The following is a 54,854-nucleotide window of genomic DNA, read 5'->3' as shown; positions in this document are numbered from 1 at the left end:
CGCCCCCTCGGCCCGCAGGGCGGACATGGCCTGCCCATGGGCCAGCAGCACGTGGTGCATGGCATGACCCGCCGCGCGGATGTCGCGCAGGCCCGGCGCGTGATGGCCCAGGAAATGCGACAGCCAGGCGATGCACCACGGCTCGTTCAGGGTGGCCGCACCGGCGATGCGGTCGCCCAGCCGCGCATTCACCGCCACGCAGTAATCGGCGAAGCGGGCCGCGATGTCGCGGTTCTGCCAGCCGCCCTTGACCGCAAGCGCCGCGGGCAGTTCCCAGTGGTAATAGGTCAGATGCGGTTGCAGCCCGCGTTCCAGCATCCCGTCGACCAGCCGGTCGTAGAAATCCATCCCCTCGGGGTTCGGCGTCGCGCCGTCGGGCATCACCCGCGCCCAGCTGGTCGAGAAGCGATAGGCCCCCATTCCCGCATCGCGGATCAGGTCCAGATCCTCGGGCCAGCGGTTGTAATGGTCGCAGGCGATGCTGCCGTTGCTGTCATCCATGATGTTGCCCGGCGTGGCGGCAAAGCTGTCCCAGTGGGACGCGCCCGCATTCCCGTTCGAGGACCCCTCGATCTGATAGGCCGAGGTGGCGGCACCGAAGACGAAATCGGCGGGAAAGTCCGAGCGGGGTGGCAGCATGACGCCCTCCTTGATTGCGCCGGAATGCTGGCATGCTGCCACGCCATTTGAAAGGGGCCTCAGACGCGGATCTGACGCCAGGCGAAGGCCAGCACGAAGCAGCCCGTCAGGATCACGATGATCGTGGGGGCGGGCGCGCTGTCCAGCCAGAAGCTGGCCCAGACCCCTGCCAGCGATGCCCCGACCGCGATGACCGTGGCGACCGCCATCATCGCCTGCAGCCTGCGCGTCAGCAGGAAGGCGATGGCCCCCGGCGCGATCAGCAGGCCGATCGACAGGATGATGCCGACCGAGGACAGCATCGCCACCACCGATGCCGCGATCATCGCCAGCAGCCCGTAATGCAGCCAGCCCGTGCGCAGCCCCGACACGCGCGCCTGCACCGGATCGAAGGCCAGCAGCGCGAAGTCGCGCCATTTCAGCAGCAGGATCCCCGTCACCGCCACCGCGATGGGCACCGCCTGCGCGAAGTCCTGCGGCCCGATGCCGAGGATGTTGCCGAACAGGATGTGGTCCAGATGCACGTTGCTGGGGAACATCACGAACAGGATCAGGCCAAGCGCGAACATGCCTGCCATGACGACGCCCAGGGCCGTGTCGGACTTGATGCGGCTGTTGGCGTCCAGCCAGCCCGCGCCCGTCGCGCAGATCATCCCCGCGACGAAGGCCCCCGCCAGCAGCGGCAGCCCCAGGATATAGGCCAGCACGATGCCGGGGAACACGGCGTGGCTGATCCCGTCGCCCATCAGCGCCCAGCCCTTCAGGACCAGGAAGCAGCTGAGGATCGCCGCCGGGATCGCCACGATCACCGCGATCATGGCCGCATCGGCCATCACGGGAAAGCTGAAGGGAAGGGTCAGCCAGCTCATGTCCTGCCCCCTTCGACGGCGGCGCGGGCGCGCCTGCGCGATGCCAGCACGCCATGGGTCGGCGCGAAGGCGAAGGCCAGCAGGAACAGGATCGTCTGCAGCGCCACGATGATCCCGCCCGTCGCCCCGTCGATGAAGAAGCTGGCATAGGCCCCGACCGCCGAAGTCGTGCTGCCGATCGCGACGGAAATCGCGATCAGGCGCGGAAAGCGATCGGTCAGCAGATAGGCCGTGGCCCCCGGCGTCACGACCAGCGCGATCACGAGGAACGCGCCCACGGTCTGCATCGCGGCCACGGTGGATGCCGCCAGCAGGGTGAAGAACAGCGCCTTCAGGCGGGTGGGGTGCAGGCCCACGGTGCGGGCGTGGCTCTCGTCGAAGAAGACCACCATCAGGTCGCGCCATTTCAGCAGCAGGATTGCCAGCGAGACGCCAGATATCAGCAGCAGCTGCACCACGTCCCCCGGCGCGATGGCCAGGATGTTGCCCATGGTGATCAGCTGCAGGTCCACCGCGACGGGGTTCAGCGACACGATGAACAGCCCCACCCCGAAGAAGCCGGTGAAGATCAGCCCGATGATGGCGTCCTGCTTCAGGCCCGTGCGGTTGTTCAGGAACAGCATGCTCAGCGCGGCCAGCCCGCCCGCAAGGAAGGCACCGATCGCGAAGGGCAGCCCCAGCATGTAGGCGCCCGCGACGCCCGGGACGATGGAGTGGGACAGCGCATCGCCGATCAGGCTCCAGCCCTTGAGCATCAGATAGGCCGACAGGAAGGCGCAGACCCCGCCCACCAGCGCCGAGACCCAGATCGCCGTCGCCATGTAGCCGTATTCGAACGGCGTCAGCAGCAGCTCCAGCATCACGCGCCGCCCCCGGTGCGGTGCTGGTCGTCATAGAAGATCAGCGGGCGTTCGTCGTCCGTGAAGACATCCACGGCCCGGTGGTCCGGATCGTCGTGCAGGTCGCTTCCGCCCAGCATGAAGTGGCGCAGCACGCCGCCGAACGCCTCGCGCAGGTTTTCGGGGGTGAAGGTCGTGGCGGTCGGGCCGGATGCCAGCACCGTGCCCTTCACCAGCACCACGCGGTCGCAATATTCGGGGACCGACCCCAGGTCGTGGGTCGATACCAGCATCACGCGCCCCTCGTCCCGCATCTGGCGCAGAAGGGCGATGATCGCCTGTTCGGTTTCCACGTCGACGCCGGTGAAGGGTTCGTCCAGCAGGATGACCTGCGCCTCTTGCGCCAGGGCACGGGCCAGGAAGACGCGCTTCTTCTGGCCGCCCGACAACTCGCCGATCTGGCGCTGGGCGAAATCGGTCATGCCGACGCGGGCCAGTGCCAATGCGACGGCCTGCCGGTCGGCCGCCCGCGCGCGGCGCAGGAACCCCATATGCCCGTAGCGCCCCATCATCACCACGTCCTCGACCAGCACCGGAAAGCTCCAGTCCACCTCCTCGGATTGGGGCACATAGGCCACGAGGTTGCGGGCCAGCGCCTGCCGCACCTCCAGCCCCATGATCGACACCCGCCCGGATGCGTGGTGCAGCAGCCCCATCAGCGCCTTGAACAGGGTCGATTTCCCCGCGCCGTTCACCCCCACCAGTGCCGTCACCGAGGCACGCGGCACGGTGAAGGTCGCGTCGTGCAGCGCGCGGTGGCCGTTGCGATAGGCGACGGTCAGGCCCGCCGCCTCTATTCCGTGATCGCTCACTCGGAGATCCCTTCGATGATCGTCTCGGACGTGACGCGCAGCAGGTCCAGATATGTCGGGACCGGCCCGGACGCATCCGACAGGCTGTCGACATACAGAACGCCGCCATAGGCCGCCCCGGTTTCACGCGCGATGCGTTTCGCTGGTCGGTCGCTGACCGTGCTTTCCGAGAAGATCACCGGCGCGCCGCTGTCGCGCATGCTGTCGATCAGCGCGCGGACCTGCTGGGGCGTGCCCTGACCGTCGGAATTGATCGGCCACAGATACAGTTCGGACAGCCCGAAATCCCGCGCCAGATAGGAGAACGCCCCCTCGGACGAGACCAGCCAGCGGCGGTCCTCGGGCAGGGCGCGGGCCGCGTCGCGCAGCGGGCCGATCACCCCGGCGATCTGCGCCTTGTAGGTTTCGGCATTGGCGGCATAGGTCGCGGCGTTGTCCGGGTCCACCTCGGACAGGGCGGTCGCGATGTTGTCCACGTAGATCAGTGCGGAATCCAGCGCCATCCAGGCATGGGGGTTCGGTCGCCCGTCGTAATCGCCCCCGGTGATCGAGATGGGCTGGACCCCGTCCGACAGCACCGCGACCGGCACATCGCCCGCGCGCGACAGGAACTGCTGCGTCCAGTCGTCCAGGTTCATGCCGTTCACGATGATCAGGTCGCTGTCGCTGATGGCGATCACGTCGCGGGGCGTGGGTTCGTATCCGTGGATCTCGGCGCCGGGGGGCGTGATCGAGTTCACCTCGGCCAGGTCGCCCGCGACGTTGCGGGCCATGTCGGCCAGGATGGTGAAGCTGGTCGCGACCTTCAGGTCATCGGCATGGGCCGTCAGCGGCGACAGAAGAAGCAGGGCAGTCAGGGTGCGAAGCATGTCGTTGGACCTCCTGCGCCGGAGCTTCTGCGAATCGTTCGCAACTGTCAACAGTTGAGAACCAGTTGCAACTGACGCCGGTCCGGTGCATGCTGAAACCATGAGCAAGCCATTTCAGAACGATGCGCGGGCGGCCGCGCTGGAAGATGCGCTGCGGGCGGCGGGCGTGCGGGTCACGCGCCAGCGTGCGGCGCTGCTGGGGGTCATCGCCTCGGCCGAGGATCATCCCGACGCGGCCGAGCTGCACGCCCGTGCGGTCGCCGCGGGGGCAGGGGTGTCGCTGGCCACCGTCTATCGCACGCTGACGACGCTGCAGACCCAGGGCGTGATCGAGAAGCTGGAATTCCAGGGCGAACCCGCCCGGTGGGAGGCCGCCGACCAGTCCCATCACGACCACATGATCGACGTGGACAGCGGCGAGGTGATGGAGTTCCACAACGAACGCATCGAGCGTCTTCAGGCCGAGATCGCGGCCGAGATGGGATACGAGATCGTGCATCACAGGCTGGAACTCTATGTCCGACGGCGTTGAGATGCAGGTCTTCGACAAGATCATCTCGGATCGCGGATCGAAATACGCGGTCGCGGGCGGTCCGGTGACCGACAAGGCGGGCGTCGAGGCGCTGCTGGCCGAGCTGAAGCGGACCAAGCGGTTCCAGAAGGCCACCCATCACAGCTGGGCCGCGATCCTGTCGGGCGAACCGGCCAAGGACGACGACGGCGAGGGCGGGGCGGGCATGCTGATCCTGCAGATGCTGGAACGCGCGGGTCTGACCGATCACGTCGTGATCGTCACGCGCTGGTATGGCGGCAAGCATCTGGGCGGCGACAGGTTCCGGCATGTCGCGGATGCCGTGCGCCATTACCTGGCGCAGACGGGGTTGGGCGAGGGCTGAGCGCCCCCGCCCGAAGCCTGCTTACGGCTTGAACATGATCTTGCCGTTGCGGCCCGCCGTCAGGCTGGCCTTCGCGGCCTCGCGCGGGTTCTCCAGCGCGAAATCGCCGCCCGAGGTCAGGACCAGCTTGCCGTTCAGGATCAGCCGGATCAGTTCGCCGAACATGCGCTGGCGATCCTCGGCGGGGGTCTGGGTCATGACGATGGCACCCCAGAAGCCCTTGACCGTGATGTGCTTGAAGATCAGCTGACCCGAGGACAGCGGCAGGGTCGGTTCGGCCATCGCGCCGAAGGTGACCAGCAGCCCTTCGTGGCCCAGCAGTTCGACCAGATCGCCCGCGACCTGACCGCCCACGCTGTCGATCGCCGCGCGTGCGCCGTCATCGCCGACGATCGCCTTCGCCTTGGCGATCCAGTCCGGATCGTCGGTCGAGACGACGTTCTGCAGGCCCGCCTCTGTCAGTTCCTTCACCGCAGCCTCGCGGCGGACAAGGTTCAGCAGCTTGACCCCGCGTTCGCGCGCCAACACGTCCATGATGCGCCCGACCGCGCCGTTCGCGGCGGTCTGGACGACCCAGTCGCCTTCCTTGACGTTGAGGAACTCCAGCAGCGTGATGGTGCTGAAGGGCATGGCGATCAGCTGGGCGGCGGCCTCGTCCGACATCTCGTCGGGGACGGGGATCACGGCATCGGCGCGGCCGATCACGTATTCGGCCCAGGCGCCCGGGATGCCCGCAGCGGCGACGCGGCGGCCCTTCAGCGCGGGATCGACCTCGGGGCCGACCTCCTCGACGATCCCGACGGCCTCGCTGCCGGCGGTGGCGGGCAGCTGGGGCTTCGTGCCGTAGGTGCCCCGGATCGTCCACAGGTCGTGGTTGTGGATCGGGGCCATGATGACCTTGATCAGCACTTCGCCGGCCTTGGGGCTGGGGCGGTCGATTTCGACCTGCTGCAGGACGTCCTGGGGTTCGCCGAACGTCTCGTGGCCTACGCTGCGCATGATTTGTCCTTTCGGTTCAATTGGTCCCGCCCGGGGGCCGGTGCCGCCGGGCGGTGAATGAGGGAACATATGAAGGGCCGCGCCCACCCGCCAGTTCCATTCCGGTGAATACTGAATCCGCCATGCGCGGTCGATTGCCGGCGCGGCGGTCATTGACGGTCGGGCCGGGATCGGTCATGCCCGCGCCATGCTGCGCATCGATGACATCTCCTATTCCATCCAGGGCCGCCCGCTGTTCGAGCAGGCATCGGCCACCATTCCCGAAGGTCACAAGATCGGCCTTGTCGGTCCCAACGGGGCCGGCAAGACCACGCTGTTCAAGCTGATCAAGGGCGAACTGTCGCTGGACGGGGGCGAGATATCGCTGCCCTCGCGGGCCCGGATCGGGGGCGTGGCGCAGGAAAGCGCCGCGACCGGGATCTCGGTGCTGGACACGGTCCTGGCCGCCGACAAGGAACGCGCCGCCCTGATGGCCGAGGCCGAGCAGGCGACCGACCCGACCCGCATCGCCGAGGTGCAGACCCGCCTTGCCGATATCGACGCATGGTCCGCCGAGGCGCGGGCCGCGACGATCCTCGACGGGCTGGGCTTCTCGACCGCGGACCAGGCGCGGCCGACCAGCGATTTCAGCGGCGGCTGGCGGATGCGCGTCGCGCTGGCGGGCGTGCTGTTCGCCCAGCCCGACCTGCTGCTGCTGGACGAACCGACCAACTACCTGGACCTGGAAGGGGCGCTGTGGCTGGAAAGCTATCTGGCGCGGTACCCGCATACGGTCATCATCATCAGCCACGATCGCGGCCTTCTGAACCGCGCCGTCGGGCATATCCTGCATCTCGAGGCGAAGAAGCTGACGCTCTATACCGGCGGCTATGACAGCTTCACCAGGATGCGCGCCGAGAAGCGGGCCCTGCTGGCCGCCGAGGCCAAGAAGCAGGCCGACCGCCGCGCGCATCTGCAAAGCTTCGTGGACCGCTTCGGCGCGACCGCCAGCAAGGCGCGCCAGGCGCAGGCCCGCGTCAAGATGCTGGCCAAGATGGAGCCGATCACCGCCCCCGAAGAGGCCAAGTTCCACCGCTTCACCTTCCCCCAGCCCGAGGGGCTGTCCCCGCCCATCGTCGCGATGGAGGGCGTGTCCGTCGGCTATGGCGACCGCGCGGTCCTGCGCAAGCTGAACCTGCGCATCGACCAGGACGACCGCATCGCGCTTCTGGGCCGCAACGGTCAGGGCAAGTCCACGCTGTCGAAGCTGCTGGCCGAGCGGCTGGGCACGATGGCGGGGCACATCACGCGTTCCACCAAGCTGCGCGTCGGCTATTTCGCCCAGCACCAGGTGGACGAGCTTCACCTGGACGAGACCCCGCTGGATCACATCCGCAGCCTGCGCCCGGACGAGGGGCAGGCCAAGCAGCGCGCGCGCCTTGCGGGCTTCGGCCTGATGGAGGCCCAGGCCGAGACCAAGGTCGGCCAGCTGTCGGGCGGCCAGAAGGCCCGCCTGTCGCTGCTGATCGCGACGATCGACGCGCCGCATCTGCTGATCCTGGACGAACCGACCAACCACCTGGACATCGAAAGCCGCGAGGCCCTGTCCGAGGCGCTGAACGACTATACCGGCGCGGTGGTGCTGGTCAGCCACGACATGCACCTGCTGGGGCTGGTGGCGGACCGGCTGTGGCTGGTCAAGGATGGCGACGTGGCCCCCTACGAGGGCGATCTGGACGATTACCGCCGCTTCCTGCTGACCGGCAACAGCGCGCCCCCCGCCAAGGAACAGCCGAAAGCCGCGCCCAAGCGTGCCCCCCGCGACGAGCTGCTGAACCTGCGCGCCGAGGTTCGCCGCGCCGAGGAGCGGGTCGGCAAGCTGACCGACATGCTGTCGAAGCTGGACGTGAAGCTGGCGGATCCGGCGCTCTACAACGACCCCTACGAGGCCGAGAAATGGGGCAAGAAGCACGCCGAGGCGCGGCAGGCCATGACCCGCGCCGAAGCCCTGTGGCTGGAGGCGCTGGAGAAGCTGGAGAAGGCCGAGGCCTGACCTGTTGCGAAAATGCGCCATGGTGCCCCTGCGGCGCCGTGGCTGTTGCCAGTGGGGCGGGGTGAAAGTTAGATGGTGCAAACCTCCTCGCACCTTCGGATTCGCCCCATGAAATACGTCCTCGCATTCGCCGTTCTTGCCGCCACGCCCGCATTCGCGCAGGATTTCGGCACGGGCGAGCGCGTCTTCTCATTCGACCTGGGGCTGGGTGCGACCGTGGGGCCGGAATATCCCGGTTCGGACGAGGGCGAGGTCTCGCCCTGGGTCATCTGGCGCAACGCGGGCTTCGGCACGGGCGCGGGCGGCACGAAGCAGGGCTTCTCGATCTCGCCGTCCTTCGGCACGGTGGGTGAACGCGATACCGCCGACTATCCCGAGCTGTCGGGCCTGAACGACATCGACCGCGCCTATGAGCTGGGCCTGCGCGTCAGCTATGGTGCGGGTCCGGTGACGGCCTATGGCAGCCTGCGTCGCGGCTTCGACGGCCACGAGGGGCTGACCGGCGAGGTCGGCGCGAAGTACCGCACCGAGCTGAGCGACCGCCTGACGCTGTGGTCGGGTGCCGAGCTGGTCTATGGCGACGACGAGTTCAACAACACCTATTTCGGCGTGACCGCGGCCGAAAGCGCCGCCAGCGGCCTGGCCGAGACCCAGCCCGGCGGTGGCCTGAACGAGGCCGCGATCAGCTTCGAGGCGAAATACGCCATGACGGAAAACACCGCCCTGCTGGGCGAGATCCGTTACGGCAAGCTGATCGGCGACGCCGCCGACAGCCCCGTCGTCCAAGAGGAATACCAGCCCTCGCTGCGCCTGGGCGTCACGCGCCGCTTCTCGTTCGGGTTCTGAGGCCGCGCCTGACCTTGCGTCGGGACTGAAGGGTACCTCGATTTCTACGGAATGGTCGCAGCGATGCTGCGGCCATTCTTGTTTCGGATGGGGCATGTTGGTGTCCCCGCCGAATTTCGGGACCGTCAGTTGTCCGAACCGCCCATCGCAGGGGCGGTCCGGCTCGATCTCAGACCTCGACCGGCGGGTTCGTGCCCTGCGGGATCGGGCAGGAATAGGGGAAGTCCGCCAGCAATTCCTGGTGGGCGGCCTTCGCACGCGCGATCAGGTCGGGGTCGGTCAGCGCCGCGCGGGCAGTCGATGCCATCACCTTGGCCGCGTGCAACATGCCTTTGTGGGCGGCGGGCGCCTTGCCCTGCGCGGTCTGCTGCCAGCTGTGCAGCGCGGTTCCGATCGCGCAGGTCGCGACGCGTGCCTGAACCGTGGGGACGGCCCAGCTGACATCGCCCACATCGGTCGATCCCATGCCCCCCATGAAGGGGCGATCCAGCGGCGCGATGAAGTCGCACATCGTCTTGTCGTAATCGGGTTTCATCGCCAGCCGCTGGAAGGTGTCCGCGATATCGTCGCGGGTCAGCGTGCTGCGGATCTGCGAGCCGAACTCGTGGTCGGCCTCGTCGAAGGGAACGGGCCCCAGGGCCTCGAACTCGGCCTGCATGGCCTCGGACAGGGGGCGGTTCTCGGTCAGGTTCGACACCGCCGAGAAGACCTTCGAGGTGACCTTGGTGCCCGACATCAGGGCCGCGCCGTCCGCGATGTTGCGGACGCGTTCGACCAGCGACTGAAGCCCGGCAAGGTCCGGGCTGCGGATCAGCTGGCGCACGGTCGCCTTGGACTGCACCACGTTCGGGGCGATCCCGCCCGCATCCAGATAGGCGTAGTGCACACGGGCGGCGTCCGGCATGTGTTCGCGCATGTAATTGATGCCGATATTCATCAGCTCGACCGAATCCAACGCGGAACGACCCAGTTCGGGGGCGCCGGCGGCATGGGCCGCCTTGCCGTGGAAGGTGAAATCGATGCGGGTATTGGCCAGCGAACGCATGTCGTCCACCGCGTTGAAGCTGGCAGGGTGCCAGGTGACCGCGATGTCCACGTCATCGAACTGACCGTCGCGCACCATGTACGTCTTGGCGGCGCCGCCTTCCTCGGCGGGGCAGCCATAATAGCGGACGCGACCGGGCAGGCCCTCGGCGGCAAGCCAGTCCTTGACCGCTGTCGCCGCCGAGAGCGCGGCCGAGCCCAGCAGGTTGTGCCCGCAGCCGTGTCCGAAACCGTGATCCGCGATCTGCTTCGGTTCAGCCAGCCCCGGTTCCTGCGACAGGCCGGGCAGCGCGTCGTATTCGCCGAGGATGGCGATGACCGGGCCGCCTTCGCCCGCCTCGCCCATGACGGCGGTCGGGATGCCGGCGACATTGCGTGTCACACGGAAACCCTGCGCCTCGAGCATCTCGGTATGGGCCGCGCAGGATTTCTTCTCGGTATAGGCCAGCTCGGGGGTGTCGAAGACCCTGTCGGCCAGCCCGGTGAACTCGGGGGCCTTTGCATCGACATGGGACCAGACGGGGTTGTCGTTACGCATTCTCTTCTCCGTTGTTTCCGGCACTTACGTCCGGTCGTTCAGGTGGCATGCCGACATGCGCCCGGGGGCGACCTGCCGCAGGGCAGGGACCTCGGACCGGCAGCGGTCATGCGCATGCGGACAGCGGGGGTGGAAATGGCACCCCTTGGGCGGGTTCAGTGGCGACGGGATCTCGCCCTTGATGGCGTGATAGGTCTTCTTGCCGGTCTCGAATGTGGGGATCTCGGAGACCAGCGCCTGGGTATAGGGGTGGTTCGGGCGGGCGATCAGATCCTCGGCCTCGCCCAGTTCGACAAGGCGGCCCAGATACATCACCGCGATCCGGTCAGAGATATGTTCGACCACGCCCAGATCGTGGCTGACGAACAGGTAGGTCAGGTCGAAATCCTGCCGCAGCCTGATGAACAGGTTCAGAACCTGCGCCTGGATCGACACATCCAAGGCCGCCACGGATTCGTCGCAGACAAGGAACTCGGGCCGGACCGCCAGGGCGCGTGCAATCCCGATCCGCGCGCGCTGCCCGCCCGAGAACTGGTGCGGATATCGCTTGGCGGTGCTGGGATCGAGACCCACCTGCCGCAGCGTGTCCTCGATGTAGCCGGCCAGTTCACCCCGCGGGACGATACCGTGGAACCGCGGCGCCTCGGACACGATATCGCCCACGCGCATGCGCGGGTTCAGCGACGACATGGGGTCCTGGAACACCATCTGCATCCGCAGTGCCGCGTTCCGTGCGTCGGCGCCTCGCAGGCCCGCAACATCCTGTCCGTGGAAACGGATCTGCCCGGCACTGGGGTTCGTCAGGCCCGCGACCATCCGGCCGAGCGTCGACTTCCCGCAACCGGATTCGCCCACGAGGCCCAGCACCTCGCCCTTGCGGATGTCGAGGCTGACATCGTCGACGGCATGGACCGTGACCGGGGCGAGGTTGGCCCCCAGCTTGCGAGCCATCTTCTCGGCGATGTCGAGATCCTTGGTGAAGCGCTTCGACACGCCCTGAATCTGGATGATGGGTTCCTGTGTCACGGGGCATGCACCCTTTCGGCATCTTCATGGGGGTGGTGGCAGCGGATGCTGCGATCGTCGCCGGTTGGCGTCAGCGCCGGTTCCGATCGGCAGGCGGCATCGGCGCGCGGGCAGCGCGGGGCGAACTTGCAGCCCTCGGGAAGGTGCAGAAGCGACGGGGTCATGCCCTTGATCTGGCTCAGCATGCGGCCGTGCTGCTTGCCCTTGGGCACGCTGTCGATCAGTCCGCGCGTATAGGGATGGCGCGGGTTGGCGATGACGCTGGCCGTCGGGCCTTCCTCGATGATGCGGCCCGCGTACATGACCGCCAGGCGGTCGGCCAGACCGGACACCACGGCCAGATCGTGCGTGATCCATATCAGCGCGGTCCCCGACTGCGCACAGAGGCTCTGCACCTCTGACAGGATCTGCGCCTGGATGGTGACGTCAAGCGCGGTGGTGGGTTCGTCTGCGATGATCAGGTCGGGCTTGTGCAGAAGCGCGATTGCGATGGCCACGCGCTGCCGCATTCCCCCCGAGAACTGGTGAGGATAGCTGCGCAGCCGCTCGTCGGGCGCCGAGATGCCCACCTGGACCAGCGCGGCGCGTGCACGGGCCAGCGCCTCGGACCGGGGGACGCGTTCATGTGCCAGCACCGTCTCGACCATCTGGGTGTCGATGCGCAGGACCGGGTTCAGCGTCATCATCGGATCTTGGAAGATCATGGCGATCCGCTTGCCGCGCAGGCCGCGCAGCATCGGCTCGCCCCCGGCGACAAGGTCGTCGCCGTCGAAGACGATCCGGCCCCCGGCAATGCGGCCCGGCGGATCGACCAGTCCCAGGATCGAGAAGCCGGTGACCGACTTGCCCGATCCGCTTTCGCCGACAAGGCCCAGGATCTCGCCCCGGTCGAGGGAGAAGGTGACGCCGTCCACGGCCTTGGCCACCCCGTCACGGGTGTGGAAATGGGTCTGAAGGTCGTTGATTTCCAGAAGCTTGCTCATTTCTGCAACCTCGGGTTCAGGACGTCGCGCAGGCGGTCGCCGACAAGGTTGATCGCGACGATGGTCACGACCAGCGCGATGCCGGGGAACAGGCTGATCCAGTAGCTGCCCGACAGGAGATAGTCGTAGCCGTTGGCGATCAGCAGCCCGAGCGACGGTTCGGTGATGGGAACGCCCACGCCAAGGAAGGACAGCGTCGCCTCAAGCGCGATGGCCTGCGCGATCTGGACGGTGGCGACCACGATCAGCGGCGGCACGCAGTTGGGCAGCAGGTGGCGGAACATGATGCGGCGGTCGGACAGCGCAAGGCAGCGCGCCGCATCGATGTAATCCTTGCGCCGCTCGACGATGGCCGAGCTGCGCACCGTCCGCGCGTAATAGGCCCATTGCACGATGACCAGCGCCAGGATCACCTTGTCCACGCCGCGTCCCAGCAGCGCCAGCAGGATCAGCGCGATCAGGATGGCGGGGAAGGACAGCTGCAGATCGACAATCCGCATGATGAAGCTGTCGAGCCTGCCCCCGAAATAGGCGGCCGTGACGCCGACGATGGTTCCGATGGTGATCGCCAGCCCAAGCGAGACCGACGCCACCAGAAGGCTGATCCGCAGGCCGTAGAGAATGCCCGACAGCATGTCGCGGCCCTGGCGGTCCGTGCCAAGCCAATAGGTCTGACCGCTGCCGAAGCTGACCTCGCCCGGGGGCAGGGCACTGTCCATGATGTCCAGCTGCGTCAGATCGTAGGGGTTCTGCGGCGCGATCCAGGGGGCCGCGATGGCCAGTGCCGCGATCGCGACGAACAGGATCAGCCCGATGACGGCGACCGGGTCCTCCATGAACTGGCGCAGGATGCGGCGGGCGGGGCTGTCCACACGGACCGGTGCGTTTGCGGTGGTCTGGCTCATCCCTTCATCTCCGACAGGCGGATACGCGGATCCAGCAGCGAATAGATCACGTCGACCAGCAGGTTGATGGACACGATGATCAGCACCGTCAGCATGAGATAGGCGACGATCACGGGCCGATCGAGCAGGTTGATGCTGTCGATCAGCAGCTTGCCCATGCCAGGCCATGCGAAGACGGTCTCGGTCACGATCGCGAAGGCGACCATCGAGCCCAGTTCCAGCCCGATGATGGTGACGACGGGGATCATGATGTTCTTCAGGATATGGACCATCACCACGCGACGCCCCGAAAGGCCCTTGGCGCGGGCGAACTTGACATAGTCCTGCAGGCTGACCTCTCGCGTGTTGGCGCGGGCCAGTCGGATGATGAGCGACATCTTGAACAGCGCGAGATTGATCGCGGGCAAGATCAGGTGGGTCAGCCCGTCCCAAGTCAAAAAGCTGACCTGAAGGCCCAGGAACTCGGTCGTTTCGCCCCGTCCGCCTGCGGGCAGCCAGCCCAGAAGGACCGCGAAGACCAGGATCAGCAGCATCCCTTGCCAGAAGTTCGGCAACGAAAAGCCGAGGATCGACCCGCCCATGATGGTGCGTCCGGCAATGCTGTCGGGGCGAAGCCCGGCCCAGACGCCAAGCGGGATGCCGATGGCGACCGACAGGAACAGCGCGACCAGAGCCAGCTCCATTGTCGCGGGCAGTCGTTCCATGATGATGGCCAGCGCCGGCCGGCCATAGACGAACGAGGTTCCCAGATCGCCCTGCAGGGCGTTCATAACGAAGATCCCGAACTGCTCATAGAGCGGGCGGTCGAGGCCCAGCCGCTGCATGGTCGCCGCGATCTCGGCCTGGGTGGCTTCGGGGTTGATGAGGACATCGACGGGGTTGCCGATGGCATATACGCCGGCAAAGACCAGAACTGCCATCGCCACGATGGCAAGCAGGCTCTGTCCCAGGCGGCGGACAAGATAGACGAGCATGTCGGGGGTCCTTCGGGGTCCGGTGACGGGATCCGACGCCCCGTAGCGGGGCGCCGGAAGGGTCGATCACTCGGCCTTCTTCACTTCGCGGGCCATTGTGTACTGGTCGACCCGGGGTTCGTAGGACAGGTCGGATTTCATCGCCCAGACCGTCTGCTCGTAATGCAGCGGGATGATCCCGTAATCGTCCAGCACCATCGTCTCGGCCTGCTGCAGCATCTCGTCGCGCTTGGCGTCGTCGATGGTGGACATGGCCTCGGCCAGCAGGGCGTCCATTTCGGGGTTGCTGTAGCGACCCGCATTGGTGGTGCCGGTGCCCGTCGTCTCGTCATAGGTCGCGACCAGCGATTTCAGGGGCGAGGACATGTCGCCCGAGGATGCACCCCAGCCCGCCATGTAGATCGGGAATTCCAGCGCGTTGCGGCGGCTGAAGAACTGGCTGGCGGTCGTCGCGTCCACCGTCGTCTGGATGCCGATGCGCGCCATCATCTGCGCGACCGCCTGGGCGATCTGTTCGTCGTTGATGTAGCGGTCGTTGGGCGTGCCCAGGTTCAGCGTGAACCCGTCCGGATAACCTGCCTCTGCCAGCAGCTCCTTGGCGCGTTCGGGGTCGTAGGGATCGACCTCGCGGCCCGAGGTGCCGAACATCGGCGGCGGCAGCAGCTCGCCCGCGGGTTGCGCATAGCCGCCCATGATGCGTTCAGCGATGGCCTCGCGGTTGATCGACAGCGAAATCGCCTCGCGGACGCGGGCGTCCTGCAGCGGGTTCTTGCCATCGGTTCCGCCGATGCCAGGCGCGTCGTCCAGCTGCTGCATGTGCAGGTAGATGATGCGGTTCGACAGGGCGTCCACCACGCTGAAGCCGGCCTCCTCGATGCGCGGAAGATCCTGGATCGGGGGGCTTTCGATCAGATCGACATCGCCTGCCAGAAGCGCTGCGACCCGCGGGCCGTCGCTGGTGATCGGACGCATCACGACGCGCTCCCATTCGGGTGTGCCGCCCCAATAGTCCTCGAAGCGTGTGACGGTCAGTTCCGATCCGCGGGTATAGCTTTCCAGCTTGTAGGGGCCGGTGCCCACCGCGATGTCGGGCGAGTTGAAGGCCGGGGCCTGGGGCACTTCGCCCATGCCGGTGCATTCGCCGTCGGGTGCGAAGACGACATCTTCCTCGGCGCCGAGCGCATTGGCCGAGATGATGGCAAGGCTCCACAGCTCGGTCGGCCAAAGGGGATTGGTATCCTTGGTCTTGATGATCAGCGTGTGATCGTCTTCGGCCGTCATCTCGGCGATGCCGCCGGTGAAGATCGTGTAGGCCGAGGGCGAGTTCTGGACCAGCGGAACGCGGCAGAAGCTGTAGATCACGTCGCGCGCGGTAAAGTCGCTGCCGTCGTGGAACTTGACGCCCTTGCGCAGCTTGAAGCGCCAGGTTGTGTCGTCCACGGCTTCCCAGCTTTCGGCCAGTCCGGGCGTCACCTTCTGCACGGCATCCTGGGTGGTCAGTGCCTCGAAGATGTTCTTGCCGACCTGGATGTTGGTCGACAGCTGGTGGAAGTGCGGGTCCATGGAGGTCGCTTCGGATTTCAGGCCGATGGACAGTTCCTGTGCGTGGGCTTGGGCAAGGGATGCGACAAGGCAACCGGCCGCAAGCGGCAGGGTCAGTGTTTTCACCGTCATTTCCTTCCTGTTGTATGGGCTTGTTCTTCGTCGCCGGGGTTGGCCCCCGGTGGTGCGATGCAGCTTGGGGATCACGCTATTATGCGTTATTCAGAAGTCAACAATGAATCTGTATGCAAATTTGGAATACTTGATGACCGAAGACGACAAGGCCGCCGAGGCAAGGGATCGCCGTTCCGGCATCACGTTGCGAGAACTGGAGGTGCTGCAGGCGCTGGTTTCGGAAGGAACTGCGATCAGTGCCGCGCGCTTTCTCGGCATCTCTCAGTCGGCGGCCAGCAGGCGTCTGTCCCAGCTCGAGGATCGTCTTGGCATGCAGCTGTTCATGCGCTCGGGCGGGCGACTGGTCCCCACTGTCGAGGCCCTGTCCATAAACGAGCAGCTGACGCCTGTATTCGACACGCTTGCACGCATCGCGAACCACCAGGCGCAGCCACCGCGCAGCCATTCCGGCACGCTGTCCATCGCTGCGCCTCCGACGATCGCGCATCGCTTTCTTGCGGCGCGGATCGCCAATTTCAAGAAGCGTAATCCCGACCTGCAGATCGCCTTCGAGGTGCTGGCCAGCGACGCGCTTCTGACCGGCATTGCCGAATGCCGTTTCGACATCGGGCTGACCGATACGATGGTGACGCATGAAGGCATCAGGACCGAGCCGCTGCTGGATACCCAGGCAGTCTGCATCCTTCCCGCGCACCATTCGCTCGCCTCGCGCAGCGTGATTCGTCCGCAGGACCTGGACGGCGCCGACTTCATCGCGCTGGCCCGGCGCCACAGCAGCCGGGTCGTCCTTGATCGCGCCTTCGACAAGGAGGGCGCCAAGCCGAAGAACGTGATCGAGGCTTCGACGAATGTCTCGGCGATGGAGTTCGTGCGCGCAGGTCTGGGTGCGGCGGTCCTGAACCCGTTCCCGCTGATCCACCAGATGGGCGAGGGGATCGTCATGCGCCCCTTCGAGCCCGCAGTCCGCTACACGACGAACTTTCTGCTTCCCGCCAGTAGGGCGCCATCCTCGGCAACGCTGGACTTCATCACGGCGACGACGGAAAGCGTCGATCGCGTGGCATATCCCGTACCGGGTACAGCAATGTAAGGAAAATGGCGCACCCGAGAGGATTCGAACCTCTGGCCTCTGCCTTCGGAGGGCAGCGCTCTATCCAGCTGAGCTACGGGTGCGTGCTGGGGTCTGATTACCTGTCGTGACAGGGGCGCGCAACAGGGAAATTGCGCGCCGCCGAAGGTTCAGGACGCCGCCAGCGCCGAGACGATGGGCAGGAAATCGGCAGCCTTGAGGCTGGCGCCGCCCACCAGCGCGCCGTCCACGTTGTCGATGGCGAAGATCTCGGTCGCGTTGGCGGCCTTGACGCTGCCGCCATAGAGCAGGCTGACATCGGGCAGGGTCGCCGACAGGGCATCGCGGATCATGGCGTGAACCTCGGCGATCTGGGCGTTGTCGGGGGTGCGGCCGGTGCCGATCGCCCAGACGGGCTCGTAGGCGATGACGGTATTCGCGGATGTCGCGCAATCGGGGATCGAGCCCTGCAGCTGCGCCGCGATCACGTCCAGCGTGGTGCCGGCGTCGCGCTCGGCCTCGGTCTCTCCGACGCAGATGATGGCGATCAGGCCTGCATCATGGGCGGCGCGTGCCTTGGCGGCGACATCGGCGTCGGTCTCGCCATGATCGGCGCGGCGTTCGGAATGGCCGAGGATGACGTGGCTTGCACCGGCATCGGCCAGCTGTGCCGCCGCGATGTCACCGGTATGGGCACCCGAGCCCGCGTGGTGGCAGTCCTGGCCGCCCACCAGAAGATCGCCTCCGCCGATGCGCGCGACCATCGGATGCAGCAGCACCGCGGGCGGGCAGATCAGCACGTCGCAGCCGGTTTCGCGGCCCGCGACGATGGCGTCGATCTGCGACAGCGCGGCCAGATCGCCGTTCATCTTCCAGTTTCCGGCGGCAAGTTTGCGTGGTGCCATGATATCCCCCAATGTTGCGCCCAAGGGATAGGCCAAAGGCCCGCCCTTGCGCAACAGCGCAAGGGGATCAGCCCTCGGCGCGGGTTCCGGGGATCGAGAAGCTGACGGATTCGCCGCAGCCACAGGCATCGGCCACGTTCGGATTGCGGAACTTGAAGCCGCTTTCCAACAGGCCGGTCTCGTAGTCGATCTCGGTTCCGAACAGGTACATCTGCGCCATGGGCGCGATCAGCACGCGCGCGCCGTCCTTCTCGACCACCTCCTCGGAGGGGGCAGCCTCGTCGGCCATCTCCATGGTGTATTCCATGCCCGCGCAGCCGCCCTTCTTCAGGCCGATGCGCAGCCCGAACGAGTCCTTTTTGGACATCAGCGACTTGATATGGACCGCGGCAGCCTCGGTGATGCTGACGGGGGCTTGGCCGGGAATGGCGAACATGGCGGAAACCTCATCTTTCAGACCGAAAGATAGTCATTCGGGGGGCGGGCCTTCAAGGCCGGCCCCAGGCGATCACATGAAGCCCAGTTCCAGCCGGGCCTCGTCGGACATCATGTCCATGCCCCATTGCGGCTGGAAGGTCATCTCGACATCGACCTGCTTGACGCCGGGGACGGCCTCGACCGCATCGGCGACCCAGCCGGGCATCTCTCCGGCGACGGGGCAGCCGGGGGCGGTCAGGGTCATGATCACGCGCACTTCGGATGCGTCGTTCACCTCGATGGTGTAGATCAGGCCCAGATCGTAGATGTTGACCGGGATCTCGGGGTCGTAGACGGTCTTGCACGCCTCGACGATGGGCTCGTAGAGGTCGTGATCGGTCGACGAGGGGGCGATCAGCGGCTCGCCTTCCATCATGGGTTCGGTCATCGGATCATCCTTCAATTCCGCCGCATCATATAGGTCAGCATGCATCCCCGGTCCAGAGCGAGCGGCAGAACGATTGCATGGTCCCGACCGAAACGCTAAGTGTCCCCGGTTCCAGCGACAGGTATTTCTCGGCCATGAGCAAGCGCTTCTCATTTTCCCTCAACGCGACCGACGGTCGGGCACGCACGGGCGTGATCGACACGCCGCGCGGCCAGATCCGCACGCCGGCCTTCATGCCGGTCGGCACCGCGGCGACCGTCAAGGCGATGCTGCCCGAAAGCGTGCGCCAGACGGGGGCCGACATCCTGCTGGGCAACACCTATCACCTGATGCTGCGCCCGGGCGCCGAACGGGTCGAGCGGCTGGGCGGGCTGCACCGGTTCATGAACTGGGACCGCCCCATCCTGACCGACAGCGGCGGCTTCCAGGTCATGAGCCTTGCCGGCCTGCGCAAGCTGACCGAGGAGGGGGTGACCTTCGCCAGCCATGTCGATGGCAGCAAGCACCACCTGACCCCCGAACGCAGCATGGAGATCCAGCGGATGCTGGGCAGCGACATCGTCATGGCCTTCGACGAATGTCCCGCGCTGCCCGCGACCGAGGAAGAGGTCGCGAAATCCATGCGCCTGTCGATGCGGTGGGCGCAGCGGTCGCGCGACGCTTTCGGCGACCGTCCGGGCCATGCGCTGTTCGGCATCATGCAGGGCGGCGTCACCCGCGACCTGCGCGAGGAATCGGCCGAGGCGCTGCAGCAGATCGGCTTCGACGGATACGCGGTCGGCGGTCTTGCCGTGGGCGAGGGGCAGGAGGCGATGTTCGGCGTCTTGGACTATGCCCCCGGTTTCCTGCCCGAGGACAAGCCGCGCTATCTGATGGGGGTGGGCAAGCCCGACGACATCGTGGGGGCCGTCCAGCGTGGGATCGACATGATGGATTGCGTGCTGCCCTCGCGATCGGGGCGCACCGGCCAGGCCTGGATCCATCGCGGGCAGGTCAACATCAAGAACGCGCGCCATGCCGACGATCCGCGCCCCCTGGACGAGAATTGCAGCTGCCCGGCCTGCACCGGCTACAGCCGCGCCTATCTGCACCATGTCTTCCGCTCGCAAGAGATGATCTCGGGGATGCTGCTGACCTGGCACAACCTGCATTATTACCAGGAACTGATGGCGGGCCTGCGCGGGGCCATCGCCGAGGGCCGTCTGGACGCCTTCGTGGCCGATTTCCACGCCAAGCGCGCCGAGGGCGACATCGAGCGCCTTTAACGGGCTTGCGCGCGGGGAACATCCGGCTATCTTCCGGGTGTTCTCAGGGCGGGGCGGAATTCCCCACCGGCGGTCACAGCCCGCGAGCGCCCTTCGCATCGAAGGGGTCAGCAGATCCGGTGAAACTCCGGGGCCGACGGTCACAGTCCGGATGAAAGAGAATCGCGTGCCATGCCGCCCGGCGTGGTGCGTGGTGATTGCTCTGGGACCTGAAGCAAATTTGCGCAAAGGTTCCGCAAGATGACGAAATCCAATCCCCGTATCGCCTTCATCAGGGCCCGTTGGCACGCCGATGTCGTGGATCAGGCCCATGACGGCTTCCTGTCCGAGGCCGCGTCGCTGATGCCCGGCGCAACCGTCGATGCCTTCGACGCCCCCGGCGCGTTCGAGATGCCGCTGCTGGCGCAGAAGCTGGCGCGGACCGGCCGCTATGACGCGGTGGTCGCCGCCGCGCTGGTGGTCGATGGCGGCATCTATCGCCACGATTTCGTGGCGCAGGCCGTGGTCTCGGGCCTGATGCAGGCCGGGATGGAGACGGGCGTGCCCTGTTTCTCGGTCTCGCTGACGCCGCATAATTATCAGGAAACCGAGCTGCTGACCGGCTTCTATCGCGATCATTTCGTCAAGAAGGGCCGCGAGGCCGCGCATGCGGTTCACGGCACCCTGACGACGATCGCCGCCATCGCGGCCCCGGACCGGGTGCAGGCGGCATGATCGGGGGCTTCGCATTCGCCACCGCGACCGAGATCGCATTTGGGCGCGGTCAGGCCGCCAGCGCCGCCGCGCGCGCTGCCGCGTTCGGTCGCCGGATCGTCCTGTGTCACGGGGCGAATGCGGGGCGGGCCGATTTCCTGGCCGACGGGCTGACGGGGCAGGGCTGCGAGGTGACGCGCCTCACCGTCGCCCGCGAACCCGACCTGCCGATGCTGGAGGACGCGCTGGCCCGCATGGGTGGCGCGGATGCGGTCGTCGCGATCGGCGGCGGCGCGGTGGTCGATGCGGGCAAGGCGCTGGCGGCGCTGCTGCCCGCGACGCGCCCCGTGATGGACCACCTCGAGGTGGTGGGCCGGGGGCTGCCGCTGGACGTGGCGCCCTTGCCCTTCATCGCCATTCCGACCACCGCGGGCACCGGGGCCGAGGTGACGCGCAACGCCGTCATCGGCGTGCCCGAACACCGCCGCAAGGTCAGCCTGCGCGATCCGCGCATGTTGCCGCGCCTTGCCATCGTGGACCCCGCGCTGACGGATGGCTGCCCGCGCGGGATCACGCTGGCCTCGGGGCTGGACGCGATCACGCAGGTGATCGAGCCCTATGTCTCGACCCGTGCGAACCCGGTGACGGATGCGATCTGCGCCGATGCGATCCCGCGCGGGCTGGCCGCGCTGATCCGCCTGATGCGGGCCGAGGACCCCGATGCCCGCGACGAGATGGCCTGGACCAGCCTTGCGGGCGGCCTTGCGCTGGCGAATTCCGGCCTTGGGGCGGTGCACGGGCTGGCCGGTCCGCTTGGCGGGCTGTCGGGGGCCGCGCATGGCGCGATCTGCGGCGTGCTGCTGCCGCATGTGCTGCGCGTGAACCGGGCTGCGGTCACGGGGCGTGCGGCCGAACGGCTGGACCGGGTCGGGGACTGGATCGGCGCGGCCTTCGGGCAGCCGGATGCGGGGCTGGACCGCGCGGCGGGGATGCTGGCCGAGTGGTCGGCGGAATGCGGGCTGCCGTCCCTGTCGGCGCTTGGCGTGGATGCGGATATGCGAAACGCCGCAGCGGTCGCTGCGGCGTCGTCGTCGTCCATGAAGGCCAATCCCGCCGACCTGTCCGCCGATCGGCTGATCGAGGCGATGCAGGCGGCGGGCTAGGGGATCAGAAGTCCCAGTCCTCGTCCTCGGTCGCGACGGCCTTGCCGATGACATAGGACGACCCCGAACCCGAGAAGAAGTCGTGGTTCTCGCTGTCGGTCGAAAGGGCCGACAGGATGGCCGGGTTGACCTCGCAGGCTGCGGGCGGGAACAGGGCCTCGAAGCCCAGGTTCTGCAGCGCCTTGTTGGCGTTGTAGTGCAGGAAGGCCTTGACCTCTTCGGTCAGGCCGATCCCGTCATACAGCTCCTCGGCGTAATGGGCCTCGATCTCGTAGAGGTCGAACATCAGCGCGAAGGCGAAATCCTTCATCTCGTTGCGCTTGGCCTCGTCCAGCTTCTCCATCGCGCGCTGGAACTTGTAGCCGATGTAGTATCCGTGCACCGCCTCGTCGCGGATGATCAGGCGGATCAGGTCGGCGGTGTTCGTCAGCTTGGCCCGGCTGGACCAGTGCATCGGCAGGTAGAAGCCCGAATAGAACAGGAAGCTTTCCAGGAACACGCTGGCGATCTTGCGCTTGAGCGGGTCCGAGCCGACCTCGTATTCGTCCAGGATCAGCCGCGCCTTCTGCTGAAGGTGCTGGTTCTCCTCGGACCAGCGGAAGGCCTCGTCGACCTCGCGGGTGGAACACAGCGTCGAGAAGATCGAGCTGTAGCTGCGCGCGTGCACGGCCTCCATGAAGGCGATGTTGGACAGCACGGCCTCTTCGTGCGGGGTCACGGCGTCCTTCATCAGCACGGGCGCGCCGACGGTGTTCTGGATCGTGTCCAGCAGCGTCAGGCCGGTGAAGACCCGGATCGTCAGCTCGCGTTCCTCGGGGCGCAGGGTGGCCCAGGACTGGACGTCGTTCGACAGCGGCACCTTCTCGGGCAGCCAGAAATTGACCGTCAGGCGGTTCCAGACCTCGAGGTCCTTTTCATCCTGCAGTCGGTTCCAGTTGATCGCGCGCGCGGGGGCGCCCATCACGTGATCCTTCATGCGGACCCATCCTTCTGAATTTGCGGGAACCGGGGGACGTGCCCCCGGCCGGTATCGTGTCGGTGACTTACAGCGTGCAGGACACGCAGCCCTGCACCTCGGTGCCTTCCAGCGCGGTCTGGCGCAGGCGGACGTAGTAGATGGTCTTGATGCCCTTCTTCCACGCATGGATCTGCGCGCGGTTGATGTCGCGGGTCGTCGCCTCGGCCGGGAAGAACAGCGTCAGGGATAGGCCCTGGTCCACGTGCTCGGTCGCGGCGGCATAGGTGTCGATGATCGCGTCGGGACCGATCTCGTACGCGTCGCGGTAATATTCCAGGTTCTCGTTCGACATGAACGGGGCCGGGTAATAGACGCGACCGATCTTGCCTTCCTTGCGGATCTCGATCTTCGAGACGATCGGGTGGATCGAGCTGGTCGAGTTGTTGATGTAGCTGATCGAACCGGTCGGCGGGACGGCCTGCAGGTTCCGGTTATAGAGACCGTGCGCCATCACGTCGGCCTTCAGCTGTTCCCAGTCCGCGCGCGTCGGCAGGGTGACATCGGCGAACAGGCGTTCGACCTCGGGCAGGGTGGGCAGCCAGTCCTTCGTGACATAGCGGTCGAAGAAGCTGCCATTCGCGTAATCCGACGTGTCGAAATCCTTGAAGGTCGTGCCCTTCTCGCGCGCCAGCAGGTTCGACGCGCGGATCGCGTGGAAGGCCACCGCGGCGAAATAGACCGAGGTGAACTCGATCCCCTCGGGGCTGCCGTAATGGATGTGTTCGCGCGCCAGATAACCGTGCAGGTTCATCTGGCCCAGGCCCACGGCATGGGCTTCGTCATTGCCCTTGCGGATCGAGGGGACCGAGTTGATCGACGACATCTCGCTGACGGCGGTCAGCGCGCGGATCGCGGTTTCCACGGTCGCGCCGAAATCGGGGCCGTCCATCGTCTTGGCGATGTTGAGCGAGCCGAGATTGCACGAGATGTCCGTGCCCATCTGCTTGTAGCCCAGGTCCTCGTCGAATTCCGACGCTTGGTTCACCTGCAGGATTTCCGAGCACAGGTTCGACATGGCGATGCGGCCCGCGATCGGGTTCGCGCGGTTCACCGTGTCCTCGAACATAATGTAGGGATAGCCGCTTTCGAACTGGATCTCGGCCAGGGTCTGGAAGAAGGCGCGTGCGTTGATCTTCTTCTTGCGGATGCGCTTGTCGGCGACCATCTCGGCGTATTTCTCGGTGACCGAGATCTCCGAGAACGCCTTGCCATAGACCTTTTCGACGTCATGCGGCGAGAAGAGGTACATGTCCTCGTTGCGCTTGGCCAGCTCGAAGGTGACGTCCGGGATCACGACGCCCAGGGACAGCGTCTTGATGCGGATCTTCTCGTCCGCGTTCTCGCGCTTGGTGTCGAGGAAACGCAGGATGTCGGGATGGTGCGCGTTCAGATAGACCGCGCCCGCGCCCTGGCGTGCGCCCAGCTGGTTGGCATAGCTGAAGCTGTCTTCCAGCAGCTTCATGATCGGAATGACGCCCGAGGACTGGTTCTCGATCCCCTTGATGGGGGCGCCGGATTCGCGGATGTTCGTCAGCATCAGGGCCACGCCGCCGCCGCGCTTGGACAGCTGCAACGAGGAATTGATGGCCCGGCCGATCGATTCCATGTTGTCCTCGACCCGCAGCAGGAAGCAGCTGATCAGTTCGCCGCGCGACTGCTTGCCGGCGTTCAGGAAGGTCGGCGTCGCGGGCTGGAAGCGGCCAGACAGGATCTCGTGCATGAAATGCATGGCCTGCGTCTGGTCGCCGCGCGCCAGCGTCAGCGCGACCATGACCACGCGATCCTCGTAGCGTTCGAGATAGCGTTTCCCGTCGCGCGTCTTCAGCGTGTAGCTGGTGTAGTACTTGAACGCGCCCAGGAAGGTCGGGAAGCGGAACTTGGCCTTGTAGGCCGCGCCCCAGATCTCGTGCAGGAACTCGCGCGGATAGGCGTCGAGCACCTGCTTCTCGTAATACCCCTCGTCCACGAGGTAATCGAGCTTCTCGTCCAGCGAATGGAAGAAGACGGTGTTCTGGTTCACGTGCTGCAGGAAATACTGCCGCGCGGCCATGCGGTCCGCGTCGAAGCGGATCTTGCCCTGATCGTCGTACAGGTTCAGCATCGCGTTCAGCGCGTGGTAATCGAGATCGGGCCTCACGGCGTCAAGCATGGCATTCCCCAGAATTGTTCGAGCCCGTCGCGGATGCGGGCGGTGTCTGTTTCGGTTCCCGCAAGCTCGAACCGGTCGAGCACGGGGATCTTGCATTTGTCGGCGATGATCCGGGCCGCCAGCCCGAAGGTGGGCCCGAAATTGCGGTTGCCCGCCCCGATGACGCCCCGGATGAGCGCCCGCCGGGCGGGGTCGTTCAGAAAGCGGATCACCTGCTTGGGGACCGCGCCCGCGCCCGTGCCGTCGGCATAGGTCGGGCAGATCAGCACATAGGGCGCGTCGGGGCTGGGCATCGGATCGTCCTGCCGGATCGGGATGCGCTGGCCGGGCAGCCCGAGGCTGGCCACGAACCGCGCCGTGTTTCCCGATCCCGAGGAGAAGAAGACCAGCCCGGACATCGTCCTCAGGCCAGCTGACCGATCATGTCGGGACGGAAGCCTGCCCAGTGCAGGTCGTCATTCGCGATGACCACCGGCGCCTGGCGATAGCCGAGCGCGGTCACGCGTTCCATCGCGGCGTCGTCCTGGGTCAGGTCGATGACGTCGTAATTGATGCCGCGCGCGTCCAGCGCACGGGTGGTCGCGGTGCACTGCACGCAGGCAGGTTTCGAATAGACCGTGATCGTCATGGCCGTCGCGTTCCTTTTGTCTGGTCGGGGTCGCAAGCCGGACCGTTTCCCACGGAAACAGCCAACAGGTCGCCGGACCCGCGCCCGGTGTCGTTCATGTCGTGTCATGGCCGGCTGCCGGGCCTGCCGCGTCGCGGAAACGATCCGCGCGGGGCCGCCGATGGCAGGAAAAATGCCGGGTTTCAGGCCCGGTCTTCCGTTTCGCCCTTAGCGTGAATCACGGGCGCCATGACCACATCATCTAGGCGTTTATCCGGTCTCAGGTCAATATATCTAGTAGCTGATTTTGGGGCTTGACCGACAAGATGTCGCAGAATCCACGCCCCTTCGGAACGCGGAAGGGCGTCCGGCTAAACCCGGACGCCCCCATGTGCAAGACACAAAAATCCGCGCCGTCGCGATCAGCGGTAAAGCAGTACCGGAATGCGCACGGCACGGACCATCGCGGTGGTCGTGGACCCGATGATCAGGCTGCGGATTCGGCTGTGGCCATAGGCGCCCATGACCAGCAGATCGAAGCCGTCATCGGTGACGACCCTGTCGATCACCTCGTCGGGTTCGCCCGCGACGATGCGGATGTCGGGGCGCAGTCCGGCACCGGCCAGGGTCATCGCGGCCTCGTCCAGCTTGTCGCGCATGGCGGGCTTGTCCTCGCCCACATGCAGCAGCGTGACGGCCAGCCCCGCGAAGACCGGGCTGTCGGCCATGCGGCGAATCGCGGTCCGCGCGCTGGCGCTGCCGTCGAAGGCCACGAGCACGCGCTCGATCGGGTTGAAGGCACGCGATGCGACGAAGACGGGGATGCGCGTGGCGCGCACGACGCGTTCCAGGTTCGATCCCAGGTGACCGGTCGCGAAATCCGCGCCTTCGCCGCGCTTGCCGATCACGATGGCGCGCAGGTCGGGTTCCAGCTCGGTCACGGCCTCGACCAGGTCGCCCTTGCGAAGCTGGGTCGCGACGGGGCCGACATTGTCCGCGCGCAGGATCCCCTCGGCATCCTCCAGGATCGCGCGACCGCGTGCCTGGGCGATGCGGGCGCGGGTGGCGTCGGCCTCGGCCAGTTCGGCCAGAAGGGCCGAGCGCGCGCCCAGCCGCAGCGATCCGGACAGGTCGCTTGCCTCGGCGCCCTCGCGGCGTCCGAGGACATGCATCAGGTCGACGCCCGTCGCCAGGCGCCCCGCGATCCATGCGCTGTGATGGCAGACGCTCTCGGAATAGGCCGAGCCGTCGACAAGGGCCAGAATGCGGTTCATCGGTTCTCCTCCCCTCAATGCGCGGTCAGCTTGTCCAGCGCGCCGGGCTTGTCATGCACGGCCAGCTTGTCGACCAGCGTTTCCGACGCCTCGTTCATGCCGGTGATCTGGACCTCGGCCCCTTCGCGGCGGAACTTCAGCACCACCATGTCCAGCGCCTGGACCGAACTGATGTCCCAGATATGCGCCCGGCTGACGTCGATCGTCACATGTTCCGGCGCCTCACGGAAGTCGAAAGCCGCGGCGAAATCCTCGGCCGAGCCGTAGAACATCTGCCCCTCGACCACATAGGTCCGGTGACGCCCGTCCGCCGACAGGGTCGAGGACACGCGGAACAGCTGCGCGATCTTGCCGGCGAAGAAGATCCCCGACAGCAGCACGCCGGCCAGCACGCCGATGGCCAGGTTGTGCGTCCACACGACCGTCGCGACCGTCGCCAGCATCACGATCGAGGACGACCGCGGATGCGTGCGCAGCTGCGCGATCGAGGACCAGCTGAACGTGCCGATGGACACCATGATCATGATCGCGACCAGCGCGGGCATCGGGATGCGGCCCACCAGGTCGCCCAGGCCCACGCACAGGATCAGCAGGACGGTGCCCGCCGTGAAGGCCGACAGGCGGCCCCGCCCGCCGGATTTCACGTTGATGACCGACTGGCCGATCATGGCGCAGCCCGCCATCCCGCCGATGAAGCCGGTCGCGGTGTTGGCGATGCCCTGGCCGATGCATTCCTGGTTGCGGTCCGACCGCGTGTCGGTCAGCTCGTCCACGATGTTCTGGGTCATCAGGCTTTCCAGAAGACCCACGACGGCGATGGCCGCCGAGTAGGGCAGGACGATCAGCAGCGTCTCCAGCGTCAGCGGGATCTGCGGGATCAGGAAGACGGGCAGGCTGTCGGGCAGCTCGCCCAGGTCGCCCACCGTGCGCACGTCCCAACCCATCAGCGTCGCCAGCACCGTCAGCACGATGATGGTGACCAAGGGCGAGGGGACGGATTTCGTGATGCGCGGGAACAGGTAGATGATCGCAAGCCCCGCCGCGACCAGCGCATAGGCCAGCACGCCCACGCCCTCGCGCGAGAAATCCAGTTCCGGCAGCTGCGCCATGAAGATCAGGATCGCCAGCGCGTTCACGAAGCCGGTCATCACCGATTTCGAGACGTATCGCATGAAGCGGCCCAGCCGCAGCAGGCCCATGGCGATCTGGATCAGGCCCGCCAGCACGGTCGCGGCCAGCAGGTATTGCAGCCCGTGATCGCGCACCAGCGTCACCATCAGCACTGCCGTTGCGGCCGTCGCGGCCGAGATCATGCCGGGACGCCCTCCGGTGAAGGCGATGATCACCGCGATCGAGAAGCTGGCATAGAGCCCCACCTTGGGGTCAACGCCCGCGATGATCGAGAATGCGATGGCCTCGGGGATCAGGGCCAGCGCGACGACCAGCCCCGAAAGCAGGTCGCCCTTGATGTTTCCGAACCACTGGTTGCGGTATTCGGTCAGGGTCATGTTGAACGGTCCTCTGCCCTGTGTCGGATGGTCCTTCGCAAGACGTTCCGGCATCGGATCAGGGCTTTTCTAAGGATTATCCGGCGGATCAGCGGCCGGAAGAGCCACCCGGAATCTCACCGGGTCCATGCATTCGGGACCGCTGATAGCGGCGCGACCCTGCAAGATCAACCTTCGAGGGGCGAAGCAGATGCCCCCGTTGCGGCATTGCGGCAACGGGGGCACGGTTGCTCAGGGATCAGGCTCGAACTCGCTCAGCTCGGGGCGGCGGCCGATGGTGATGTGGTCGATATCCTCGGCGCCGAAGCCGCGGATCAGGGCGGGGATCATCATGAAGACCAGGATGAAGATCGGCAGGCCGACCACCGTGATGACCTGTTGCAGCGCGGTCAGCCCGGCCTCGCCCGCAAGGACGATCAGCATGGCCGCGATCAGCCCCTCGGCAAGGCCCCAGAAGACGCGCTGATGCACCGGACCGGCCTTCTGGCTGCCCGAACACAGCATGTCCACGACCAGCGATGCCGAATCCGACGAGGTGGCGAAGAAGATCGCGACGACGATCACCGCCAGCCCCTGCATGAGGGGCGCGAAGGGCAGCTGCTCGAAGAAGGCGAACATCGCCAGCGGGATCGATTCCGACACCGCCGCGCTGATGGTCCCGGCCTGCGCGCCCATCGCCTCGCGCGCCTGAAGGCCCAGCCCGTCCATTGCCAGCGCCTGCCAGCCGAAGATCGCGAACCAGATCACGGTGAACAGCGACGGCGCCAGCAGCACGCCCGCCACGAATTCGCGCACCGTCCGCCCGTGCGAGATGCGCGCCACGAACAGCCCGATGAAGGGCGACCAGGTGACCGTCCAGGCCCAGTAGAAGACCGTCCAGTCGCCCTGCCAGCCCCAGTCGCCGTTCTGCATGCCGTTGCCGTGCAGCATGTCGTTCCAGAAGGCCAGCCGCGGCAGGTTCGACAAGTACAGGCCCACCGTTTCCACCATCCCGCGCAGCAGGAACAGCGTCGCGCCGGTCAGCAGCACGAAGATCATCAGCCCGACCGCCATGCCGATATTCAGGTTCGACAACATGCGGACTCCGCTGTCGAGGCCCGCGACGATGGACGCGGTGGCGACCAGGGTCAGCACCGTCAGGATGGCCACGCGCAGGAAAGTGCCGTTCTCCCAGCCGAACAGCTCGGACAGGCCGGCCGCCACCTGCGACGACCCGAGGCCAAGCGACACCGCCACCCCGAACAGCGTTCCGAGGATCGCGGCGATGTCGATGGCCTTGCCGATGGGGCCATGGATGCGTTCGCGCAGCAGTGGATAGAAGACCGAGCTGACGCGCACCGGCAGGTCATAGCGGTTGATGAAATAGGCAAAGGCCAGCCCCGGCAGCGCGAAGATCGTCCAGGTGTGCAGCGCAAGGTGATAGAGCGCGATCGAGATCGCGTCCTGCGCGGCCTCGACGGTATAGGGCTCGACGCCGGGCAGGGGCGGTGACTGGAAGTGGCTGATCGGCTCGGCCACGCCCCAGAACATCAGGACCGTGCCGATGCCGCCCGCGAACAGCATCGTGAACCATGACACGTTGCTGTATTCGGGCCGGGAATTCCTGGGCCCCAGCCGGATATGCCCGTGCCGCGAGACCGCCGCCCAGACCAGGAAGCCCAGCCAGACATTGACGCCAAGGATGAAGAACCAGCCTAGGTTTGTGACGATCCACGCGCGCCCCGCCGCGAAGGCGTCCCCGATGGTCTGCGGCGCCAGAACCAGCGCCAGGACGAAGACGACGCTGAGCCCCGCCGCCGAGAAGAAGATCGTCGGATCGGCCTTGAGGCGCAGCCGGTTCGCCCATTGGTTCAGCATCTTTCCCCCGTGGTTCCTTCAGCTTCCCAAGGGGTCAAGCGATCAGCGCCGCCTTTCGTTCCGTCCTGTCCTGCACATCGTGCAGCGGGATCGCCGCCTGCGCGGCAAGGGCGCCAAGCCCGCAGTCGAAGACGATGTCGCCGCCCATCGCGAAGACCCGCGTTTCGGGGCGGATCGCGTCGGACAGGCGCTGGACGGGGATGCGCGTCGTCAGCCCCTGCGGCCCGTCCCCGATGATCAGCGGCGAGACCGAGACCTGCAGCCGGTCCAGAAGCCCCGCCTCGAGGAAGCCGGTGATGGTCGTGCCGCCCCCCTCGATCAGCAGCGATCCCATGTCCATCCGGCGCAGCCCGCGCAGGATCGAGGCCGGGTCCAGCCTGTCGTCGATGCGGGGCAGTTGCAGCACCTCGACGCCCTTCGCGCGGGGACGGTCGATGGATTGGACGACGACCCGCCGTGCGCCGGTGTCGCGCAGCACGGGGGCGTCGTCGGGCAGCCTGCCGTTCGGGTCGATGACGATGCGCGCGGGGTCGTGCCCGCTGCACAGGCGCACCGTCAGGCGGGGCGTGTCGTGCAGCGCGGTGCCGACGCCGATCACCACGCCATCCACCAGCGCGCGCAGGCGGTGCAGATGCGCCAGCCCCTCGGGGCCGGACACGTCGCGCGCATCGCCCGAGGCGGTCGCCACGCGCCCGTCCAGCGACTGCCCGATCTGGGCGATGGTCATGTGCCCCAGGTCGCGCCGCGCGATCGGACCATAGAGCATCAGCGCCGCGTGCTCGGCTTCGGTGAAATCGCCGCAACAGGCGCAGGCGTGACCCGCCCGGACCGCAAGGATGCGGTCCCAGACCCGTGGTGTGACTTCGACATTCTGCATGGCGTCCCCTCCCTCTGGATCGGTTCAGCCCGTGCCGGGCGGCAGGGCGAGTATATCCATATGACCCACATGGCACCTGCTTCGTTCCGCGATGCCGATGCGGTTTCGTCCCCATTCGGCCGCGTCGGCATTGCCGGTTTCCGACGCGGCATCGGCGATGCCCTCCAGCAGGGCGCGGTGCAACGGCGCCTCGGCCCCGTTCAGCGACCAGGGGCTGTCGGCGTGATGGACGCGGAAGCCCGCCTTGCGCATGATCTCGACTGCGCGGGGGCCGCTGTCGGGCCCGAGCGCCGCACCAAGACCCTTGTCGCCGCGCTGGTGGTCGTTGAAGGCCCGCGTGATCGCCTCGTCCCCCGGCAGTTGCGGCTGCCAGCGCATCACCCCGTCATAGGACAGCGCGGCATAGAAGGGCAGTTGCACCTCGGCCAGCCTTGCGGCCAGACCGGCGATCCATTCGGCGGGCATCAGGTCCAGAAGCGCCGATGCCGTCACCAGCGTCACCCCGTCCAACGGCAGCGCATCCAGATCGCGCAGGTCGATGCGGTGCGTCTGGGCGCGGCCCTGCGCTTCGGTGCGGGCGCGGTCAAGCAGCGCGGGGTCGTTGTCCACCAGCCGCCAGCGCGCATTCCCCGGCAGATGCGGCGACATCACGCGCAGGGTCGAACCCGTGCCGCAGCCCAGGTCCAGGACCACGGGGTCCGGACCCGCCGCAAGCGCCGCCCGCGCGATCAGCCCCGGATCGCGTGCGGCGCGATCCGCGGGTTCCCTCAGCGCAAGCCATTCGGCCGAGAATGCCATCAGATCTCCCCCTCGTACCAGGCGCGGGCGACATGGCTTTCGTGCAGCGTGATGCGCAGCCGCTTCAGCCGCGCCGGATCGCCCAGCCCGCCCTTGCGCGCGACATCGGCCAGCGTGGCGAAGATGTGCTGGCACAGGAACTCGGTCGTGGTGAACTTGCCCTTGAATTCGGGCACCTCGTCCAGGTTCTTGTATTTCAGCGGCAGAAGCGCGTTCGACAGCGCTTCGGTCGCAAGGCCCATGTCCACGACCAGCCCCTCGTCGTCCAGTGCCTCGGTGAAGAAGGCCGCATCGACGGTGAAGGTCGCACCATGCATGCCCTGTGCGGGCCCGAAGGTGGGCGAGGGCAGCGAATGGGCGATCATGATATGGTCACGGACTTCGACGGCGAACATGGGTGCTCCTTATCGTTCGGTTCAGTAGCGGATGCGGTGGCACAGCGTGCCTGCATCGTTGAGGATATCGTTCCAGCGGTCGGGAAGATCCGCGAAGGCGGTCTCGCCCGAGACGAGTTCGTCCAGCCGGTCGTCGGATGCCAGAAGATCCATCGCCTTGCGCATGCGGCGGGCATAGTTCCATCGCGCGGCGCGTGTGTCGGGAATGCGCCCCACCTGGCTGCTGACGATGCGCAGCCTGCGGCTGTGGAACGCGCCGCCAAGCGGGATCTGCACCGGCGCGGGGTGCCAGCTTGCCTCGGTGATCCGGGCCTCGGTTCCGGCGATGGCGATGGCCTGCTTCAACCCCGCCGAGGTCGCGCTGGTATGGATCACGACGTCCTGTTCGTCCGGCACATCCTCCGGCGTCGCGAAGCGGCAGCCCAGCAGCGTCGCAAGCTCCGCGCGGGCGGCTAGGGGGTCGATCACCGTGACATCGGCCCCCGGCAGTCGCGCGGCAAGGCTGGCGATCAACAGGCCCACGACCCCCGCACCGATGATGGCGATTCGGTCGCCCGCACCGGCATTGCTGTCCCACAAAACGTTCAGCGCAGTTTCCATGTTCGCCGTCAGCACGGCGCGCTGGGCTGGCAGGCCCTCGGGCAGGGGTGTCAAAGCATGGTCGGGCAGGCGGAACTGCCGCTGGTGCGGGAACAGCGCGAAGACCTCGCGGCCCTCATGCGCACCTTCGGTCGCGCGACCCACGGCGCAATATCCGTATTTGACGGGAAACGGGAAATCCCCTTCCTGATAGGGTGCGCGCATGCGGGCATGTTCAGCTTCGGGGACGTTGCCCGAGGAAACCAGCCGTTCGGTGCCTCGGCTGATGCCGGTGAAGAGGGTCGTGACAAGCGACCCTTCTCCGATCGTGCCGGGTGCGATGACGGGCCGGTTCCGGTCTGTCAGCCAAAGTGCGTCAGCCTTCATGCAAGAAGATGCCCCGACTTGGCCGCCTTGGTGTCCAGATAGCGGGTGTTCTCGGGGCCGCGGCCGACCATCAGGGGAACGCGATCCGCCACGGTGATCCCCTCGGATTCCAGGCGGCGGATCTTGGCGGGGTTGTTCGTCAGCAGCTTCACCTGCGAAATCCCCATCTGGCGAAGCAGCGCAGCGCCAATGCGGAAATCGCGCTCGTCATCCTCGAAGCCCAAGCGGTGATTGGCCTCGACGGTGTCCAGGCCCTGATCCTGCATCCCATAGGCGCGCATCTTGTTCGCCAGACCGATGCCGCGTCCCTCCTGGTTCAGGTACAGAAGGACGCCGCTGCCCGCCTCGTTCATGGCGGCGATGGCGGCCTGCAGCTGGGGCCCGCAATCGCATTTCAGGCTGCCGAGCACGTCGCCGGTGAAGCAGGCGGAATGCAGGCGCACGAGGACGGGCCGGTCGGGATCGGGCTCGCCCACCTGGATGGCATAGTGTTCGGGACCATGCGCGTCGGGGCGGAAGACATGCAGCCGGCCCGCCGCAGCCGCCGCCATCGGCACGCGCGCGTCGGAAACGGGCTGCGGGTTCGGCGCCTGTTCGGAATGTAGCAGCGCCTCTTCGGCCGACAGGATCGACAGGTTGTGGCGAAGGGCGGTGGCCATCACGTCAGGGCCGGGAACGACCAGTGCGGCGGGAACGAGTTCAGCGGATTTCGCCAGACGGATCGCCGCGCGGTGCAGCGCACCTGCCGCCGCACGGGGGGCACGCGGCAGTGCTGCCGGTCCGGCCATGCTGCACGACGGGTCGGCCATGGCCTGCAGCCATTCGAGGCCGACATCGCGGGCAACGGGAATGCGGGCGACATCGGTTGCGACGGGGTGGTGCAGCGCCTCGGCGCGGCGGGCGGTCAGGATCAGTTCCATCCCCTCGTCGCGCATGGCCTCCAGCCGTTCGGGGCGCAGCGTTTCCACGGGGACGACCATCGCGGCGCCTTCCTCTCCCGCGAGGACCACCGGCAGCCCAAGTCGCAGGTCGCCCACGATCCGTGCCACGCGTTCGGCGCTGCGCATGGCCAGCGGATCCGTCGCCGCGGGAACGGGTTGCGATTGCGGGTAGGGGGTCGGGAAGATGCGCATGATACCACTGTCCGTCTGAGAAACCGTCGCAAGGATGTGAACGTGCGGGTTTCACGGGCGGTTCCGCAGGAACGTCCCGGCGCGGCCGAATGTCGCTGCGCGCTGGACGGCGGATGCGAAACCGTCCAGCCTGCGCCTGTATCATGGAAAGGGAACGGCCATGAATTTCCGCGCGGCGCTGGGACTGATGCGGTCGATCGCGATCTACTACAACCCGGTCAGGGTCCGGCAGTTGCGCAGGCATTACGCCGGGATCATCCGCAGGGGCGACCTGGTGATCGACGTGGGCGCGCATGTGGGCAGCCGCAGCCGCGCCATGCGGGCCGCAGGTGCGCGGGTAGTCGCGGTCGAGCCGCAAGAGCCCTTCGCGGGCTTCCTGGCCCGCAGCCTGCCGCGCGATGTCACGCTGATCCGCAAGGCGCTGGGCCCGTCCGAGGCCGTCGCCAGCATGGCGGTTTCCAGCCTGCACCCGACGGTGTCGTCGCTGTCGCAGGGCTTCACGCGGGAGGCGGCCGATGCACCCGGTTTCGACCATGTGTGCTGGGACCGCCGCCAGCAGGTGCAGGTGACGACGCTGGATCGGGTGATCGCGCAGCACGGGCTGCCGCAATTCGTCAAGATCGACGTCGAGGGCTTCGAGGAGGACGTGCTTGCGGGCCTGAGCCAGCCGGTCCCCATGCTGTCGGTCGAATACCTGCCCGCCTTCCGCGACAGGACGCTGCGGGTCATGGCGCGGCTGGCACAGCTGGGCGATTACCGCTTCAACGTTGTCAGGGGCGAGACGGGCGTCTTCCTGTGGGACGACTGGCGCGACGCGGAGCAGGTCGCCGAATGGCTGGCGACGCTGCCGCGCGACGGGGGATCGGGCGATCTCTATGCGCGGATGGTTCCGGCGAAATCCTGAAACAGCTCGGGGCGGGCGGCGATGACGTTGCCGCTGTCCTCGGGGCGGTCTTCGGGCGTCCAGCCCTCGGTCCGGATGCCGGCCTCGGCGCAGATGACCAGCCCCGCGGCGATGTCCCAGGGACGAAGGCTGCGTTCCCAGAACCCGTCCAGACGGCCCGCCGCGACATAGCACAGATCCAGCGCCGCAGCGCCCAGCCGCCTGATGCCCGCGCTGCGTGGCAGGATGCGGCGCAGGTCGTCGGCATGGTCGTCGATATGCGCCATCCCCCCGAAGGGCAGGCCCGTCCCCCACAGCGCGCCGCCCGCAGGCGGGCAGGGCGGCAGGCGCAGCGGCTGGCCGTTCAGGGTGGCCCCCATCCCCTGCGCCGCGGCGAAGGTCTCGGACCGTAGGGGGTCGTGGACCACGCCCAGCACGCGCCGGCCATCCTGTTCCAGCGCGACCGACACGGCCCATTGCCCGATCCCGCGCAGGAAATTCGTCGTGCCGTCCAGCGGATCGACGATCCAGCGGCGGGGGGCGTCGATGGCCTCGGTCTCTTCGCCCAGCCAGCCGTCGCCGTCCCGGATCAGCGCCTCGCGCAGCAGCAACTCGGCCCCGCGATCCGCGGCCGAGACGAAATCGCCCGGCCGCTTCTGGTCGATCACCAGCGTCTCTCGTTGCTGCCAGTGGTCCAGCAGCAGATCGCCCGCCGCCTTGGCTGCGCGGATCGCGCGGTCCAGATCGGGGGTCATGGCTGCGTCCGTTCGCTCATCAGCTTCTCGATCACGCCAAGCGATGTCGCCATATGCGCCCGCATCGCGGCGCTGGCGCGGTCGGCGTCATGGGCGATCACCGCATCGAGGATCTGCCGGTGTTCCCTGCGGGAACTGTCGATGCGGTCCTGCCCCTTGTCGAACTGCGCGTCCCGCCACGGCAGGGACCGGCGGTTCAGATCGGCGGCAAGCTCGGCCATGACGGCGTTCTTCGCGCCAAGGCGCAGCGCCTCGTGAAAACGGCGGTTGGTTTCGGCGTAATCGGCATCGGGGCAGTCGCCCTGATCCACGATCATGCCCAGAGCTGCCTGTTCCATCGGTGTCATGCGCCGCGCGGCCAGCCCCGCGCACAGGGCCTCGATCTCTCCCAGACTCTCGAACAGGTCGCGCAGGGCGTCTTGGTTCATGCGCCGCACAAGGTATGCGCGTCGCGGCCCGCGTTCGACCATGCCTTCCGCGTCCAGCCTGTGCAGCGCCTGCCGGATGGGCGTGCGCGACACGCCGAAGCGTCCGGCCAGCTGCACCTCGGCCAGGGGTGCCCCCGGAAGCAGCTTGCCGCCCACGATGTCGCGGATCAATTGGGCATGGATCTGATCGGCAGAGAATGAGGGGCTGGCCATGCCTGTTCCATTTGTATTCCGTGTCGTTTGACCTGTATACCTTTCACCAAGATCACGCAAATTCGATTCAGGCAGGCGGGGAAGGTTCATGACAGGGTTCGATTTCTTCAACGGGCGCCGGGCGGCGGGCTTCGCTTCCGGTGCGATGATAGCCACGTCCCACCCGCTTGCAACTTCGGCGGGTCTTCGGATCCTGTCGAGGGGCGGAAATGCCTATGATGCCGCAATTGCAGCCAGTGCGGTGCAGGCGGTGGTCGATCCGCTGATGACGGGGATCGGCGGCGACTGCTTCGCGCTGGTCGCGGGGGCCGACGGGCAGGTGCGCGCGCTGAACGGATCGGGGCAGGCGCCCGCTGCCGCCACGGTCGAGGCGCTGCGCGAGGCGGGCGTCGGCGATCACATCCCGCTGGACAGCGCCCATGGCGTGACGGTTCCCGGCGCGGTCTCGGCCTGGTGCCGGCTGCATGCCGACATGGGCAGCCTGCCCCTGGCGGAGCTGTTCGCCCCCGCCATCGAATATGCGCGCGCGGGCTATCCGGTGACGCCGCGCGTGGCCTTCGACTGGGCGGCCGAGGCCGGGCGCATCGGCGCCGATCCCCATGCGGCCAAGGTCTTCCTGCCGGATGGCAAGGCCCCCGTCGCGGGCGACCGCCACGCCCAGCCCCTGCTGGCCGACCGGCTGGAGGAGATCGCGCAGAAGGGCCCCGAAGGCTTCTATGGCGGCGAGACGGCGCGCAGCATGGTCGCGCATCTGAACGCGCTTGGCGGCCTGCACACGGAACAGGATTTTGCGGGTGGCGCGGATGCCGCCTTCTGGACCGATCCGATCAGCGCGACCTATCGCGGGCACGAGGTGTTCGAATGCCCGCCGAACGGGCAGGGGCTTGCGGCGCTGGTGATCCTGAAGATCATCGAGGGCTTCGACATGGCCTCGCTGTCGCCTGCCGACCGCGTCCATGTTCAGGCCGAGGCCACCAAGATCGCCTATCACCACCGCGATGCGCTGATCGCGGATGCCGATGCCTGCGAGGGGCTGGTCGAAACGCTTCTGTCGGACCGCGGGATCGCTGCCATGCGCGACCGCATCGACATGACCCGCGCGGGCGAACCCGCCCTGTGGGACGAGGTCGAGCATCGCGACACCATCTATCTGTGCGTCGTGGACGGGCAGGGGAACGCGGTGTCCTTCATCAATTCCATCTTCCATCCGTTCGGCTCGACCCGGCTGGATCCGGCGACGGGCGTGCTGTTCCAGAACCGGGGCGCGTCTTTCCGCATGGACCCCACGCATCCCAATGCCATCGCGCCGGGCAAGCGGCCCATGCACACGATCATCCCCGGCATGCTGCGCACGGATCGCGGCATGATGCCCTTCGGCGTCATGGGCGGGCATTACCAGGCGGCGGGCCACGCGGCCTTCCTGTCGGGCGTCATCGACGAGGAGATGTCCCTGCAGGACGCCATCGACCGCCCGCGCAGCTTCGCCACCGAGGGGCGGCTGGATGTCGAACCCACCATCCCCGAGGACGTGCTGGCCGATCTGGCCGCGCGGGGGCACCGGGTGAACCGCGTCAAGGGCCCCATCGGCGGCGCGCAGGCGATCCGCCCCGTGGCGGGGGGCCTCGAAGGTGGGTCCGACAGCCGCAAGGACGGCATGGCGGCGGGTATCTGAAAGGGGGCGGACATGTTCGCACGACTGAAACGGATCGGCATCGACACCTACATGCTGATGCTTCTGGGGGCGGTCCTGCTGGGGCTGGTCCTGCCCGCACGTGGCATCGCGGCCGAGGGGCTGGGGCGCTTCACCTATTTCGCGGTGGCGCTGCTGTTCTTCCTGTACGGCGCGAAGCTGGACCCGGCCTCGGTTCGGGCCGGGATGCTGAACTGGCGGCTGCAGGGGCTGACCTTCGCATCGACCTATGTGCTGATCCCGGTACTGGCGATGGCCGTGGCCGCGATCTTCGGCCCGCTGCTGGGCCCCGAGGTCGCGACCGGCGTGGTGTTCCTGGGGCTGCTGCCGTCGACGGTCCAAAGCTCGATCGCGTTCGTGTCGATCGCGCAGGGCAACGTGCCCGCCGCGATCTGCGCGGCGTCGCTGTCGAACCTGGTGGGGGTCGTGCTGACGCCGCTGCTGGTCGCGCTGTTCCTGCAGGTGGGCGACGGGGGGATCGACCCCTCGGCCATCCTGCGCATCGGCACGCAGATCCTGCTGCCCTTCGTGCTGGGGCAGGTGCTGCGCCCCTGGGTGGGCGCGACGGTGCAGCGCCACCGCAACGCCACGCTGTTCGTGGACCGCGGCGCGATCCTGCTGATCGTCTACTCGGCCTTCGGGGCGGGCACCGTGTCGGGCCTGTGGGCGCAGATCCCGCCGACCGCGCTGATCGTGCTGATCCTGGTCATGCTGATCCTGCTGGCGCTGGTCTTCGCGCTGGTGGCGGCCTTGGGTCGGCTGTGCGGGCTGCCGGATGCCGACCGCTCGGTCCTGTTCTTCTGCGGCTCGACGAAAAGCCTGGCCTCGGGCCTGCCCATTGCGACGGCACTTTTCCCCGCCGCGATCGTGGGTGCGACGGTTCTGCCTGTACTTGTCTATCACATGGCGCAATTGCTGGCCTGCGCGGTGATCGCCCAGTCGGGCGCCCGCCGCGCCGCGCGGCACGGGATGCCCGCCGCCTGAGGAACCCGCTTTGCGCGGACACGTTCGACGATTACGCTGTCCGTGCCACCGACATACGAGGAAGCCATGACCGACCGCGAACGTCCCACGCCCCATTCATATGACGGTCCGGTCGGCGGCTGGGGGTCGCCCCGCGGCATCGCGCAGGTGACACGCGCCGCCCGTCCCGTGCCCGGCATGGCCGAAACCCTGCTGCGCCAGAACAAGCAGGGCGGCACGATGTGCACCTCTTGCGCATGGGGCAAGCCGCGCCACCCCCACAAGGTCGAGTTCTGCGAGAACGGCGCAAAGGCGACCGCCTGGGACCTGACCAGCATCCGCTGCACGCCCGATTTCTTCCGCGACCATACCGTGACCGAGCTTTACGGATGGTCCGAATATGACCTCGAGATGGCGGGCCGCCTGACCCGTCCCCTGCGCTATGACGCCGAAACCGACCGGTATCTCGAGGTGGACTGGGACGAGGCCATCGCCGCCATCGCCGCCGAGATGCGCGCGCTGGACCCCAAGCGCACCTGCTTCTATGCCTCGGGCAAGGCGGCGCTCGAGCCGTCCTTCCTCTGGGCGCTGTTCGCGCGGGCCTGGGGGCATTGCAACCTGCCCGACAGCTCCAACATGTGCCACGAGACGACCTCGGTCGCGCTGAAGAAGGTGATTGGATCGCCCGTGGGCACCTGCACGCTGGACGATTTCCAGCATTGCGACGCGATCTTCTATGTCGGGCAGAACCCCGGCACGAACAGCCCGCGCATCCTGCACCCGTTGCAGCAGGCGGCGGAACGCGGCTGCCACATCGTCGCGATCAACCCGCTGAAGGAAAAGGGCCTGATCGAATTCGCGAACCCGCAGCGGCCCTGGCAGATGACCATGGGCAGCGCGACCGAGATCGCCGACCGCTATCTTCAGGTGCGCGCGGGCGGCGACATCGCCGTGCTGACGGGCATCGCCAAGCATGTGCTGGAACTGGAGGACAGCCAAGGCGGCGTTCTGGACCATGACTTCCTGGCCGAGCATACGCATGATCTTCAGCCCTGGATGGATTGGGTGCGGGCGCAGGAATGGGACGATCTTGAACGTGTCGCGGGCATCCCGCGCGCCCAGATGGAGGATGCGGGCCGCATCTATGCCGAGGCGAAGGCCGTCATGGGCATCTATGGCATGGGGCTGACGCAGCATGTCCACGGCTCGGACGCGATCGGGACGCTGGTGAACCTGCTGCTGCTGCGCGGCAATATCGGCCGCCCCGGTGCGGGATGCAGCCCCGTCCGCGGCCATTCCAACGTGCAGGGCCAGCGCACCGTGGGCATCGCGGAAAAGCCCGAACAGGTCCCGAACGACCGCCTGCGCGAGGAATTCGGCATCGAACCCCCGATGGAGGAGGGCTGGAACACGACCGCCTTCCTCAACGCGCTGCTGGACGGAGAGGCGCAGGCCTATATCGGGCTGGGCGGCAATCTTGTCCGCGCCGTGCCCGACCAGGACCGCGTGGCCGAAGCATGGGGCCGGATGCAGCTGACCGTCCATATCGCCACGCGCCTCAACCGCACGCATCTGCTGCCGGGGCGGTCCTCGTGGATCCTGCCCTGCCTCGTGCGGCAGGAAGAGGACATCCGCGACGGCGTGAACCAGCATGTCAGCATGGAGGACAGCTTCAGCCACATCCACGCCTCGATCGGCAGGCGCAAGCCCGCCGACCCGACCCTGCGATCCGAGACCGCGATCATCACCGCCCTTGCCGATGCCGTGCTGGAGCCGAACCCGAACCTGCCCTGGCAGGATTGGGGGCGCGACTATTCGCTGATCCGCAAGGCGATCAGCCGCATCTACTCGGCGCAGTTCTACGACTACGAGGAGCGGATGCACTGGGAGGGCGGCTTCTATCGCGGCAACGATGCGGGGCAGCGCATCTGGCACACCGCCAGCGGCAAGGCCGAGTTCACGGTCCCCGTCGCACTGGACCAGACGGGCCTGGGCGAACGCCAGGGCGTCTATCGCCTGATGACGCTGCGGTCGAACGACCAGTTCAACACCACCGTCTATGGCTACAGCGATCGTCTGCGCGGGATCGAGGGCGACCGGATGCTGATCATGATGTCGCCCGACGACATGATGGCCGAAGGGCTGGAGCCCGAGCAGCGGATCGCGCTGGACGGTGCCGCAGATGACAACATCCGCCGCCGGGTCGAGGGGCTGCGCGTTCTGCCCTATGATCTGCCGCGGGGGTGCATCGCGGGATATTTCCCGGAACTGAACCCCCTGTCGCCGCTGTCGCGCCACGACCTGGCCTCGGGCACGCCCGCGGCCAAGGGCATTCCGGTGCGGCTGGATATCGGCGCCTGAACGCCACCTCTGGCGCAGGGCGGTCCGGGGCGTTATCCGGGCTGCCGCGCCGCATCTGGCGCAGACAGGAAAGGACGCATCATGACCATTGGCGTGATCGCACGCATCACCCCCCTTGCGGGCCGGGAACAGGCCGTCGAGGATCGGTTGGCGCAACTTGCGCAGGATGTCCGCGCCGAAGAGGGGAACCTCTTGTTCGACATCTACCTGGGTGACGGCCCTGACGGGCGCGGCATCACCATCGTCGAGGAATATCGCGACGAGGCCGCGTTCCGCACCCATATCGACGCGCCCCATACCGTCGCCTTCAATGCCGAACTGACCGGCATGGCCGAGGGTGGCGCATCCGACGTGAAGATGGTGCGCCCCTTCGCGAAGTGATCAGCGTTCGAGGATGAGCCTCTCGCCCTCGAAGCTGACGCGGGCAAAGCGGCGGAGATAGCTCATCCCCAGCAGCGACGCGCCCAGATCCCCGCCGACGACCGTGGCGGGGACGGCGCGATCCTCGATCCCGCCCAGAGTGAAGCGGTCCAGCCGCACCCGCGCAGTCGGCACGTCGCCATTCGCGGTCATGGCCTGCCCGTCGAAGCGAAGGTTGTCGGGGTCCAGCCCCAGCCGCGCGGCATCCTCGCGCGTCAGGGCGATCCCCGTCGCGCCGGTATCGACGATGAAGCGGACGGGCTGCCCGTTCACGTCGGCGGTCAGGTGGAAATGCCCGTTCGGGCCGGCGCGGGCCTCGATCCGGCGACCGTCCTGCGTGACGGTCTGTTCCGACCCCATCCACCAGTCGGCGGCCAGCGTGCCCGCCGCGAAGATCACGGCCCAGACGGCCGCCATGCGGATGGCGCGACCCCCGCGACCGCTGAATTCGACGATGACGGCGCCGCCGATAAAGACCAGAAGCAGGCCGTAGAAGACGAGGCTGGGCCAGTCCCCCGCGCCCATCAGAACAGCCCCGAGCCTTTCAGCCCGTCGATCACGAACTGCACCGACAGCGCCGCCAGCAGCATGCCCAGAAGGCGCGTGACGACCATGACGCCGGTCCGGCCCAAGGCGCGCGCCAGGGGCGTCGCCAGCACGAACAGGACCATGCAGATGCCAAGCACGGCCAGCATCACCAGGTTGACCATCAGCACATGCGCCACGCTCGGACCCTCGCCCACCAGCAGGATCATCGTGGCCAGCGCACCGGGACCGGCCAGAAGCGGCATGGCCAGCGGAAAGACCGAAGGGTCGTGGTCGGGATCGTCGCTGTCGGCCTTGTCCTCGCGGCGCTCGGTCCGGCGCTCGAACAGCATGTCCAGCGCCGTCAGGAACAGCAGCAGCCCGCCCGCGATCCGGAACGCCGAGATCGAGATCCCGATGCCCGACAGGATCGCCTCTCCTGCAAGGCCGAAGACCATCAGCAGGATCGCGGCGATGAACAGCGCGCGGATGCCGATGCGGCGGCGCTGCTCGGCCGATTGGCCGGGCGTCAGCGCGATGAAGACCGGCGTCAGGCCGATCGGGTCGATGACCACGAACAGCGTGACGAAGGCGGTGATGTATGCGGCCATGTCCATGCCGCCTTATCGCGCGACCGGCGGGCCGTGCCAAGGTGGCGCGTTCACGTCAAAGGGCTTTGCAAATGCCGCCGCGACCTTTTAGACATGGCCACGCGGGCGGTCGGACCGCCCGGCGATGGAGTGTCAAATGCTGAACAATATCGGCCTTCCCGGCCTTCTTCTGATCGCGGTCGTCGTGCTTGTCCTGTTCGGACGGGGCAAGATCTCGTCGCTGATGGGCGAAGTGGGCAAGGGAATCACCGCCTTCAAGAAAGGCGTCAAGGACGGCGCGGACGAGATCGAGAACGCCTCGAAGACCGACGAGGAAGTCCCCGGCAAGACCGCGCGCGACGTGACGCCGCACACGACCGACCGCAGCTGATCCCGGAAAGGCGCGTCCCATGCTGGATATCGGCTGGAGCGAGCTGCTGCTTATCGGCATCGTCGCCCTGATCGTGGTGGGTCCCAAGGACCTGCCGCATCTGTTCCATTCGCTTGGCCGCATCATGGCGCGCGTGCGCGCGATGGGCCGCGAATTCACCTCGGCGATGGAAGACGCCGCCCGCAGTTCCGGCCTGGACGAGGCTGCGGGATCGCTGCGCGACATGAAGTCCCTGACCAGCAAGAAGGGGCTTGGCCTCGACGCGCTGGACCGTGCCGCCGACCGGTTCGAGAAGTGGGAGCCGAAGATGCCCGCCGCCAAGGGCGGTGTGCAGGCCGACCCCGCCGCACCCGAACCCGCTGCCCCCGAAACGCCCGGGGCCGCCGATGCGGCGGTGCCGGAAACCTCCGACGCGACCCCCGACGCAACTGGCCGCAGCCTGCATCCGGTTCGCCGCTCCGACATGAAAGACGACTGACGTGGCCGACAACACGACGCGTCCCGAGGACGAGATCGACGACAGCTCGGCCCCGCTGATCGAGCATCTGGCCGAGCTTCGCACCCGCATCATCTGGTCGCTGGTGGCCTTCGTCATCGCGATGGTGCTGTGCTACACCGTCTGGAAGCCGATCTACAACATCCTGACCCAGCCGATCTGCCAGGCGCTGGCCGAACGCGACCAGAGCTGCCAGCTGCAGATCATCAAGCTGCAGGAAGGCTTCTTCACCGCGGTCAATATCAGCTTTTTCGGCGGCTTCGTCCTGGCCTTCCCGGTCATCGGCAACCAGCTGTGGCGCTTCATCGCGCCGGGCCTCTACCGGTCCGAGAAGGCGGCATTCCTGCCGTTCCTGATCGCCTCTCCGGTGATGTTCGCCATCGGTGCGACATTTGCGTATTATGTCATTTTGCCAATGGCTTACGACTTCTTCCTCGGATTTCAGCAGGCGCCTGTCGTGGCGACCGCGGACGAGGTGACGACCACGCGCGACGTGGCCGGCATCGCCTTCCAGGGCTCGATGCAGGAATATCTTGCGCTGACGATGAAGTTCCTGCTGGCCTTCGGGCTCAGCTTCCAGCTGCCGGTCGCGCTGACGCTGCTTGGCAAGGCGGGCCTCGTGTCCGCCGAGGGGCTGGGCGCCGTTCGCCGCTATGCGGTGCTGGCGATCCTGGTGCTTGCCGCGGTCGCGACCCCGCCCGACGTCATCTCGCAGGTGGTGCTGTTCACCGTGGTCTATGGCCTCTACGAGATCTCGATCCAGCTTGTCGCCCGCATCGAGAAACGCCGCGAGGCCGAGCTGCGCGCGCAGGGTCTGTGGGTCGAGGAGGACGAGTGACCGAGGTTCTGACCCGCATCGCCGACGCGCTGGAGCGGATGTCGCCGCCCCCGCGTCCGGCCCCCGATTTCGACGCCTCGACCGCCTTCGTCTGGCGCACCGACCCCGAGGGGCTGGTCCCCGTGCCCGATGTGGACCGGCAGGATCTGGACCTGCTGCTGGGCATCGACGGCGCCAAGCGCACGCTGCTGGCCAACACGCTGCAATTCGCGCGCGGCCACGCGGCGAACAACGCCCTGCTGTGGGGTGCGCGGGGGATGGGGAAATCCTCGCTGGTGAAGGCCGTCCATGCCCGCGCCGTGGCCGAGAACCTTCCCCTGGTCCTGGTCGAGATCGCGCGAGAGGATCTTGCATCGGTGGGGCGGCTGCTGTCGCTGTTGGCCGCGGCCCCCGACAAGCGCTTCGTGCTGTTTTCCGACGATCTGTCCTTCAGCCATGACGACACGCAGTACAAGTCGCTCAAGGCCGTGCTGGATGGCGGGATCAGCGGGCGTCCGTCGAACGTCATCCTCTATGCCACGTCGAACCGCCGTCACCTGATGCCCCGCGACATGATCGAGAACGAGCGTTCATCCGCCATCCACCCCGCCGAGGCCGTCGAGGAGAAGGTGTCGCTGTCGGATCGCTTCGGCCTGTGGCTGGGCTTCCACCCCTGCGATCAGGACCAGTTCCTGTCGATGATCGACGGCTATTGCGCGGCATATGGCCTGCGCATCGGTGCGGACGACCTGCGCGCGCAGGCGATCGAGTGGCAGGCCACGCGCGGGTCGCGCTCGGGTCGGGTCGCGTGGCAGTTCTTCACCGATCTGGCGGGGCGGCACGGGATCGCACTGTGACACCCGCGCGTGACAGCGGCGCGGGGCCGAACGTCCTGCTGGGCACGCGCATCCGCGAACGCCGCATGGCGCAGGACCGCCGTCAAAGCGACGTGGCGCGTGCGGTCGGCATCTCGCCCGCCTACCTGAACCTGATCGAGCATAACCGCCGACCCGTCAGCGCCGAACTGCTGGAAAAGCTGGCGGCCGAGCTGCAGATCACCCCCGAGGAGCTGTCCGAGGGCCGCGAGGAGGTCCGCATCGCCGCGCTGCGCGAGGCTGCGGCCCATCCCGTCGCCGGCGACAGCCCCCCCGAGCTGGAGCAGCTGGCCGAGTTCCTGGCCCGATATCCCGGCTGGTCCGAGCTGCTGATCGCCCAGTCGCGGCGCGCGGCATCGCTGGAACGGCAGCTTGTGGACATGTCGGACCGCATGACGCAGGATCCCTATCTGCTGACGACCATGCACGAGGTGCTGTCGGCGGTCACCTCGGTCCGTTCGACCGCCGCGATCCTGGTCGAGGATGGTGAGGTCGCCCCCGAATGGCGCGACCGGTTCCACGCCAACCTGCACCAGGACAGCCAGCGCCTGTCGGTCACCGCGCAATCGCTCGTGGCCTATCTGGACAGCTTCGAGGCCGAGGGCACCGCCGCCTCGCCCCAGGAAGAGGTCGAGGCATGGCTGGCCGACGGGGCCGATCCGGCGATCCAGCTGTCCTCGGACGCGGCGCGGCAGATGGCTGCGGGCATAGGCCAGCGTCTTGCGCGGGACCGGCAGATGCTGCCGGACCAGGCGCTGCTGGACGGCCTGCGCGCCGATCGCGACGTGGTGGCGCTTGCCGCGCGGCTGGACCTGCCCGTCGATCTGGTGATGCGCCGCATCGTCGATCTGCAACCCGAGGGTTTCGCGGGCGCGGGGCTGCTGGTCTGCGATGCATCGGGGATGCTGACGCTGCGCCGCGCCGCCAAGGGCTTTGCCCTGCCGCGCCCGGGCGACAGCTGCGCGCTGTGGCCGCTGTTCCAGGCGCTGGCCGCGCCTCAGGTCGCGCTGGCCCATCACGTCGTCACGACCGAGGGCCGAGCGTTCGCCACGATCAGTCATTCCAGCCGCCGCCAACCCCTTGGCCTGCACGGCCCCTGGCTGACCGAGGCGACGATGCTGATGATCCCGCTGGACGGGCCCGCGCCCGACGATGCGCTGCCCGTGGGCCCCGCCTGCCGCATCTGCCCGCGCAGCGATTGCGTGGCGCGGCGCGAACCCTCGATCCTGGTGCCGCAGGGGCCGCGCACGGGCCTTTGACAAGCGGGCCGCCTGCGGGACAATATCACGGGCGCGTCGTCGGAGGGGAGCCGGATGCAGCCTGACATCCTGATGATCGAGGATGAACCCAACATCGCGGAGGCGGTCCGCTTCATCCTGTCGCGCGACGGCTGGCAGGTGGATCTGCATGTCGACGGGGCAGGCGGGGTCGAGGCGATCAGCACGCGCCGTCCCCGGCTGGTCATCCTGGACCTGATGTTGCCCAACCGCTCGGGGGCCGAGATATTGCTGGACCTGCGGCAGGCGCCCGACGCCTCGCTTGCGGCGACGCCGGTGCTGATGCTGACTGCGCGCGGCGATACCGAGGCCGCCGAGCAGGCCGACGCGGTCCTGGCCAAGCCTTTCGACAATGACGAATTGCGCAGGCTGGTCCGAAGGCTGATCCGTGCCTGAGCGGCCGCTGTTCCTTGAACGCGCCTCGTTTCGCAGGCGCAGGCTGGGCGATGCGGCGCGCGTGCTGCCGGTCCTTGCGATGGTCCTGATGCTGGTGCCGGTCTGGTGGATGCCCGCCGCGATCAGCTTTGCCACGGGGGCCGTCTGGTTCTTTGGCCTGTGGGCCGCGCTGATCCTTGCGGTCTTCGCGCTGCACCGCGCCCTGCTGCGGGCGGAGGCCACCGCAAACCGCGCCGCCGAGGATCACCCGGATGCCGTTTGAGGCCCTGCTGGCGACCTGCCTGTGCTATGTCGCGCTGATGTTCGGCGTGGCCTATGCCGCGGATCGCGCGGCGGCTGCGGGCCATGTGCGCTGGCTGGACCACCCGCTGGTCTATACCCTGTCGCTGTCGGTCTATTGCAGCGCCTGGACCTTCTATGGCGCGGTCGGATACGCGTCGCGGTCGGGGCTGGAATTCGCGACCATCTATCTTGGCCCGACCATCGTCTTCACCGGCGCGTGGTGGGGATTGCGGCGGCTGGTGCGGGTCGCGCGGATGCATCACGTCACCTCGGTCGCGGACCTGATCTCGGCGCGGTTCGGCAAATCGAACCGGCTGGCGGCCATCGTGACGCTGATCGCGGTCATCGCCTCGACCCCCTATATCGCGCTGCAGCTGCAATCCGTGCGCCTCTCGTTCGAGCTGTTCGCGACCAGCCGCCCGTCCGAGAACGGAGCGCTTGGCAATACCGCGATGTGGGTGGCGGGGGGGCTGGCGCTGTTCACCATCCTGTTCGGCACGAGGAACCTTGCCGCCGACGAACGCCACCACGGGGTCGTGACCGCCATCGCGCTCGAGGCGGTGGTGAAGCTGGCGGCGTTCATGGCGCTTGGGGTCTTCGTCGTATGGGGGTTGGCCGACGGGCCGGTGGACATGCTGCGCCGGATCGGGGACGCGGCGCAGGATCCGCGCTTTGCGGGCGGGTGGGTGCTGCAGCCCGACCGCTGGACGGCGCTGATCCTCGTCTCGGGTGCCGCGATCCTGACGCTGCCGCGCATGTTCCAGGTCATGGTCGTCGAGGCCGCCGACGAGGAGCGCCTGCATGTCGCGGGCTGGGCCTTTCCGGCATATCTGTTCGCGATGTCGCTGTTCGTGCTGCCCATCGCCGTGATGGGGGCCGAGATCCTGCCGCCGGGGGCCAACCCCGACCTTTACGTGCTGACGCTGCCTGCTGCTGCGGGGCAGGACCTTCTGGCGCTGCTGGTCTTTCTGGGCGGGTTCTCGGCGGCGACCTCGATGGTGGTGGTATGCGCGATCGCGGTGGCGACGATGGTGTCGAACCACTGGCTGGTGCCGGGCTGGCTGGCGCTGCGGCGGATTCCCGCGGGCGAGGGTACGGACGACCTGCGTGGCTTCGTGCTGAACGCGCGGCGGCTCGCGATCCTTGCGATCATGGCGGCGGGCTGGACCTATCACCAGGCCTCGGGCGGGGCGGCGGCGCTGGCGGCAATGGGACTGGTGGCCTTTACCGGCATGGCGCAGGTGCTGCCCGCGATGTTGGGCGGGCTGCTGTGGCGGGGTGCGAACCGCAAGGGTGCCTATGCGGGGATCTGCACGGGGTTCGCGCTTTGGATGGCGCTGATCTTCCTGCCCTCGGTCGGGATGGGGGGCGATCTGCCGGTCCCTGCGGGGGTCGATCCCTGGACCGCGGCCGTCGCGCTGTCGCTGGCGCTGAACACGGCGGCCTTCATCGGCGTGTCGATCTTCGGCTTTCCCGACCCGGTCGAGCGTCTGCAGGGCCTGTCCTTCGTGTCCGCGGTCGAGCCGATCCGCCACAGCCGCATGGCGCGCGGCGACGATCGGGCCGAGCCGCTTCTGGCGATGGCCCGCCGCGTCTGGGGCCCGGATGCCGCGCTGCGCTATTTCCAGGCCGAGGCGCAGGCCCAGGGCAAGTCCGGCTTCCTGCCCGACCTGACGCCGCGCTTCCTGACCGCGCTGGAACGGCGGCTGGCAGGGTCCATCGGATCGGCCACCGCGCATGCGATGATCGACCGCGTGGCGGGGGGCGTCGCGCTGACGGTGTCGGACCTGCTGCAGGTCGCCGACGAGGCCCACCGCGCCAAGGAGGAGACGCAGCGGCTCGAGGCCGCGCGATCCGAGCTGGCCCGCACCGCCCGTCAGCTGCGAGAGGTGAACGACAAGCTGACCGCGCTGTCGGTGCAGAAGGACGCCTTTCTGGGGCAGATCAGCCACGAGCTGCGCACGCCCATGACCTCGGTCCGGGCATTCTCGGAAATACTTAAGGATTCGTCCCTAAGCGACGAGGAACGCAAGAAATTCGCGGGTATCATCCATGACGAGGCCGGACGCCTGACCCGCATCCTGGACGACCTTCTGGACCTGTCCGTCCTCGAAAGCGGGCGCGCGCAACTGTCGGTGACGGCAGCGAACCTGCACGACCTGATCGCCCGCGCGCTGGCCGCCGCATCGGCCACGCGGCCCGAACGCAGCTTCGTCATCGACCGCGATCTGCCGTCCGAGCATCTGGGCGTGATCACCGACGCGGACCGGCTGCTGCAGGTGCTGATCAACGTCATCGGCAATGCGCGGAAATACTGCGACGCCCCCTATCCGGCGCTGCGCATCCGGGTGCGCAGGCCCGATACCGGGGGTGCGGTCATCGACATCGTGGACAATGGCAGCGGTATCGACGCGGGCCGCCAGTCGCTGATCTTCGAGAAATTCTCGCGTTTGAACGACCCCGCGAAGGCCGGCGGCGCGGGGCTGGGTCTGGCGATCTGCAAGGAGATCATGGAGACACTTGGCGGTTCGATCAGCTATCTGCCGGGGCAGGGCGGGGCTGCGTTCCGCATCGTGCTGCCGGCGCGCCCGCCCGTTCAGCAGGCTTAACGGTTTGGAAACCGGATTAGGGTCAGGCTGAGCGCGAACGGGGCTGCGATTCGGGCGTGACATGACTGCAGGCGATACGGAACGGACGGAAACGCGCGGCACGGTGCTGCGCGGATTGCTGAAGCGGCGCGACGATCCCGTCGCGGCCGAAACGCCCGATCTGCCGCCCGCGCCCAAGGTGACGCCCGCCCGCGCTGCCGCCGCAGCCATCGGTCGCGCGGCCGAGGCGCTCTACTCGCTGCCGCTGCGTTCGCTTGCGGTGACGCCGGGCGTGCTGACCCTTGCCGAACTGCCCGAACTGCTGCCCGACATGCCGCTGCTGGCGCTGCTTCAGGGCCCGGGCGAGCAGCTTGGCGCAATTGCGCTGTCCCCCGAGGTCGCGGCCGCGCTGATCGAGGTGCAGGCCCTCGGGCGCGTCACGGCGCGCCCCCTCGATCGCCGCAGGCCCACCCGAAGCGATGCGGCCCTGTGCGCGGATTTCATCGACCGCTTCCTGACCGAGCTGACATCCGAGATGCGCGCGATCCCCGGCTATGCGCCCATCGCGGGCTTCCGTTTCCTGACCCATCTCGAGGATGCCCGCCCCCTTGCGCTGATGCTGGAGGATGTGGCCCATCGCAGCATCGACATGCAGGTCCGGCTGGGCGCGGGCGATGTCCGCGAGGGGCGCGTCATGCTGATCCTGCCGCAGGGGCAGGAGGTTGCGGCCCCCGTGACGGCACCGGCGCGACCCGCGCCCCGACCGGCGGCTCCGCGCCCCAGCCTTGCGCCCCCGATGCAGGAGGCGGTCGTAGAATTGCAGGGCGTGTTGTGCCGCAAGACCGTATCGCTTGGGGACCTGCGCGCGATGCTGAGGGGCAGGCTTCTCTATCTTCCCAAGGCCGCACTTCAGGATGCCACGCTGGAGACGGGCGACGGCCAGGTCCTGTCGCGCGGACGCCTGGGCGAGGCCGAGGGCTGCCACGCGCTGCGCCTTTCGGACCCCGCGTCCCGTGCCGCGACCGATACCGCACAGCCCCTGCGCCCCGCCGCCCCGCCCGTCGATCTGAGCCGCCCGGACCCGTTCCGCAGCCCCCCTTCCGCCGAGGAAGGCGCCCCGAAGGGCCGTGAAACGGCGTGAGCCCGCTCTTTTTCCTTGAAATCCTCTCCGGTCGGACGCATTTACTCTGCGTTCCGAATCCTGCGGAACGATCATTATGGAGTGACCATGGCCAAGGAAGAAATGCTCGAATTTCCCGGCGTCGTGAAGGAACTCCTGCCCAATGCGACATTCCGGGTCGAGCTTGAAAACGGCCATGAGATCATTGCGCATATGGCAGGAAAGATGCGGAAGAACCGCATCCGCGTCCTTGCTGGCGACCGCGTTCAGGTCGAGATGAACACCTACGATCTGACCAAGGGCCGGATCAATTATCGCTTCAAGTAAGACCCCCGCCAACGGAGGTCCGCAGATGGCCGGCATCGCCACGAAACGGTTGATCCTCGGCTCGGCCAGCCCTCGCAGGCTGGAGCTTCTGTCCCAGATTGGTATCAGGCCGGCCGCGTTGCGACCGGCCGATATCGACGAGACCCCCCACCAGCACGAGAACGCCCGCGACTATGTCCGCCGCATGGCCCGTCAGAAGGCCGAGGCGCTGGACGTCGCCCCGAACGAGGTCGTGCTGACCGCCGATACCACCGTCAGCGTCGGGCGCCGCATCCTGGGCAAGCCCGAGAACCGCGCCGAGGCCGCAGGCTTCATGCGGCTGATGTCGGGGCGCAGGCACCTGGTCCTGACCGCGCTTGCCGTGCGCGACGCGAACGGCATCCGCGAAAGGCTGGTGACCACCCGCGTCCGGATGCGTCCCATCGACGAGGCATCGCTGGAGCGTTACCTCGATATCGGCGACTGGGAGGGCAAGGCCGGGGGCTATGCCATCCAGGGCGCCGCCGCCGCCTTCATCCCCTGGATCGAGGGGTCGCACTCGGCCGTGGTCGGCCTGCCCCTGTCGGAAACCGCCAGCCTGCTTGCATCGGCAGGCATCTTTCCCGCCCCTGAAGGAGCAAACGCATGAAGGGACGTGAAATCGTTCTGGGCCGCATCTTCGGCCAGGAAGCCGCCGCACTGATGCAGGACGGCCAGCTTGTCGATCTGCTGGTCGCGCCCGATGCGATCACCGATCTTGCCCCCGGCGCGATCTGCCGCGCCACCGTCGGGCGCTTCATGAAGGGGCAGGGCGGTGTGTTCCTGCGCCTGCCGAACGGGGCCAGCGGCTATCTTCGCGAACGGCGCGGCCTGACCGAGGGCGGCAGCATCCTGGTGCAGATCAGCGGCGTCGCCGAGGAGGGGAAGGCGATCCCCGTCTCGAACAAGCTGATCTTCCGCGGCGCGCTTGCGCTGGTGACGCCGGGGGCCGCGGGGATCAACGTCTCGCGCCGCATCCGCGAGACCGCCCGCCGAGAGGAGCTGGAGCAGCTCGGCCGCGACGCGATGGGCGAGCGCGCCTATGGCGCGATCCTGCGCAGCGCGGCCGAAGGCGCCGATGACGACGACATCGCCGCCGAGATCGCCGAGCTGGCCGGCCTTGCGGACCAGATCCTGGCCGATGCGGATGGCGGGCCCGAGCTGCTGCTGGACGCACCGTCCCCGCATGAACTGGCGGCGCTGGACTGGAACGACCCCCAGCCCGATTCGGTCGAGGAGGGCGATGACAGCTTCGAGCGCTGCAACGTGCTGGACGCCGTGGACGAGCTGCTGTCGCCGCGCATCGCGCTGCCCGGCGGCGGTCATGCCTGGATCGAGACGACGCGGGCGCTGACTGCGATCGACGTGAATACCGGGGCCGACAGCTCGCCCGCTGCAGGGCTGAAAGCGAATATCGGGCTGGCCCGCGACCTGCCGCGGCAGCTGGCGCTGCGCGGCATCGGCGGCCAGATCGCGGTCGATTTCGCCCCCATGCCCAAGCGCGACCGCGCGACGCTGGACCAGGTGATGCAATCGGTCTTCCGCCAGTCGGGCGCCGAGGCGACGCTGCTGGGCTGGACCGCGATGGGCCTGTTCGAGATGACGCGCAAGCGCGACCGCGTGGCGCTGTCGCTGCTGGCTTCGGGGCAGGGCTGATGGCCTGCCCCGTCTGCAGCAAGGACAGCGTGGAACGGTACCGTCCGTTCTGCTCGAAGCGCTGCGCGGATGTGGATCTGGCCAAGTGGTTGCGGGGCCAATACGTCATCCCCGGCACCCCCCTGGAAGAGATTTCATCGGACGAAGAAGAAGGGCGATAAAAAGTTGAGATTGGGTCTGGACAGTCCCGCCAACCCCTTCTAAACACCGCTCCACACCCGGCGACGAAGCAGTCGCCACAGGGGCCCGGATAGCTCAGTTGGTAGAGCAGCGGATTGAAAATCCGCGTGTCGGTGGTTCGAATCCGCCTCCGGGCACCATAAAGCCCAGCAAATACAAGGCAAAAAAACAGAGGGCCAGAAGCCCCCTGAATGTTTCCCAATGTGTTTCCCAGTTTCGCGCTACGGTCCGGGTCTGTTCCGGGACTTCGCGTAGGGCGTCATGGCCAAGGCAATCGAGCCCCCGATGAACTGCAGGATCGCCAGGCCGTAGGAAGTGTCGTTGAGAACGCCCTCGTCAAACGCCAGTGCCCCCAGCCCCACGCCGATCAAGGCGACGAACATCATCCCCGCGCCGCGCAGCAGGAGATCCAGTGTGTCGCACATCGCGTTCTTCTTCGTGCCGTCTTCCTTCATGCATTCTCCCCTTCTATCCTGTCGGGCCTGAACTCGCCGTAGACCTCGGCCAGGTCGTCGAAGCGCGCTTCCATGGCCCAATAATGCGCCCGGAACTTCTCATAGAAGCCCGCCATGCGCGACCCCTCCGGGTAAGGGTTCGGGCCGCCCTGCAGCGCATAGACCTTCGCCTTGGCCTCGCGCTTGTCGTCGGATCTGCTCATGGCTTCCTCCCTGACATGCGGGCCAGCGCGGCGGCGATGTCGGCCTGCGTGCCCTGGATGGTGATGGTGCCGATGTGGTGCACGGTGATGCGGTCCTGCATTAGGGTCAGGACCCATTAATTTTCTTGATGCCGTCCTGTCGGCGTGATTCACGCTCCCAAACAGGTGGGGGCATCATGAGTAATCTTTTCTGGCTGACGGACGAACAGATGGAGCGGCTGAAGCCGTTCTTCCCCAAGAGCCATGGTAAGCCGAGGGTCGATGACCGGCGCGTGCTGAGCGGCATAATCTTCATCAACCGCAATGGGTTGCGGTGGTGCGATGCGCCCCGGGAGTATGGCCCGCCCAAGACGCTCTACAACCGGTGGAAGCGCTGGAGCGAGATGGGCGTGTTT

Annotated in this window: 60 protein-coding genes, 2 tRNA genes, 1 riboswitch and 1 other annotated feature (1 of these 64 running past the window's edge); of the genes, 28 read left to right on the top strand and 34 right to left on the bottom strand. The window is 67.3% G+C overall.

The window, feature by feature from the left end:
* The 5 genes in view from F804_RS0109385 to F804_RS0109365 are tightly spaced (at most 59 nt apart) and all read right to left on the bottom strand, a layout consistent with a single transcriptional unit that may run on beyond the window.
* Positions 1–639, bottom strand: the start of a protein-coding gene (locus F804_RS0109385; protein ID WP_022707494.1) for a GH1 family beta-glucosidase. It extends 675 nt beyond the left edge of the window; the window shows 639 of its 1,314 coding nt (coding positions 1–639); it begins with the start codon at positions 637–639; the stop codon falls past the left edge of the window.
* A gap of 59 nt (positions 640–698) precedes the next feature.
* Positions 699–1,508, bottom strand: coding sequence for a metal ABC transporter permease (locus F804_RS0109380; RefSeq protein WP_022707493.1), 810 nt, complete (start codon positions 1,506–1,508; stop codon positions 699–701).
* Positions 1,505–2,368 carry a metal ABC transporter permease gene (locus F804_RS0109375; protein ID WP_022707492.1) on the bottom strand — a complete coding sequence of 288 codons (864 nt, stop codon included), beginning with the start codon at positions 2,366–2,368 and terminating at the stop codon, positions 1,505–1,507. Before F804_RS0109375 ends, F804_RS0109380 begins: the two co-directional genes overlap by 4 nt.
* Complete coding sequence (locus F804_RS0109370; RefSeq protein ID WP_022707491.1) at positions 2,368–3,219, bottom strand: manganese/iron ABC transporter ATP-binding protein; 852 nt, start codon at positions 3,217–3,219, stop codon at positions 2,368–2,370. The genes F804_RS0109375 and F804_RS0109370 overlap by 1 nt, the downstream gene beginning before the upstream one ends.
* Positions 3,216–4,088, bottom strand: coding sequence for a metal ABC transporter substrate-binding protein (locus tag F804_RS0109365; RefSeq protein WP_022707490.1), 873 nt, complete (start codon positions 4,086–4,088; stop codon positions 3,216–3,218). Before F804_RS0109365 ends, F804_RS0109370 begins: the two co-directional genes overlap by 4 nt.
* A gap of 100 nt (positions 4,089–4,188) precedes the next feature.
* On the opposite strand from F804_RS0109365, the gene F804_RS0109360 reads away from it, so the two are divergent.
* Together F804_RS0109360 and F804_RS0109355 are read left to right on the top strand one after the other, a co-directional pair.
* A complete protein-coding gene (locus tag F804_RS0109360) occupies positions 4,189–4,620 on the top strand; it encodes a Fur family transcriptional regulator (protein ID WP_022707489.1) in 432 nt (143 codons plus the stop codon).
* A 1-nt stretch (position 4,621) separates the two neighbouring features.
* A complete protein-coding gene (locus F804_RS0109355; protein ID WP_028725824.1) occupies positions 4,622–4,984 on the top strand; it encodes a YigZ family protein in 363 nt (120 codons plus the stop codon).
* Between the two features lie 21 nt (positions 4,985–5,005).
* Here the strand turns inward: F804_RS0109355 and F804_RS0109350 are convergent, their stop codons facing one another.
* Positions 5,006–5,983: a zinc-binding dehydrogenase gene (locus F804_RS0109350; protein WP_022707487.1), complete on the bottom strand. Its 978-nt coding sequence runs from the start codon at positions 5,981–5,983 to the stop codon at positions 5,006–5,008.
* Between the two features lie 187 nt (positions 5,984–6,170).
* On the opposite strand from F804_RS0109350, the gene F804_RS0109345 reads away from it, so the two are divergent.
* Together F804_RS0109345 and F804_RS0109340 are read left to right on the top strand one after the other, a co-directional pair.
* The gene (locus tag F804_RS0109345; RefSeq protein WP_022707486.1) at positions 6,171–8,015 is read left to right on the top strand and encodes an ABC-F family ATP-binding cassette domain-containing protein; all 1,845 of its coding nucleotides are present in this window, start codon (positions 6,171–6,173) and stop codon (positions 8,013–8,015) included.
* 108 nt (positions 8,016–8,123) lie between these two features.
* Positions 8,124–8,861: a MipA/OmpV family protein gene (locus F804_RS0109340; RefSeq protein WP_022707485.1), complete on the top strand. Its 738-nt coding sequence runs from the start codon at positions 8,124–8,126 to the stop codon at positions 8,859–8,861.
* Positions 8,862–9,030: 169 nt separating this feature from the next.
* On the opposite strand, the gene F804_RS0109335 is transcribed toward F804_RS0109340, so the two are convergent.
* From F804_RS0109335 to F804_RS0109310, 6 genes are all read right to left on the bottom strand, one after another.
* Entirely contained in the window at positions 9,031–10,443 is a 1,413-nt protein-coding gene (locus F804_RS0109335) for a M20 family metallopeptidase (RefSeq protein WP_022707484.1), read from the bottom strand.
* A 24-nt stretch (positions 10,444–10,467) separates the two neighbouring features.
* Positions 10,468–11,469 (bottom strand): ABC transporter ATP-binding protein, encoded by a 1,002-nt coding sequence (locus F804_RS0109330; protein WP_022707483.1) that lies wholly within the window; start codon positions 11,467–11,469, stop codon positions 10,468–10,470.
* Entirely contained in the window at positions 11,466–12,452 is a 987-nt protein-coding gene (locus F804_RS0109325; RefSeq protein WP_022707482.1) for an ABC transporter ATP-binding protein, read from the bottom strand. The genes F804_RS0109330 and F804_RS0109325 overlap by 4 nt, the downstream gene beginning before the upstream one ends.
* Positions 12,449–13,357 (bottom strand): ABC transporter permease, encoded by a 909-nt coding sequence (locus F804_RS0109320; protein WP_022707481.1) that lies wholly within the window; start codon positions 13,355–13,357, stop codon positions 12,449–12,451. The genes F804_RS0109325 and F804_RS0109320 overlap by 4 nt, the downstream gene beginning before the upstream one ends.
* Entirely contained in the window at positions 13,354–14,331 is a 978-nt protein-coding gene (locus F804_RS0109315) for an ABC transporter permease (RefSeq protein WP_022707480.1), read from the bottom strand. Before F804_RS0109315 ends, F804_RS0109320 begins: the two co-directional genes overlap by 4 nt.
* A gap of 66 nt (positions 14,332–14,397) precedes the next feature.
* A complete protein-coding gene (locus F804_RS0109310) occupies positions 14,398–15,999 on the bottom strand; it encodes an ABC transporter substrate-binding protein (protein WP_211214619.1) in 1,602 nt (533 codons plus the stop codon).
* A 70-nt stretch (positions 16,000–16,069) separates the two neighbouring features.
* On the opposite strand from F804_RS0109310, the gene F804_RS17365 reads away from it, so the two are divergent.
* Complete coding sequence (locus tag F804_RS17365) at positions 16,070–17,098, top strand: LysR substrate-binding domain-containing protein (RefSeq protein WP_169447687.1); 1,029 nt, start codon at positions 16,070–16,072, stop codon at positions 17,096–17,098.
* Positions 17,099–17,104: 6 nt separating this feature from the next.
* Here F804_RS17365 and F804_RS0109300 read toward each other — a convergent pair.
* From F804_RS0109300 to F804_RS0109285, 4 genes are all read right to left on the bottom strand, one after another.
* Positions 17,105–17,181 (bottom strand) — tRNA-Arg (locus F804_RS0109300).
* Between the two features lie 66 nt (positions 17,182–17,247).
* Positions 17,248–17,982: a triose-phosphate isomerase gene (gene tpiA / locus F804_RS0109295; RefSeq protein ID WP_022707477.1), complete on the bottom strand. Its 735-nt coding sequence runs from the start codon at positions 17,980–17,982 to the stop codon at positions 17,248–17,250.
* Positions 17,983–18,049: 67 nt separating this feature from the next.
* Positions 18,050–18,418: a HesB/IscA family protein gene (locus F804_RS0109290; protein WP_022707476.1), complete on the bottom strand. Its 369-nt coding sequence runs from the start codon at positions 18,416–18,418 to the stop codon at positions 18,050–18,052.
* 72 nt (positions 18,419–18,490) lie between these two features.
* Complete coding sequence (locus F804_RS0109285; RefSeq protein WP_022707475.1) at positions 18,491–18,847, bottom strand: SUF system Fe-S cluster assembly protein; 357 nt, start codon at positions 18,845–18,847, stop codon at positions 18,491–18,493.
* Between the two features lie 134 nt (positions 18,848–18,981).
* Between F804_RS0109285 and tgt the strand changes: the two genes are divergently transcribed.
* The 3 genes from tgt to F804_RS0109270 all read left to right on the top strand — a co-directional run bounded on the left by tgt (position 18,982) and on the right by F804_RS0109270 (position 21,968).
* Positions 18,982–20,112, top strand: coding sequence for a tRNA guanosine(34) transglycosylase Tgt (gene tgt, locus F804_RS0109280; protein ID WP_022707474.1), 1,131 nt, complete (start codon positions 18,982–18,984; stop codon positions 20,110–20,112).
* Between the two features lie 35 nt (positions 20,113–20,147).
* A riboswitch (FMN riboswitch) is annotated at positions 20,148–20,279 on the top strand.
* Between the two features lie 73 nt (positions 20,280–20,352).
* Positions 20,353–20,826, top strand: coding sequence for a 6,7-dimethyl-8-ribityllumazine synthase (locus tag F804_RS0109275; RefSeq protein ID WP_022707473.1), 474 nt, complete (start codon positions 20,353–20,355; stop codon positions 20,824–20,826).
* Positions 20,826–21,968, top strand: coding sequence for an iron-containing alcohol dehydrogenase (locus F804_RS0109270; RefSeq protein ID WP_425413869.1), 1,143 nt, complete (start codon positions 20,826–20,828; stop codon positions 21,966–21,968). Before F804_RS0109275 ends, F804_RS0109270 begins: the two co-directional genes overlap by 1 nt.
* Before the next feature lie 4 nt (positions 21,969–21,972).
* On the opposite strand, the gene nrdF is transcribed toward F804_RS0109270, so the two are convergent.
* From nrdF to ribA, 12 genes are all read right to left on the bottom strand, one after another.
* Entirely contained in the window at positions 21,973–22,944 is a 972-nt protein-coding gene (gene nrdF, locus F804_RS0109265; protein ID WP_022707471.1) for a class 1b ribonucleoside-diphosphate reductase subunit beta, read from the bottom strand.
* 67 nt (positions 22,945–23,011) lie between these two features.
* Entirely contained in the window at positions 23,012–25,135 is a 2,124-nt protein-coding gene (gene nrdE / locus F804_RS0109260) for a class 1b ribonucleoside-diphosphate reductase subunit alpha (RefSeq protein WP_022707470.1), read from the bottom strand.
* Positions 25,120–25,533: a class Ib ribonucleoside-diphosphate reductase assembly flavoprotein NrdI gene (gene nrdI / locus F804_RS0109255; protein WP_022707469.1), complete on the bottom strand. Its 414-nt coding sequence runs from the start codon at positions 25,531–25,533 to the stop codon at positions 25,120–25,122. The genes nrdE and nrdI overlap by 16 nt, the downstream gene beginning before the upstream one ends.
* A 5-nt stretch (positions 25,534–25,538) precedes the next feature.
* Complete coding sequence (gene nrdH / locus F804_RS0109250) at positions 25,539–25,763, bottom strand: glutaredoxin-like protein NrdH (protein ID WP_022707468.1); 225 nt, start codon at positions 25,761–25,763, stop codon at positions 25,539–25,541.
* Positions 25,764–26,164: 401 nt separating this feature from the next.
* On the bottom strand, positions 26,165–27,016 hold the full coding sequence (locus F804_RS0109245; protein WP_022707467.1) for a universal stress protein: 852 nt from the start codon (positions 27,014–27,016) through the stop codon (positions 26,165–26,167).
* Between the two features lie 14 nt (positions 27,017–27,030).
* Complete coding sequence (locus F804_RS0109240) at positions 27,031–28,524, bottom strand: SulP family inorganic anion transporter (protein ID WP_022707466.1); 1,494 nt, start codon at positions 28,522–28,524, stop codon at positions 27,031–27,033.
* Between the two features lie 74 nt (positions 28,525–28,598).
* Positions 28,599–28,654, bottom strand: a sequence feature (sul1 is cis-regulatory element that is thought to sense ions involved in sulfur or methionine metabolism; They are found in Alphaproteobacteria).
* A gap of 101 nt (positions 28,655–28,755) precedes the next feature.
* Positions 28,756–30,381: a BCCT family transporter gene (locus F804_RS0109235; RefSeq protein ID WP_022707465.1), complete on the bottom strand. Its 1,626-nt coding sequence runs from the start codon at positions 30,379–30,381 to the stop codon at positions 28,756–28,758.
* A 34-nt stretch (positions 30,382–30,415) separates the two neighbouring features.
* Entirely contained in the window at positions 30,416–31,258 is an 843-nt protein-coding gene (locus F804_RS16115; protein WP_022707464.1) for a RibD family protein, read from the bottom strand.
* Positions 31,259–31,282: 24 nt separating this feature from the next.
* Positions 31,283–32,056, bottom strand: a complete 774-nt coding sequence (locus tag F804_RS0109225; protein WP_022707463.1) for a class I SAM-dependent methyltransferase — start codon at positions 32,054–32,056, stop codon at positions 31,283–31,285.
* Entirely contained in the window at positions 32,056–32,451 is a 396-nt protein-coding gene (locus F804_RS0109220) for a 6-pyruvoyl trahydropterin synthase family protein (protein WP_022707462.1), read from the bottom strand. Before F804_RS0109220 ends, F804_RS0109225 begins: the two co-directional genes overlap by 1 nt.
* Positions 32,452–32,472: 21 nt before the next feature.
* Positions 32,473–33,417: a zinc-dependent alcohol dehydrogenase gene (locus F804_RS0109215; protein ID WP_022707461.1), complete on the bottom strand. Its 945-nt coding sequence runs from the start codon at positions 33,415–33,417 to the stop codon at positions 32,473–32,475.
* Positions 33,414–34,484: a GTP cyclohydrolase II gene (ribA, locus tag F804_RS0109210; RefSeq protein WP_040595939.1), complete on the bottom strand. Its 1,071-nt coding sequence runs from the start codon at positions 34,482–34,484 to the stop codon at positions 33,414–33,416. The genes F804_RS0109215 and ribA overlap by 4 nt, the downstream gene beginning before the upstream one ends.
* Before the next feature lie 226 nt (positions 34,485–34,710).
* Here ribA and F804_RS0109205 point away from each other — a divergent pair, with 226 nt between their 5' ends.
* Complete coding sequence (locus F804_RS0109205; RefSeq protein ID WP_022707459.1) at positions 34,711–35,454, top strand: FkbM family methyltransferase; 744 nt, start codon at positions 34,711–34,713, stop codon at positions 35,452–35,454.
* Here the strand turns inward: F804_RS0109205 and F804_RS0109200 are convergent.
* Both F804_RS0109200 and F804_RS0109195 read right to left on the bottom strand, forming a co-directional pair.
* Entirely contained in the window at positions 35,424–36,188 is a 765-nt protein-coding gene (locus tag F804_RS0109200; RefSeq protein WP_022707458.1) for an inositol monophosphatase family protein, read from the bottom strand. The two genes, F804_RS0109205 and F804_RS0109200, sit on opposite strands and share 31 nt — an antisense overlap.
* The gene (locus F804_RS0109195) at positions 36,185–36,829 is read right to left on the bottom strand and encodes a GntR family transcriptional regulator (RefSeq protein ID WP_022707457.1); all 645 of its coding nucleotides are present in this window, start codon (positions 36,827–36,829) and stop codon (positions 36,185–36,187) included. Before F804_RS0109195 ends, F804_RS0109200 begins: the two co-directional genes overlap by 4 nt.
* Before the next feature lie 145 nt (positions 36,830–36,974).
* On the opposite strand from F804_RS0109195, the gene F804_RS0109190 reads away from it, so the two are divergent.
* The 4 genes from F804_RS0109190 to F804_RS0109175 all read left to right on the top strand — a co-directional run bounded on the left by F804_RS0109190 (position 36,975) and on the right by F804_RS0109175 (position 42,224).
* On the top strand, positions 36,975–38,501 hold the full coding sequence (locus F804_RS0109190) for a gamma-glutamyltransferase family protein (protein WP_245540341.1): 1,527 nt from the start codon (positions 36,975–36,977) through the stop codon (positions 38,499–38,501).
* A gap of 12 nt (positions 38,502–38,513) precedes the next feature.
* A complete protein-coding gene (locus F804_RS0109185; protein ID WP_022707455.1) occupies positions 38,514–39,503 on the top strand; it encodes a bile acid:sodium symporter family protein in 990 nt (329 codons plus the stop codon).
* 66 nt (positions 39,504–39,569) lie between these two features.
* Positions 39,570–41,843: an FdhF/YdeP family oxidoreductase gene (locus F804_RS0109180; protein ID WP_022707454.1), complete on the top strand. Its 2,274-nt coding sequence runs from the start codon at positions 39,570–39,572 to the stop codon at positions 41,841–41,843.
* An 81-nt stretch (positions 41,844–41,924) separates the two neighbouring features.
* Complete coding sequence (locus F804_RS0109175; RefSeq protein ID WP_022707453.1) at positions 41,925–42,224, top strand: putative quinol monooxygenase; 300 nt, start codon at positions 41,925–41,927, stop codon at positions 42,222–42,224.
* On the opposite strand, the gene F804_RS0109170 is transcribed toward F804_RS0109175, so the two are convergent.
* Together F804_RS0109170 and F804_RS0109165 are read right to left on the bottom strand one after the other, a co-directional pair.
* The gene (locus F804_RS0109170) at positions 42,225–42,788 is read right to left on the bottom strand and encodes a retropepsin-like aspartic protease family protein (RefSeq protein WP_022707452.1); all 564 of its coding nucleotides are present in this window, start codon (positions 42,786–42,788) and stop codon (positions 42,225–42,227) included.
* Positions 42,788–43,405 carry a MarC family protein gene (locus F804_RS0109165; RefSeq protein WP_022707451.1) on the bottom strand — a complete coding sequence of 206 codons (618 nt, stop codon included), beginning with the start codon at positions 43,403–43,405 and terminating at the stop codon, positions 42,788–42,790. Before F804_RS0109165 ends, F804_RS0109170 begins: the two co-directional genes overlap by 1 nt.
* 130 nt (positions 43,406–43,535) lie before the next feature.
* Between F804_RS0109165 and F804_RS0109160 the strand changes: the two genes are divergently transcribed.
* From F804_RS0109160 to F804_RS0109100, 14 genes are all read left to right on the top strand, one after another.
* Positions 43,536–43,769 (top strand): twin-arginine translocase TatA/TatE family subunit, encoded by a 234-nt coding sequence (locus F804_RS0109160; protein WP_022707450.1) that lies wholly within the window; start codon positions 43,536–43,538, stop codon positions 43,767–43,769.
* Between the two features lie 19 nt (positions 43,770–43,788).
* The gene (gene tatB / locus F804_RS0109155) at positions 43,789–44,247 is read left to right on the top strand and encodes a Sec-independent protein translocase protein TatB (RefSeq protein WP_022707449.1); all 459 of its coding nucleotides are present in this window, start codon (positions 43,789–43,791) and stop codon (positions 44,245–44,247) included.
* Between the two features lies 1 nt (position 44,248).
* Positions 44,249–45,103 (top strand): twin-arginine translocase subunit TatC, encoded by an 855-nt coding sequence (tatC, locus tag F804_RS0109150; protein ID WP_022707448.1) that lies wholly within the window; start codon positions 44,249–44,251, stop codon positions 45,101–45,103.
* A gap of 38 nt (positions 45,104–45,141) precedes the next feature.
* On the top strand, positions 45,142–45,939 hold the full coding sequence (locus F804_RS0109145) for an ATP-binding protein (protein ID WP_051142346.1): 798 nt from the start codon (positions 45,142–45,144) through the stop codon (positions 45,937–45,939).
* Positions 45,936–47,216 carry a helix-turn-helix transcriptional regulator gene (locus F804_RS0109140; RefSeq protein WP_022707446.1) on the top strand — a complete coding sequence of 427 codons (1,281 nt, stop codon included), beginning with the start codon at positions 45,936–45,938 and terminating at the stop codon, positions 47,214–47,216. Before F804_RS0109145 ends, F804_RS0109140 begins: the two co-directional genes overlap by 4 nt.
* Positions 47,217–47,270: 54 nt before the next feature.
* Positions 47,271–47,630 carry a response regulator transcription factor gene (locus tag F804_RS0109135; RefSeq protein WP_022707445.1) on the top strand — a complete coding sequence of 120 codons (360 nt, stop codon included), beginning with the start codon at positions 47,271–47,273 and terminating at the stop codon, positions 47,628–47,630.
* A complete protein-coding gene (locus tag F804_RS0109130; RefSeq protein ID WP_022707444.1) occupies positions 47,623–47,892 on the top strand; it encodes a hypothetical protein in 270 nt (89 codons plus the stop codon). Before F804_RS0109135 ends, F804_RS0109130 begins: the two co-directional genes overlap by 8 nt.
* A complete protein-coding gene (locus F804_RS0109125; protein ID WP_022707443.1) occupies positions 47,882–50,521 on the top strand; it encodes a sensor histidine kinase in 2,640 nt (879 codons plus the stop codon). The genes F804_RS0109130 and F804_RS0109125 overlap by 11 nt, the downstream gene beginning before the upstream one ends.
* A gap of 61 nt (positions 50,522–50,582) precedes the next feature.
* Positions 50,583–51,641 (top strand): FliM/FliN family flagellar motor switch protein, encoded by a 1,059-nt coding sequence (locus tag F804_RS16110; RefSeq protein WP_022707442.1) that lies wholly within the window; start codon positions 50,583–50,585, stop codon positions 51,639–51,641.
* 87 nt (positions 51,642–51,728) lie between these two features.
* Positions 51,729–51,947 carry a translation initiation factor IF-1 gene (gene infA, locus F804_RS0109115; RefSeq protein WP_022707441.1) on the top strand — a complete coding sequence of 73 codons (219 nt, stop codon included), beginning with the start codon at positions 51,729–51,731 and terminating at the stop codon, positions 51,945–51,947.
* A 25-nt stretch (positions 51,948–51,972) separates the two neighbouring features.
* Positions 51,973–52,575: a Maf family protein gene (locus F804_RS0109110; RefSeq protein ID WP_022707440.1), complete on the top strand. Its 603-nt coding sequence runs from the start codon at positions 51,973–51,975 to the stop codon at positions 52,573–52,575.
* The gene (locus tag F804_RS0109105) at positions 52,572–53,621 is read left to right on the top strand and encodes a ribonuclease E/G (protein WP_022707439.1); all 1,050 of its coding nucleotides are present in this window, start codon (positions 52,572–52,574) and stop codon (positions 53,619–53,621) included. Before F804_RS0109110 ends, F804_RS0109105 begins: the two co-directional genes overlap by 4 nt.
* On the top strand, positions 53,621–53,782 hold the full coding sequence (locus F804_RS17180) for a DNA gyrase inhibitor YacG (protein ID WP_084686558.1): 162 nt from the start codon (positions 53,621–53,623) through the stop codon (positions 53,780–53,782). Before F804_RS0109105 ends, F804_RS17180 begins: the two co-directional genes overlap by 1 nt.
* A gap of 83 nt (positions 53,783–53,865) precedes the next feature.
* Positions 53,866–53,941: transfer RNA gene (locus tag F804_RS0109100), tRNA-Phe, on the top strand.
* A gap of 81 nt (positions 53,942–54,022) precedes the next feature.
* Here F804_RS0109100 and F804_RS0109095 read toward each other — a convergent pair.
* Both F804_RS0109095 and F804_RS0109090 read right to left on the bottom strand, forming a co-directional pair.
* Positions 54,023–54,256 (bottom strand): hypothetical protein, encoded by a 234-nt coding sequence (locus F804_RS0109095; protein WP_022707438.1) that lies wholly within the window; start codon positions 54,254–54,256, stop codon positions 54,023–54,025.
* Positions 54,253–54,459 carry a hypothetical protein gene (locus F804_RS0109090; RefSeq protein WP_022707437.1) on the bottom strand — a complete coding sequence of 69 codons (207 nt, stop codon included), beginning with the start codon at positions 54,457–54,459 and terminating at the stop codon, positions 54,253–54,255. Before F804_RS0109090 ends, F804_RS0109095 begins: the two co-directional genes overlap by 4 nt.
* A 176-nt stretch (positions 54,460–54,635) precedes the next feature.
* Between F804_RS0109090 and F804_RS0109080 the strand changes: the two genes are divergently transcribed.
* The coding region (locus F804_RS0109080; protein WP_022707564.1) for an IS5 family transposase at positions 54,636–54,854 on the top strand (219 nt) is incomplete at its 3' end.

Origin of the sequence: Paracoccus zeaxanthinifaciens ATCC 21588 (genome assembly GCF_000420145.1) — a bacterium.
Classification (GTDB): Bacteria; Pseudomonadota; Alphaproteobacteria; order Rhodobacterales; family Rhodobacteraceae; genus Paracoccus; species Paracoccus zeaxanthinifaciens.
The sequence above is the reverse complement of the archived record's forward strand: the minus strand, read 5'-3'. Positions and strand labels throughout refer to the sequence as shown.

Coding starts and splice junctions, on each gene's coding strand:
- F804_RS0109380 (WP_022707493.1), bottom strand. CDS start 1,508: ATGAGCTGGCTGACCCTTCCCTTCAGCTTTCCCGTGATGGCCGATGCG.
- F804_RS0109375 (WP_022707492.1), bottom strand. CDS start 2,368: ATGCTGGAGCTGCTGCTGACGCCGTTCGAATACGGCTACATGGCGACG.
- F804_RS0109365 (WP_022707490.1), bottom strand. CDS start 4,088: ATGCTTCGCACCCTGACTGCCCTGCTTCTTCTGTCGCCGCTGACGGCC.
- F804_RS0109360 (WP_022707489.1), top strand. CDS start 4,189: ATGAGCAAGCCATTTCAGAACGATGCGCGGGCGGCCGCGCTGGAAGAT.
- F804_RS0109355 (WP_028725824.1), top strand. CDS start 4,622: ATGCAGGTCTTCGACAAGATCATCTCGGATCGCGGATCGAAATACGCG.
- F804_RS0109350 (WP_022707487.1), bottom strand. CDS start 5,983: ATGCGCAGCGTAGGCCACGAGACGTTCGGCGAACCCCAGGACGTCCTG.
- F804_RS0109345 (WP_022707486.1), top strand. CDS start 6,171: ATGCTGCGCATCGATGACATCTCCTATTCCATCCAGGGCCGCCCGCTG.
- F804_RS0109340 (WP_022707485.1), top strand. CDS start 8,124: ATGAAATACGTCCTCGCATTCGCCGTTCTTGCCGCCACGCCCGCATTC.
- F804_RS0109335 (WP_022707484.1), bottom strand. CDS start 10,443: ATGCGTAACGACAACCCCGTCTGGTCCCATGTCGATGCAAAGGCCCCC.
- F804_RS0109325 (WP_022707482.1), bottom strand. CDS start 12,452: ATGAGCAAGCTTCTGGAAATCAACGACCTTCAGACCCATTTCCACACC.
- F804_RS0109320 (WP_022707481.1), bottom strand. CDS start 13,357: ATGAGCCAGACCACCGCAAACGCACCGGTCCGTGTGGACAGCCCCGCC.
- F804_RS0109315 (WP_022707480.1), bottom strand. CDS start 14,331: ATGCTCGTCTATCTTGTCCGCCGCCTGGGACAGAGCCTGCTTGCCATC.
- tpiA (WP_022707477.1), bottom strand. CDS start 17,982: ATGGCACCACGCAAACTTGCCGCCGGAAACTGGAAGATGAACGGCGAT.
- F804_RS0109290 (WP_022707476.1), bottom strand. CDS start 18,418: ATGTTCGCCATTCCCGGCCAAGCCCCCGTCAGCATCACCGAGGCTGCC.
- F804_RS0109285 (WP_022707475.1), bottom strand. CDS start 18,847: ATGACCGAACCCATGATGGAAGGCGAGCCGCTGATCGCCCCCTCGTCG.
- tgt (WP_022707474.1), top strand. CDS start 18,982: ATGAGCAAGCGCTTCTCATTTTCCCTCAACGCGACCGACGGTCGGGCA.
- F804_RS0109275 (WP_022707473.1), top strand. CDS start 20,353: ATGACGAAATCCAATCCCCGTATCGCCTTCATCAGGGCCCGTTGGCAC.
- nrdF (WP_022707471.1), bottom strand. CDS start 22,944: ATGAAGGATCACGTGATGGGCGCCCCCGCGCGCGCGATCAACTGGAAC.
- nrdE (WP_022707470.1), bottom strand. CDS start 25,135: ATGCTTGACGCCGTGAGGCCCGATCTCGATTACCACGCGCTGAACGCG.
- nrdI (WP_022707469.1), bottom strand. CDS start 25,533: ATGTCCGGGCTGGTCTTCTTCTCCTCGGGATCGGGAAACACGGCGCGG.
- nrdH (WP_022707468.1), bottom strand. CDS start 25,763: ATGACGATCACGGTCTATTCGAAACCTGCCTGCGTGCAGTGCACCGCG.
- F804_RS0109245 (WP_022707467.1), bottom strand. CDS start 27,016: ATGAACCGCATTCTGGCCCTTGTCGACGGCTCGGCCTATTCCGAGAGC.
- F804_RS0109240 (WP_022707466.1), bottom strand. CDS start 28,524: ATGACCCTGACCGAATACCGCAACCAGTGGTTCGGAAACATCAAGGGC.
- F804_RS0109235 (WP_022707465.1), bottom strand. CDS start 30,381: ATGCTGAACCAATGGGCGAACCGGCTGCGCCTCAAGGCCGATCCGACG.
- F804_RS16115 (WP_022707464.1), bottom strand. CDS start 31,258: ATGCAGAATGTCGAAGTCACACCACGGGTCTGGGACCGCATCCTTGCG.
- F804_RS0109225 (WP_022707463.1), bottom strand. CDS start 32,056: ATGGCATTCTCGGCCGAATGGCTTGCGCTGAGGGAACCCGCGGATCGC.
- F804_RS0109220 (WP_022707462.1), bottom strand. CDS start 32,451: ATGTTCGCCGTCGAAGTCCGTGACCATATCATGATCGCCCATTCGCTG.
- F804_RS0109215 (WP_022707461.1), bottom strand. CDS start 33,417: ATGAAGGCTGACGCACTTTGGCTGACAGACCGGAACCGGCCCGTCATC.
- ribA (WP_040595939.1), bottom strand. CDS start 34,484: ATGCGCAGCGCCGAACGCGTGGCACGGATCGTGGGCGACCTGCGACTT.
- F804_RS0109205 (WP_022707459.1), top strand. CDS start 34,711: ATGAATTTCCGCGCGGCGCTGGGACTGATGCGGTCGATCGCGATCTAC.
- F804_RS0109200 (WP_022707458.1), bottom strand. CDS start 36,188: ATGACCCCCGATCTGGACCGCGCGATCCGCGCAGCCAAGGCGGCGGGC.
- F804_RS0109195 (WP_022707457.1), bottom strand. CDS start 36,829: ATGGCCAGCCCCTCATTCTCTGCCGATCAGATCCATGCCCAATTGATC.
- F804_RS0109190 (WP_245540341.1), top strand. CDS start 36,975: ATGATAGCCACGTCCCACCCGCTTGCAACTTCGGCGGGTCTTCGGATC.
- F804_RS0109185 (WP_022707455.1), top strand. CDS start 38,514: ATGTTCGCACGACTGAAACGGATCGGCATCGACACCTACATGCTGATG.
- F804_RS0109180 (WP_022707454.1), top strand. CDS start 39,570: ATGACCGACCGCGAACGTCCCACGCCCCATTCATATGACGGTCCGGTC.
- F804_RS0109175 (WP_022707453.1), top strand. CDS start 41,925: ATGACCATTGGCGTGATCGCACGCATCACCCCCCTTGCGGGCCGGGAA.
- F804_RS0109170 (WP_022707452.1), bottom strand. CDS start 42,788: ATGGGCGCGGGGGACTGGCCCAGCCTCGTCTTCTACGGCCTGCTTCTG.
- F804_RS0109165 (WP_022707451.1), bottom strand. CDS start 43,405: ATGGACATGGCCGCATACATCACCGCCTTCGTCACGCTGTTCGTGGTC.
- F804_RS0109160 (WP_022707450.1), top strand. CDS start 43,536: ATGCTGAACAATATCGGCCTTCCCGGCCTTCTTCTGATCGCGGTCGTC.
- tatB (WP_022707449.1), top strand. CDS start 43,789: ATGCTGGATATCGGCTGGAGCGAGCTGCTGCTTATCGGCATCGTCGCC.
- F804_RS0109145 (WP_051142346.1), top strand. CDS start 45,142: ATGTCGCCGCCCCCGCGTCCGGCCCCCGATTTCGACGCCTCGACCGCC.
- F804_RS0109135 (WP_022707445.1), top strand. CDS start 47,271: ATGCAGCCTGACATCCTGATGATCGAGGATGAACCCAACATCGCGGAG.
- F804_RS0109125 (WP_022707443.1), top strand. CDS start 47,882: ATGCCGTTTGAGGCCCTGCTGGCGACCTGCCTGTGCTATGTCGCGCTG.
- F804_RS16110 (WP_022707442.1), top strand. CDS start 50,583: ATGACTGCAGGCGATACGGAACGGACGGAAACGCGCGGCACGGTGCTG.
- infA (WP_022707441.1), top strand. CDS start 51,729: ATGGCCAAGGAAGAAATGCTCGAATTTCCCGGCGTCGTGAAGGAACTC.
- F804_RS0109110 (WP_022707440.1), top strand. CDS start 51,973: ATGGCCGGCATCGCCACGAAACGGTTGATCCTCGGCTCGGCCAGCCCT.
- F804_RS0109105 (WP_022707439.1), top strand. CDS start 52,572: ATGAAGGGACGTGAAATCGTTCTGGGCCGCATCTTCGGCCAGGAAGCC.
- F804_RS17180 (WP_084686558.1), top strand. CDS start 53,621: ATGGCCTGCCCCGTCTGCAGCAAGGACAGCGTGGAACGGTACCGTCCG.
- F804_RS0109095 (WP_022707438.1), bottom strand. CDS start 54,256: ATGAAGGAAGACGGCACGAAGAAGAACGCGATGTGCGACACACTGGAT.
- F804_RS0109090 (WP_022707437.1), bottom strand. CDS start 54,459: ATGAGCAGATCCGACGACAAGCGCGAGGCCAAGGCGAAGGTCTATGCG.